This is a genomic window from Pseudodesulfovibrio pelocollis (assembly GCF_030282845.1).
GTDB classification, from domain to species: Bacteria; Desulfobacterota; Desulfovibrionia; order Desulfovibrionales; family Desulfovibrionaceae; genus Pseudodesulfovibrio; species Pseudodesulfovibrio pelocollis.
Genome location: NZ_JASTWE010000013.1, coordinates 1 through 55,549 on the forward strand (window position 1 = coordinate 1; position 55,549 = coordinate 55,549).

Below are 55,549 nucleotides of genomic sequence, written 5' to 3' on the forward strand. Positions count from 1 at the left end.
CGCTTCATGTCCTTGCGCTTGCAGACCACGAACTGCACGGTCACCGGCCCTGCCGAGCCCTCGCCCGCCACGGTGGTGATGCCAAAGCCCGCAGCCCGGATGGCCTGGGCGATCTCCGCACCGCGCCACGCGCTGATGATGCGCACCACCACGTTGCCAAGGGCCAGCTTCTTCTCGGCCCATATGCCCACCACGTTCCCGCAGGCAAAACCAAGGGCGTAGCAGAAGCCGAGGATGGGTTCATCCCCCACCTTGAGCATCACCGCCGAGGTGCCGAAGACCCACAGGGTCATCTCAAGGCAGCCCAGACAAAAGGCGGCCTTGGACTCGCCAAGCACGGTGACCATGGTCCTGACCGTGCCAAGGGTCAAGACAGCCACCTCGGCCAAAAAGACAAGCGCTCCAAGGAGCAGGACATTTTCCATCATTGCTTTTTCCCTCTCGGAAATTGTGAAGAGCGACTACTAAGGCCGCCATATACCCACGTCAAGAGGAATCTTCGGACAAAAAAAGGGCGACCCCATTACGGGGCCGCCCTGTGAAACGACAGCTCTATGGAAGCCGGGAATTTCTTCAGCCAGCCATTGCTTCAACCAGCTGTTTCTTCACCAACTGTTATTTTCAACCAGCTATTTCTTCAACCAGCTCATCATGTCGCGCAGACGGCCGCCCACTTCCTCGATCTGGGACTCGGCACCGATGCGGCGCATGGTCTTGAGCCCCACCTGCCCGGCCTTGTTGTCGAGGATGAAGTCGCGGGCGAACTTACCGGTCTGGATGTCCTTGAGCACGCGGCGCATTTCGGCGCGGGTCTCCTCGGTGATGATACGCGGGCCGGTGACGTAGTCGCCGTACTCGGCGGTGTCGGAGATGGAGTAGCGCATCTTGGCCATGCCGCCCTCGTACATCAGGTCGATGATCAGCTTGAGCTCGTGCAGGCACTCGAAGTAGGCGACCTCGGGCTGGTATCCGGCCTCCACCAGGGTGTCGAACCCGGCCTTGCACAGCTCGGTCAGGCCACCGCAGAGCACGGCCTGCTCGCCGAAGAGGTCGGTCTCGGTCTCTTCCTTGAAGGTGGTCTCGATGACGCCGGAGCGGGTGCCGCCGATGCCCTTGGCATAGGCCAGGGCGATGTCCAGGGCCTTGCCCGAGGCGTCGTTGGCCACGGCCACCAGGCAGGGCACGGCCCCGCCCTCGGTGTAGGTGCGGCGCACGAGGTGGCCCGGGCCCTTGGGGGCGATCATGACGCAGTCCACGCCCTTGGGCGGCACGATCTGCTGGAAATGCACGTTGAAGCCGTGACCAAAGGCGATGACGTTGCCCTCCTTGAGGTGGGGCAGGATGTCGGCGGCAAAGACATCGGCCTGATACTGGTCGGGCAGCAAGATCATGAGCAGGTCTGCCTGCTTGGCAGCGTCGGCCACGGACATGGGCGCAAAGCCGTGCTCCTTGGCCAGATCGTAGTTGGGGCCGCCCGGGCGCTGGGCCACGATGACGTTGATGCCGGAATCGCGCAGGTTCTGGGCGTGGGCATGGCCCTGGCTGCCGTAGCCGATAATGGCCACGGTCTTGTCCTTGAGCAGGCTCAAATCGGCATCTTTCTCGTAATACACTTTCATGGAAATCATCTCCTCATATTTTTCGCCACGACGGGCCGCAATTTCGGTTGATATGTGAACGCGCAAAAACGCCGGGCAGAGAAATCCCCTGCCCGGCAGGCGCATGGACGTGGATTATAGGTCGATCTGCATGGAACGCTGCATGGCAACGTTGCCCGTGCGGGCGATCTCCTTGATGCCGAACCGGCCGAGCAGGCTGACCAGCGCGCCGATCTTGCCCTGGTCGCCCGTGACCTCGATGGTCAACTCGTCGGTGCTGACGTCTACAACCTTGCACCGGAAGATGTCAACAATGCGCAGGATCTCGGCCCGCTTGGAGTCCTCCGCATTGACCTTGATCAGCACCATCTCCCGCTCCACTGACTTCATCTCCGTGAGATCCTTGACCTTGATGGTGGGGACCAGCTTGCGCAACTGCTTGACGATCTGCTCAATGATCTGGTCGTCGCCCTCGGCCACGATGGTCATGAGGGAAACGCCCTTCTCCAGCGTGGGCGCGACATTGAGCGAATAAATGTTGAAGCCCCGGCCGCTGAACAGCCCGGACACGCGCGAGAGGACACCCGGCTCGTTTTCGACCATCACGGAAAGCGTGTGTTTCTTCATCGTCTGTCTCCTAAACGAGCAGCATCTCGGTGAGCGAGGCACCGGCCGGGACCATGGGGTAGACATTCTCCTCCCTGGCCACGCGGATGTCCACGATGACCGGCTTGTCCAGGGCGAACGCCTCGCGCAGCGTCGATTCCACGTCCTTCTTCTCGGTCACGAGGAATCCGGCCGCGCCGTAGGCCTCGGCCAGCTTGACGAAGTCGGGCTGGGCGTCGAGGCAGGTCTCGCAATAGTTCTTCCGGTAAAAAAGCTCCTGCCACTGGCGGACCATGCCCAGATAGCCGTTGTTGAGGATGACGATCTTGACCGGCAGCTTGTTGCAGACCACGGTCATCATCTCCTGGATGCACATCTGGATGGAGCCGTCGCCCGCGATGTCTATGACCAGCTTGTCCGGGAAGGCGCGCTGGGCGCCCATGGCCGCGGGGAAGCCGTAGCCCATGGTGCCGAGCCCGCCCGAGGTGAGCAGCGTGTTGGGCTTGGTGTACTTGTAGAACTGGGCGGCCCACATCTGGTTCTGGCCCACCTCGGTGGCGATGATGGCGTCGCCCTTGGTGATCTCGTAAATCTTTTCCACCACATACTGCGGCTTGATGACCACGTCGTCGTCCTTGTAGGTCAGGGGGTGCTCCGCGCCCCAGGCCTGGACCTGATCGACCCACTCCTTATGGTCCGCCGCCCATTCGGTGTCGTCCAGCGATGCCTCGGACTCAGTTCGGAGTGCGGCCAGGGCCGCCTTGCAGTCTGCCACCAGGGGCACATGGACGGAGACGTTCTTCTGGATCGAGGTGGGGTCCACGTCGATATGAATGATGGTCGCGTTGGGGGCAAAGGTGTCCACCTTGCCGGTGACCCGGTCGTCGAAGCGCGCGCCCACGGCCAGCAGCAGGTCGCAGTTGTTCACAGCCATGTTGGCCGCAAAGGTGCCGTGCATGCCCAACATGCCGAGGAAGAGCGGATCGTCGCCAGGGAAGGCCCCAAGGCCCATGAGGGTCGAGGTGACCGGGATGCGCAGGTTGCGGGCCAGCCAGGTCAGGTCCGCGTGGCTGCCCGAGGTGATCACCCCGCCGCCGGAATAGATGAGGGGCTTGCGAGCTTTCTTGAGTAGTTTCATGACCTTGCGCACCTGCCCCACATGCGGCTTGCTGGTGGGGTTGTAGCTGCGCATCTGCACGGAATCGGGATAATTGAACTCGGCCACCTGCTGCATGACATCCTTGGGCAGGTCCACGAGGACCGGGCCGGGACGGCCGGAACGGGCCAGATAAAAGGCCTGTTTGACCGTCGCGGCCAGATCCTCGATATCCTGGACAAGGTAGTTGTGCTTGGTGCACGGCCTGGTGATGCCGACGATGTCGACCTCCTGGAAGGCGTCGTTGCCGATCAGGGCGCGCGGCACCTGTCCGGTCAAGATGACCACCGGGATGGAATCCATGTAGGCCGTGGCAATGCCAGTGACGGTGTTGGTGGCTCCGGGACCGGAAGTGACCAGACAGACCCCCACCCTGCCGGTTGCCCTGGCATAGCCGTCGGCCGCGTGGATGGCGCCCTGCTCGTGCCGCACCAGGATGTGTTCCACGGAGGAATTGGGGATCTCGTCATAGATGTCGATGACGGCTCCGCCCGGGAAACCGAACATGACCTCAACGCCTTCCTTCTCCAGACACTTGAGCAGCATCTGGGCCCCGGTCAATTTCATGCTACGCCTCCAGATTCCGATATTTGTCGAGAAGCGACTGCATCTTGGTCTTGCCCGCCAGCTTCTTCTTCTTGAGCTCCTTCACTTCCTGGGTCTCGGTGGGCGAGAGGAACGACTTGGTTTCCACCTTGTCGAGCAACTTTTCGTAAACGACATGCTGTTCCCAAAGAGCCCTCAGTTCGGGATCCTCGGCCCCGTACTTCTCGATGAGTTCAAGATCCTTGGCTTCCATGTACCGCTCCTTTATTAACGGGTTAATGCGAGCAACCGGCCGGAGAGAGCCCGGCCCAGTCAGGCACCGCCGCCGCATCGAGAGCCAGGAGCTTCCTGCGGGTCGTCTGGCCCGACTCGATGCTCACCTGGCCCTTCTTCACCTTCAACACATCCGCCACAAAGGCCACGAGCGCCTTGTTGGCCTTGTTGTCCACTGCCGGGGCGCGCAGCCTGATCCTGACGCACTGCTGGTAGACCCCGACGACCTCGCTCCTGCTGGCCCCGGGCTGCACCCAGACGGCGATGCGCCACCCGCCTCCGCATCTGCTGACAAACTCTGGAAGGGAAATATGACTGTCCCGCCTTATTCGACTTTCTTCAGATAGGTGAGCTTGGATTCAAGCTCCTCCACCTTGTCCCTGTCCGGATCGCTCATTTCGAGCATCTCCAGGTGGGACTTGAGCAACCCCTTGAGCTGCACCTCGAACTGGGTACGCCGCCGCTTGAGGTCCTCGATCTCCTCGTGAATCTGGGCCAGCCGGTTGTGCCCGCGCTGAACCGTGGCGTCTGCCTTGGCTCTGGCCTCGTCGAGCACGAGCTGGGCCTCCCTGGTGGCCGCGACTTTGAGATCATCCACCATCTTCTGGGTGCTCATAAGGGTGTCGCGCAGGGTTTCGTCCCGCTGCCGATACTCCTTGAGCGCCTGCTCCATCTGCTTGAGTTTCCTGCGCAGATTCTTGTGCGCCTCGGCAGACTCGCCCAGGACGTCGGCCAGCTCCAGCAGGAACTGGTCCACCTCCATGCGCGAGTACCCGATCAGGCTGCGCGAGAACTGCTTGTTGAGCAAATCGACCTTGGAAATGGTCACGGCAGACCTCCTTGACTCAGGGGATTACATCGTCGGACCGCCGGCCAGGGAAAAGGCGAGGCGCATCAGGTTGCCGACCACGACGATTTCACACGCCTTGATGGCCAGAAGAACGACAATGGGAGACAGGTCGAACCCGCCCACCACGGCAAAGGGTATCCAACTGCGGACCTTGTAAAAGACCGGCTCGGTGACACCGCGCAGGAAACGCACGATGGGGTTGTAGGGATCGGGATTCACCCAGGAAAGCAGGGCGGAAATGATGACGATCCAGAAGTAGGCGTTGAGAACGATGCCGAGGACGGTTGCGATAGCGCGGACAATCAAGTCCATGAAGCCTCCAGAATGACGGGATAATTTTCAGTTTCCGCCAATGATGTCAATGATGATAATTTTGCACACCAGGGTACAAGAATCAAGTCCTAATGCGACAGACCCGGTCCTTTGTAGCAGCGTTGCATGGCGGCCTTGATCTCCCAGAAGCTCTGGATGTGGATCTGGGCGCTCAGGCTGGCGTCGCGGTAGGCCCAAAAACGGACCTCTGCGGCGCGGGCCGTGCGCTCGTCCACCACCGAGTCGCCGATGAAGGCCACCTCGTCCGGCGCGAGCCGATGCGCGGCCATGATCCGGTGCACACCCTCGGGGTGCGGCTTGGGAGTGGCCACCTTGCCCGAGGTGATGACAGGGAAGAAGAACCCCTCAAGGTCCATGTGCTTGAGGATGAAGTCCATGCTGTCTGTACGGCTGGTGTTCACGGCCAGCTTGAAGCCCGCGCCGCGCAGCCACCACAGGAATTCCCGGACCCCCTCGCTACGCCGCAGGTAGGGAAGCAGCGTGGTGGCGTCGAACTCCCGGATGATCTCCCACGCCCTGGAGTTCAACTCGCCCGGGGCGATGAACCGGACGGAATCCTTGTGGGTGCGGGTGTGAACGTAGTGTTTCTCCTCGTCGCTCAGGGGCGGCAGGCCGAGGCGCTCCTTGATCATGCCGTAGTAGCGCATGTTGGCTTCAAAGGAGTCGATGAGTACCCCGTCGCAGTCGAAGACGATGCACTTGAGTCCCTGTAGCAGACGGGGATTCATGAGTTGGTTGGCAAGGGCCATGCGCTCTCCCGTGGCTAGCCGATGATGGCGATGGTCAGTTCCCGCTCCGTGTCCGGCATGGACTTCAGCGGCTTGCGCCGCCCGGCGAAGCGCCAGGCTGGCTGCGTGGCCACCCGCGCCCCCTCGGGCAGCCCGGACTCCGGGTCGGCGGTCTCAAAGACGATATCCGCATCGGCCCAGGCCGCGATGATGGCGGGCTCGGCGCAGACCAGCACGGCGTCCCCGGGCAGCAGCGTCGGCAGGGCCTCGATCATGCGCTGCCAGGGCAGGGGCATGGCTTGGCCGTCGGTCACTCCGCCGGTGTGGCTGTGGGCATTGCCCAGAATGAGCATACGCTCGTCGGCCCGATCCTCGTCGTCGAGCCCCAGAGCCGTGTCCATGGACCGCCACGACGCCTTCACGCCCTGCTCCAGCCCCGCAAGCTCGATGGCCTTCTCCTCGAAGAACCAGGCCAGGAGCATGATGAACTGGGCGCGGGCCATGGCCTCGCCCCGGCCTTGCCCCTCGCCCTGGTCCGGCGTCTCGGCAAACCGGCGCAGGAGCTGGGACTGAATGGAGGCGGCCGATCCCTCATAGAATTCGTCCGGGGTCATGGCCCCGAAATAGGCCATCTCGCCGGGGTCCTTGAACTGCTCGCCAAAACTGACGCAGTCGCGGATCAGGGCGGCGGCGGTCCGGGGGTCCAGGGGCAGCCCCTCGGGCCTGAAGCCGCCTTCCACCGGCGCTTCGGTCATGCCCGGGTCAAAAAAACGCAGTCCCGGCAGATGGCCTGACCGGGACAGGGTCGGATGCATATGAGGAAATGACAGCAGCATGAACGGGCTCCTTGCTTTCATCAATCGGGTCCATCGGATTGCGGGCCGGACTGGACGGGCCGCGGCAGCCGGAAATGGCGGCAGCGTCCCTCGCACGGTGGAAGCGCCAGGCAGCATAGCCCGTCGCGCACATGGGCGCAGGCGGGCAGTTCCGCCCCGCCGCCCGACGCATAATGGTCGCAGTCCAGGGACCGGACCATACGGGTGAACCGGCGCTCCCACAGGATCGCCACCTGCTCCTGGCCGAGTTCGAACCGCTCGGCCCGGACCAGGAAATCGTCAAAGGCCGACTCCCAGCGGGCAATGGCCCGGCATCGCCATGTCGAGCAGTACCCGGGGTTGAGGTGCTCCTCGTAAAGGCAACGGCCACGCGCGTGGTGTCGGCACTCGTCGCCGGGCAAGGGCAGAATGTCGGCCATGGGTCTCCCTGGATGACGGCCCGGACAACGCGCCGGGACGGCCGTCCTCCATCGTCTGGATGATGTAAAGCCCGGAGGCAGGATTGTAAAGGCGCAACAGGGTTTTTCACTCCGTGGCGATGTCATGGGAAAAGTTCCATCTTCTTGACCTGACCCCGGGGCGGGTGTATAGCCTCTGACAATTCACGGTTTGACGCATCAATACCACCTTTGGAGGCTTTCTTATGATCGGCGGATTCGGAGTATGGGAACTGTTGATTATCCTCGTCATCGTGCTGGTCATCTTTGGCGCCAAGAAGCTGCCTGAAATCGGCGGCGGCATCGGCAAGGCCATCAGCAACTTCAAGAAGGCCACCAATGAGCCCGACGAGATCGACGTCACCCCGAAGTCAGAAGAGAAAAAAGAAGAAAAGAAGGACGATTAGCCAGACCCACCACTGGCATCACCAGGGCGCATATTTCGCGTCCGGCCGCTTCGGCGGCCGGACGCTTTCTTGTGCACCGAGCCTGATCGAATCCCCCCGCCGAATCACTCCCCCAAAAGACCCCCCGGAAGCCGCGCAACAGCGACTTCCGGGGGGCCTGTTAAAACCATGCGCGTCAAGGATGCTACTGACCGACCTCGGTCAGCCGGTGCGTCAGGCCGCGCTGCGGAAGATAGCCGCCAAGCAGCATGGCAAAGCGCTCGCCGCTGACCAGACGCAGGTTCCAGCTCGCCCCCACCCCGGAGGGCTGCATGTCCAGCTCCACCAGTTGCACCTCCTGCACGGCCGAGTCCCAGCCGCGCAGCACCCTGTCGAACTCCAGGGCGGCATCGGACGAAAACCAGCCCGCCACAGAGAGTTCGCGCATGTCGGTGCGCAGGGCCGCGGCCTCGGGCCGGGTGAAGAACCGGCCCCACAGGTCGAACCAGACAGTGGTCATGTTCTTGCCCCTGGCGGTCCAGCGGTCGGCGCCGGCGTCGAGATGGGCCAGGAACACGCCCTCGGCCCCCTTCTCCAGGGTGAAGACCGGCGTGCCAGCCGCCTCGCGGCGAAGGCCTGTCAGGGTGACGAGATCCATCAGGGCGCTCCCCTCCTCCCCGGTCAGATTCTGGGGCAGAACCAGATTCAACGGCTGCGGGGCCGACAGGGTGGAATAGAACCCCATCTGCCTGAGGCCTTCCCGCAGGGCTGTCCTGTCGATGATCACGTCGAGGTTAAGTATCAGACCGGCGTCCATGGCCTCGGACGAGACGATATTATAGCCCTGCACATAGGGCTTGGCGTGCTCGACCATGTACAGCCGCAGCAGTTCGGCCCGGACCTCGTCAAGTTCGGCCGGAAGCATGGTGCGCGCCTCGTCCACCACTGCCTGGGCAAAACCCTCGGCCATGGCCCCCTCGCGCAGCTGCATGGGGGAGACTCCGGCCTCGCCCGCCTTGAAAACCCGCACCGAGGCCGCCTGCGCCGTGCTGGCGAGCAGGCACAGCCACAGGCCGGTCAGCAAAATATTCCGAATAATCCGCATGGCTACTCCTCTGTCTGCGGCAAGGTGGTGTCTGGCACCGGGATCGCGCCGTGGCCGCTCGCCAAGGGGTCGATGACGATGACCACCCGGCACTGGTCCACGGCATCGCCCACACGCATCATGGCCTGGATGAGACGGGCCATGGGGGACGAAACCACCAGATCGGTCCGCCACGAGCCAAAGGTGCTCAGGGCCCGGACCACCAGCGGATTGTCGCCCACCCGCTCGCGCAGGGCCGCCCGGTCGTCGGTGGAGGCATACGCGGCCACCCCCCTGGCGATGGCGTTGGCCCGGCTGACCAGGAAGGGTCCATAGGCCGCCACGCCGTCCTGGCCGTAGATGACCGGGGCCATGGCCGGGATCGCCCGCAATCCACGGGCATCCACGATCACCCCGGTATAGCCGCGGGTGCCGATCCCGGCCTCCTCGGGCGGGCCGTCGCCTTCAAAGGCCAAGTTTCCCTCCATGGAGGTGGGCATCCGGGGCGGTATGCCGCTCTGGAACTGGATGCTGGTGGGCAGGACAAGCTCGGCCAACGCGCCGCGAAGCCGCTCTGTCACGCGCACCTCGCCCCCGTTGTCAAACACCGCCGGACGCTTGAGGGGAGAATTCTGGACAAGGCCGCGCACACGGGCTGCCGCGTCCTCGTCCTCGGCCAGATAGGCGCTCACCGTGCCCCTGGCGTCAATGCGCACGGCCAGGATGATGTCGAGGAGCTGTTTTCGCGCCTGACTCACCGCCATGCGGACCGAGAGCGGCGACGGCTCGCCGCCGTCCTCGCCATGCTCCAGCGCACGGACCACCTCGACCTCGCCGCTGCCCCAGGCGATGGTGCCCCCATCGCCCACAGGCTGCACCAAACCCTCAAAGGCGAAGGACCGGACGGAAAACGTCAGGACCATCGCCACCATCAACACCAGTCGCAATGAATACATAGGCTGCAAGCTTCCTTGAATCAGGGTGCGCGAACCGCAACCGGCCCCGCAAACGCAGCCACGCATGTATCGCGCCTGCCGCATTTGCGCAAGCCGCTTGCAGGGCGTTGCGCCGGATGGGCAGGACAGGCGTGTCCGCTGCCGCCCTTACTCCTCTCTGGAAAACCTGATGGACGCGGCCAGGGACACGACAACAATCGCCCCCAGGTTGTGGGTCAGGGCCCCGAGGATGGGTGTGAGCAACCCGGCCGAGCTGGCCATGACCGAAACGATGTTGATGGCGAAGCTGATCAGGATGCCGATCCTGATGATCCGCGCCATCTTGCGGGCAAGGCGAACCAGGAACGGCAGCTGCTCCAGCCTGTCGTTCAGCAGGACTATGTCGGCTGTCTCCAGGGCGACATCCGAACCGCGAAGCCCCATGGCGATGCCGGTGGATGCCGCCTTCAGGGCCGGGGCGTCGTTGATGCCGTCGCCTATGTAGACAGTCTTGCCCCGGTCGTACTCCCTGATTCTGTCCAACTTCTCGTCGGGTTTCTGGGAGGCGTGGTATTGCCCGATGCCGACCCGCTCGGCAATGGTGCGCACCGGCAGGGGCTGATCGCCGGAGATGATCACCAGATCCCTGATCCCTTCGGCGCGAAGCTGGCGCATGGTTTCGGCCGCCGTCTCCCTGGGGTTGTCCAGAAGACTTATGGTTCCGGCCACTTCGCCATCCACCAGCACATCAACCATTGTGTATCCGCTCTCATCCACGGCCTGGCTCCCGGTGACCTCGATCCGCATGCCATTGACATGGCCGCAAACCCCGCTGCCCGCTTCGGTGCAAATCTCCGTGGCGGGATCGAGGCGAGAGCCCATGGCCTTGGCCCGGGCCACGATGGCAAGGCCCAGGGGATGCAGGCTCCCCACTTCGACAGCGGCTGCCAGGCGCAGCACCTCCTCCTCGCTCCGGCCCCGGGCCGGTCTGACGGCGACGACCTCCGGCTCTCCACTGGTGAGGGTCCCGGTCTTGTCGAAGAAGAATCCGGTGGCAGTGGCCAGATTCTCCAGATACCTGCCGCCCTTGACCAGAATGCCCGACTTGGCCGCGCGCCCGATGGCGGCCACGGCGGAGACCGGGCTGGCCAGCAGAAACGAGCAGGGGCAGCCGACAATGAGTACGGTGATGGAGCGGGTGACATCCCTGGTGACCACATAGGTGAGCACGGCGATGGCCAGGATGGCGGGCGTGAACCAGGAGGCGTATCTGTCCACGATCCTGGCGCTCTCGGTCTTTTGACCTTCCGCGGCCTCCACCATCTGGATTATCCGCCCGATGGTGGAATCCTCACCGACCCGGTCGGCCCGGACCCGGATGAAGCCGTCAATGCAGGCGGTTCCCGCAAACACCGCATCGCCGAGCACCTTGGCCACCGGAATGGACTCGCCGGTTATGGACGCCTCGTTGACCGAGGTTTTCCCCTGGATGACGGTCCCGTCAACCGGGATGGTGTCTCCGGCCCTGATGACGAGGACATCGCCCCTCTTCATGTCCCTGACCCTGGTGACCACCTCCCTGCCGTCAACCTCCAGCATGGCGGTTTCGGGCGTGACCTCCATGAGGGCGCGGATGGAGTTGCGCGCGCTGTCGCTGACCGCCTCTTCGATGAGGGTTCCGAAGACCATGATGACGCTGACCACGGCACCCTCAAGATAATTGCCCGTGACCAGACAGGCGATGATGGCCATGCTGACCAGCTCGTCCACGTTGATCTTCCTGGCCAGAATCCCCCTGCCTGCCTCCAGGATGATGGGCAGGCCGTTTATGACGATGGAGACGATCAGCAACGCGCTTCCCCAGGAAAGGGCGGGCAGAAACGGGATCGTCACGTCTTCGAAAACAAAGGCGGTGGGAATGAGCGCCGCCCCGCCAAGCAGCTTCAGAAAATCCCCGGAGCGAAACAGCTCCCTGTAGACCTGGAGACCAGAGTGGCGTCCAATCATCGTCAACTCCATTTTGCTTGATAGTCAAACCAATTTGGCCGACTTAGCACCAGGATAGTTTGATTGTCAAGATTCTTTGACGTCGAAATGGAAATTGACCAGCGCCGGGCCGGATGGCGACCATCAATTGACTGAACAGGGGGATGAAAGGAGTTGAAAAGTGCGGAAAGGTGGGGCTCGGACTGCCCGAAGCCGTGGGGGGACTATTGCTGGCGGGCGGCCAGCCAGTCGGCAACGCAGTCGGCCACGGCCTGGTTCTCGCCCGGGGCGAACCAGCGGATGCCGGGCTCCTTGGCGAACCATGTCATTTGGCGCTTGGCATAGGCCCGGGTGTTCTTGATCCACAGGGCGCGCGCCTGCCCAAGGGTGGTCTGGCCGCGCAGGAAGGCGAGCAATTCGGCGCAGCCGATGCCTGTCCAGCCCGGGGCTTCCGGGTCTGGATGCCTGGCAAAGGCCTGCCTGGCCTCATCCACGGCCCCGGCGGCCAGCATGGCATCGATTCGCCCGGCCAGATGCGGCTCAAGCTCGGCCAGGGGCAGGCGCAGGCCCACCTTGAGGGCGTCAAAGGGCGCGGGCGCGTGATCGCTCCGGGTGTGCCACCAGGTCATGGTCCGGCTCGTGGCCAGCAGCACCTCGGCGGCCCGGGCGTTGCGCTGGGTGTCGTTGGGATGGATTCTGGCAGCGTAATCCGGGTCGGTCTTCGCAAGCTCGGCGTGCAGGCGCTGCGGACCTTGGGCGCGCACCCGTTCCAGCACGGCCCGGCGGATGTCGTCCGGTATCTCCGGGATGGGCGCGATACCCGAGAGCAGCGAGCGCAGATACAGCCCGGTGCCGCCCACCAGGATGGGCAGCCGGCCCTGGGCGTGCACCCCGGCGATGGCCTCCAGGGCCAGTTCCACGAACCGGGCCGCTGTCATCCGCTCATCCGTGGCCAGGAACCCGTAGAGCAAATGCGGACAGGCCGCCCGCTCCACCTCATCGGGCTGGGCCGTGATGATGGGAAAATCCGCGTATACCTGCCGCGAATCGAAATTGATGACGCTGGCCGCCATGCGCCGGGCCACGGCGATGGCCGCCGCAGTCTTGCCCGTGCCGGTAGGGCCGAGCAGGCAGAGTATGGGCGGGACAGAAGACGAGCCAGAGGCCGGGGCAGAGGCCGGAGACGACGCGGTCACGACCGGCTCACGCCCCTTCCCCGCAGCCGTATCCGAGCCCGAGCTTGACATTGAGGGCCTTGACCACCGGGCCGGGCACCAGTCCGCAGACATCGCCGCCATACTGGGCCACTTCCTTGACGATGGTCGAGCTCAGGTACATCCAACGGAAATCGGTCATCATGAACACAGTCTCGATGTCGCGGTTGAGCTTGCGGTTCATCAGCGCCATCTGGAACTCGTATTCGAAGTCGGACACGGCGCGCAGGCCGCGCATGATTACGCCTGCCCGCTTCGCCTCCACGTAGTCGATGAGCAGGGAGTCAAAGGACTCGACAATGATATGAGGATCGTCGCGGAAGACCTCCTTGGCCAGGGCCACCCGCTCGTCGAGGGAAAAGAGTGTCTTCTTGGGCGTGCTCCCGGCAATGGCCAGGATAATGTCCTCGAAGACCTTGCGTCCGCGCCTGATCAGGCTGACGTGGCCCATGGTCAGGGGGTCGAAGGTTCCGGGATAGACAGCCAGCTTGGGGTTCAGTTCCGCCATAGGAGTATCCTGGTCTGACCGTATTCGCGGTCGGTTACGAGTTCCAGCCCGGCCACGGGGGCGGCGGTCGGCGCGGTCACGGACGTTTCCACCTCGGCCAGGACGAACCCGCCCGGGGCGACCCAGCCGGTGGCCAGCGCCTTGTCCAGGGTCGGGATGAGCAGATCCCGGCCGTAGGGCGGGTCGATGAAGACAAGGTCAAAGGGCGCGTCCGGCGGATTGGACAATACCATGAAAATGTCCCTGGACACCACCCTGGCCCGCGATTTTTCCACGCCGAGGTCCGCGAGATTGGCGCGGATGAGGGCGGCGGCCCGGGGGTTCTTCTCGATGAACCAGACCAGGTGCGCGCCCCGGCTCAGGCACTCGATGCCCAGGCTGCCGCTGCCCGCGAACATGTCCGCCGCCCGGACAGCGGAAAAATCCACCCCCCGGGCCGCGAGCATGGAGAAGACCGACTCGCGCACCTTCATGGTGGCGGGCCGGTAGCCCGGCCCCTCGCAGGTCTTGATGGACCGTCCCCTGAAGCGACCGCCGACCACGCGCACCAGCTACATCTCCGAGATGAGTTCCACGAGGTTGCGATTGACGTCGAGCAGCCTGTCGCGCAGATCCACCTGATCCACCCACGGACGGTTCTGTACGTCCTTGGCCCGCTTGCGAAGCTCCTCGTAGAGGTTCTCGGAATCGCGCAGCAGGAACTCCCAGTCCACGCGGGGACGGGCCACGGCCATGTCCACCACGGCCGCCATCTCGTGGCCGGGAACCAGGTCAAGCACTTCCATGTATTCGGGAATGTGGACCTCGAATCCGTAGCGCTGGCCGATGAGGTCGCCGAATTCCTTCTGCACCTCGGCCTCGCCGTGGACGAGGATGACCTGGACGTTTCGGCCCTGCATGGAGCCCAGCCAGTTCATCAGGTCGTCCTGCCCGGCGTGGCCCGAGAAGCTGTTGATGGTGAAGACCTTGGCCGCGACGGCCACCTCCTCGTTGAACAGGCGGATCTTCTTGGCCCCGCCGAGAATCTTGCGGCCGGGAGTGCCCACGCCCTGCCAGCCCACGAAGACGACGCTGGCCCCTGGCCGCCACAGGTTGTGGCGCAGGTGGTGCTTGACCCGGCCCGCGTTGGCCATGCCGCTGGCAGAGATGACCACGGCCGACCCCTTGGACTCGTTGATGGCCTGGGACTGCTCGCGGCTCTCGGTGAAGTGCAGGTTGGGCAGATCCAGGGGATGCTCGCCGTTTTCAATGTATTCCCTGGTGATTTCATCAAAATATTCAGGATGTTTTCTGAATATCTCCGTGGCCCGGATGGCCAGGGGGCTGTCCAGGTAGACAGGCATGTCGTGGGGCAGCCTGCCCTGCTTGCGCAGCAGGAAGAGGCTGTAGATAATCTGCTGAGAGCGCTCCACGGCAAAGGCCGGGATGATCACCTTCTCCTTTTTGGCGTAGCTGTACTCGATGGCCTTGGCCAGTTCGTCGAGGCTGCGTTCCTTGTCCGGGTGGTTGCGGTTGCCGTAGGTGGACTCGAGGAAGATGTAGTCCGCGCCCTCCATGGCGTCCGGGTCCGGCACGATGAGCTGTTCCGGGCGGCCGAGATCGCCGGAAAACACGGCCTTGGTTCGCCTGCCCTCGTGGTCGTATTCGATCTCGATGAAGGCGGAGCCGAGGATGTGCCCCGCGTTCTTGTAGGTCACCCTGATGCCCGGCGCGGGCTCGAAGGTCTTGTCGTAGTCCACCTTGGCCAGCAGGGGGATGGTGTTTTCGGCGTCACCGATGGAATAGAGGGGCTTGTGCGTCTTCGATCCGGTTCGCAGGGATTTCCTGTTGAGCCACTCGGCCTCCATCTCCTGGATATAGGCGCTGTCGAGGAGCATGATCTCCACGAGGTCCCTGGTCGGCCCGGTGCAGTAGACGGGATTCCTGAACCCCTTGGAGACCATGGCGGGCAGCAGCCCGCTGTGGTCGATGTGGGCGTGGGTGAGCAGGATGAAATCGAGCTTCTTGGGCCCGTACTCGTCCAGGTTCCAGTTGCGTTTCTCGATTTCCCTGTTGCCCTGGTGCAGGCCGCAGTCCAGAGCAAACCGCGCGCCCGCGCACTCGATGATGTAGCAGGAGCCGCTCACGGTTCGGGCCGCTCCCATGAATGTGACCTTCATCAAAAATCCTCGCATCCCCCTCCGGGCGGTTCCCGCAGGAATAATCCGCTTCCGAAAGGGAAAAAATCGGTGTAATGAAACGGTTGCAGAGAGCGGGACCCGGTCGCCGCTCCCCGGTCTACATGCCCCATAATGGGCAATGAGGCAACAAATCCCTCAAGGTCCCCAACACCTGACAAGGAGTACGCATGATCCACCGTTCCAAGCAGTACATGATTGATGACCTTTCCATGCAGGAGTCCTGGCGGCTCTTCAAGATAATGGCCGAGATCGTGGACGGGTTCGAGACCCTGTCCGACATCGGCCCGGCCGTCTCCATGTTCGGTTCGGCCCGGGTCAAGCCGGACCACCCGCTCTACAAGCAGACCGAGCAGCTGTCCAAGATGCTTTCCAAGGCCGGGTTCTCGGTCATCACCGGCGGCGGTCCCGGCCTCATGGAGGCGGGCAACAAGGGCGCCTTCGAGAACGGCGGCGAGTCCATCGGCCTGCACATCCACCTGCCCATGGAGCAGCACAACAACCCCTTCATGAATGTCCGCTGCGACTTCCGCTACTTCTTCATCCGCAAGCTCATGTTCATCAAGTACGCCATGGCCTATGTGGCCCTGCCCGGCGGCTACGGCACTCTGGACGAGCTGGCCGAGGCCCTGGTGCTCATCCAGACCCACCGCATCAAGCCCTTCCCCATCGTGCTCATGGGCACCGAGTTCTGGGGCGGCCTCATCGACTGGTTCCGCGACCAACTGGTGGCCAACAAGTTCTGCGAAGAGGAAGACCTGGACCTCTTCAAGGTCACCGACGACCCCAAGGAAGCCGTGGCCTACATCAAGAAGCACGTCGTCCTGTAGCCGGGCCGCGCCCACGCCGTGAACGCCCGGACAAAGGCCCTGCTCTTCGGCCTGGCCACGGTGGCCGTATGGTCCACCGTGGCCTCGGCCTTCAAGCTCACCCTGCGCCACCTCGACCCGTTCCAGCTGCTTTTGTGCGCCTGCGCGGCGTCGCTGCTCGCCCTGGCGGCCATCCTGGCGGCCCGGGGCGGGCTTGGCGCGGCCCTGCGCGTCCCGGCCGGAGACATGGCCCGCTGCGCCCTGCTCGGCGCCCTCAACCCGGCCCTGTACTACATAATCCTGTTCATGGCCTACGATCTGCTCCCGGCCCAGGAGGCACAGCCCCTCAACTACACCTGGGCCATCACCCTGACCCTGCTCTCCGTGCCGCTGCTGGGCCAGCGCCTGCGGCTGGCGGACGCGGCGGCCATCCTGGTCAGCTACGCGGGCGTAGTGGTCATCTCCACCCACGGCGACCCGCTGTCCATGGCCTTCTCCGACTCCCTGGGCGTGGCCCTGGCCCTGGGCTCGACCATCATCTGGGCCCTATACTGGATATACAACACCCGCAGCGCCCTTGATCCGGTCACGGGGCTGTTTCTCAACTTCCTCTTCGGCCTGCCTGTAATCCTCGCGGCCACCCTGATCTTTTCGGAACTGCCGCCCCTGACCCCGGCCGGATTGCTGAGCGCGGCCTACGTGGGCGTCTTCGAGATGGGCGTGACCTTCGCCATGTGGCTGACGGCCATGAAATACGCGGCCATGCCCGACGGCGGCGGCACGGCCCGGGTGGCCAACCTCATCTTTCTCTCGCCCTTTCTCTCCCTAGTCTTCATCCACTTCCTGGTGGGCGAGGATATTCTGCCCTCCACCCTCTTTGGCCTTGGCTTCATCATCGCTGGAAACGTGCTGATGCGGCTTGGCTCAAGGACCAGTTGAAACATTGACGGCAAAACGGGCGGGAAAGGCGCATCGCCCTCCCCGCCCGAAACGATGACTCCGCCCCGATCAACCCACACGCACGTCGGCGGCGATGACGCCGAGAATCCGGCCGTCCCGGTCGAAGAAAGGGCTGGACACGGTGATGCAGCTCTCGCCCGAGGCGGACGACTCATAGACATCCGAGATGAAGAAGGTCCGGTTCTCCATGGCCCCGGTGAACCAGGGCCGCGTGGACCACTGCGAGCCAACGGCACCCGCGTCCTCGCCGTAGCCCGTGACCTTGCCGCCCAGGTTGCTGACCAGCTGGCGCCCCTTTTCGTCCGTGATATAGAGAAGTTCGAGGAAGTCGTTGGCCTTCAGGGCGCGGCGCATGGTGCCTTCCATGCTTGCACGCTCGCGCGACTGGACATCGCGCGATGCGGCCAGTTCGCCGATGACCTCCTGCACCCTGCCCTTGCCCACCAGCCGGAACATGTCGGTCATGGTGGCCAGATCCTCCACCCGCTCTGCCAGCACGGTCACGGCCCGGGCCGCCTCGGCCATGGCCTTGCCCGTGGTGGCGGAGATGGTGTGGACCTCGGTGATGGTCCGGGTCACGTCCTCGCTGGCTATGGACTGCTGGGACGCGGCCGAGGCAATGGCCCGGATGCGGTCGGCACTGGTGCCCGCGTAGGTCACGATCTCGTCCAGGGCCTCGCCCGATTCCTGGGCCAGGGCGGCGGCCGCGTCGGTCAGGCCGCCCATTTCCCTGACACCGACCACGGTCTGGCGCACCTGCTCCTGAATGCCCTCGATGGCCACGCCCACGTCGCGGGTGGCGACCATGGTCTTTTCGGCCAGCTTGCGCACCTCGTCGGCCACCACGGCAAAGCCGCGCCCGGCCTCGCCCGCCCGGGCCGCCTCGATGGCCGCATTGAGCGCAAGCAGATTGGTCTGGTCGGCAATGTCTGAAATGACGCCCATGATCCGGCCCACGCCCTCGGCCTGGCTGCCCAGCCCGGACACGCGCTCGGCCAGGGAGCGGGAGTTGTCGGCCACCGAGCGGATGGAGCCCAGGGTGCGCGAGACCACCTCGGCCCCGCCCCGGGCGTATTCCATGGCCCGCTCGGCATCGGCGGCGGCAGCATCGGCGTTCATGGCCGTCTCGGTCACCGAGGCGTTCATCTCCTCCATGGCCGAGGCCGCCTCGGAGATAAAGCGCTGCTGATCGGCCGCGCCCCGGCTGGCCGTGTCCGCCGCCGTGTCGAGGAGCCCCGACTGGTCGCGGATGGCCCGCACCGACACGTCAAGCGACTCGGCGGCCGAGAGCAGCCCGTGGCAGCGGGCCGCCTCGCCCTGCTCCCGCGCTGCGGCCGCAATGTCCAGGGCGGATTTCGCCTTGGCCGACGCCTCGCGGGCTACATTTTCGCTCCCTGCGGCCTGCCTCTCTAACTCTCTAGTGAAGCTGACAATTTGGTGCATGGCTCCGGCCATCTTCCCAATATTGTCATTGCCCGCCCTGGGCAGGACCACCTGCGATCCGCCTGCCGCGATTTTTTGCAGCGAAATTGCCAACTCATTGTATTTTTTTGATGTCATGCGCGAGGCGACAACAGCGCCGAGCACGGTTCCAAGCACTGCCAGCAACCCGGCACCAACCAGCGCCCAGGTCAGAACGCCCACCCGGGCTGACAGAATTGTCACTTCCCCAGACCCGGCCAGCGCGGGCACCACCCCGGCAACCACCCCGGCGCACACCGCTGCGGCAGGCAGGCATCTCGCCAAAAACACGGACTTTTCCATCATCATTTCTCCACTTCCCCATTTGAATTTCACTGCAAGCGATGCGCAACCAGAGCAAATGCGGGGCCAAAATGAACAGGCCGCCGGAATTTCCGGCGGCCTGGGCTGTCTTGTCGAAATATTGAATTAATTCAATATAAATATTTGACTCTAGAGAAAATCCAGAAAAAAACGCGAAGGATGCCGGGGCGGTTCCGCCTCAGGGCTGGTCCCCATGCTACAGGAAATCGGGATCAATGGAGGCCTTGCCGCCCGCGAGGATGAGCCTGAAATAGCGGATGGTCCTGTCGTCCACGGGCACGATGGGAAAGTTCTCGCGACAGGTGTCGCACTGGGCCATGGCCGGACGCGAGGGGGCGATGAGCGGCACCTCGCGGCTGCAATGGGGGCAGGGATAGAGGAAGATCAGCTCCATGCCTGCGGGTTTCACCGGGGTCAGGGGTTTTTTGGATGCGGACATGGACCTATCCTTTCCTCGCGAGGTTTCTGCCGGTCATGGCGGGCGGCGCGTCGATGCCCCACAGGGCAAGAATGGTGGGGGCGATGTCGCCAAGGATGCCTTCCTCAAGGACGGTCACCCCGCCCCCCTCCTCGATGAGCACCAGCGGCACGGGGTTGGTGGAATGGGCCGTGTGCGGGGTGCCGTCCCCGGCCAGCATCTGCTCCGCGTTGCCATGGTCGGCCGTGAGCAGTACCCGGCCGCCCTGCTCGAGCACGGCCGCGACGATGCGGCCCACGCAGCCGTCCACCACCTCGCAGGCGGTGCGCGCGGCGGCCATGACGCCGGTGTGGCCCACCATGTCGAGATTGGCCAGATTGCATACGCACAGGTCGTAGTCGGGCAGCCGCTCGATGAGGGCTTCGGCCACCTCGGCCGCGCTCATCTGCGGTTTGAGATCATAGGTGGCCACCTCGCGCGGCGAGGGGATCATCACCCTGTCCTCGCCGGAAAACGGCTCCTCGCGCCCACAGTTGAGGAAATAAGTGACGTGTGCGTACTTCTCGGTCTCGGCGATGCGCAATTGGCGCAGGCCCAGCCCGGAGACCACCTCGCCCAGCGTTCCCTCATAGCTTTGGGGCGCAAAGGCGGCGGGCAGGGGCGTGCCCTCCTCGTACCGGGTCATGGAGGCGAACCCGGCCAGCCGTGGCACCACGGGCCTCTCGAACTCCGCAAAGGCGGGGTCGAAGATGGCCCGGCTGATCTGGCGCGCCCTGTCGGCGCGGAAATTGAAAAAGAACAGCCCATCGCCGTCGCCGATGGTCCCGTTCACCCCGGAGATGACGCCCGGCTTGACGAATTCGTCGGTCTCGCCCGCGTCGTAGGCGGCCCGGATGCCGGTCAGAGGATCGGCCATGGCCACGCCCTCGCCGCAGATCAGGGCGCGGTAGGCCACCGCGTTGCGCTCCCAGCGCCTGTCACGGTCCATGGCCCAGAAACGACCGCTGACCGTGGCCACGCGGCCCACGCCCAGGGACTCCATCCGCTCCATCAACTGGCGCGTGTACTCAAGCCCGCTCGAAGGCGGCGTGTCGCGACCGTCGAGAAAGACATGGACAAAGACCTCGGCCACCCCCTCGCGCCGGGCCATTTCGAGCAGGGCGTGGATGTGGTTGTGATGGCTGTGGACCCCGCCGTCCGAGACCAGCCCCATGAGGTGCAGCCGCCCGCTCCCGGCCCTTGTCCGGGCCATGAGCTCCTTGAGCACCGCGTTCTCCATGATGGAGCCGTCCTCGATGGCCATGTCGATGCGGGTCATGTCCTGATAGATGACGCGCCCGCCGCCGATGTTCATGTGCCCCACCTCGGAATTGCCCATGAACCCGTCGGGCAATCCCACGGCGCGGCCCGAGCAGGTCAGCCGGGTGGACGGATGGTCGGCCAGCAGCCGGTCCAGATGGGGGGTGGCTGCGCGGGCGACGCAATTGCCCTCTGCGTCCGGAGCGATGCCCCATCCATCGAGGATAAGCAGCAGGGTCTTCTTGGGCTTGACCATCGTATTCTCCGGTCAGGCGCTGGTGGCGACCCTGGGGGCCTCGGACCACATGCCCTCGATGTTGTAGAACTCGCGCGACTCGCTCTGGAAGATGTGGATGAGCACGTCGTTCAGGTCCATGAGGACCCACTCGCCCGACTGGTAGCCCTCCATGCCCAGGAACTCGATGGCGTTCTCCGAGGCACGGGCCAGCACGGCGTCGGCCAGGGCCTGGGCGTGCTTCATGCCCCGGGCCGACACGACGATGGTCACGTCCGTGACCGAACTGAGCCCGGCCACGTTCATGATGATGATGTCCGCTCCCTGCTTCTCGTCCAGCCATCCGGCCAGGAGCCTGGCTTTGTCGAGACCTTCCATTGAACTGAATTTGTTTTCTTTTTTCATTTATCCAACGTACATGAGGTTATCACGAACCCGACGCGCCGCCGGGATGGCGGCCGACGATCAGTTCGTCAAGACTGCGCTTTGGCACATGGTGTCTACCGTCCGTGCCGCGCCAATACTCGATTTTTCCGTCCGGGGGAAGGGTTTCCACCACCACTTCCTCGGCCGGAACACCCAGGGCCAGGACCAGCAGCACCTCGAAACTGTCGGCAAGGCCGAGGATATCCGCCAGCTTGCCGCGGTTGACAGTGCCGATGATGCAGCCGCCAAGGCCCATGTCGGCCGCGCCGAGCATGATGGTCTGGGCGGCGATGCCGTGGTCGCATCCGGGCGAGTCGGCGATGTCCCGGTCGAGCAGGACCACGATGTAGCCCGTGGGCCGCTGGCCCGGGCCCGGACCGGGCCAGTCCTTGAAATACCCGGCCCAGCCGAGCAGTGGAAATATCCGGGCGCACAGTGCCTCGTCCGCCACCACCACGTATTTCAGCGGTTGCAGGTTCCTGCCCGAGGGTGTCAGCCGGGCCAGATCGACCAACCCGGCCAGGGTCTGCACGCCCACCGGCCTTGACTCATCGAAGACGCGCCGGGTGCGGCTCCCGGCCACCAATTCCTTGAAGTTCATTCCCGCCTCCTCTGCCTCTGACGCGAGGGCTTGACGCCATCCCTGCACACAACCTTGCCCCAAGGCGCACCGCGAGTCCACCCCGCAAACGACCCGGATGCAGGCCGCCGCGAGGCTGACCAACCGCCGCAAACCGCATAACCGCTTGACTCGACACGGCACATGGGGCAGAGTTCCGGCTATGAAATTTCCCCAGCGGCCGCGCCATTTCCCGCCTGTGTTTTCCCGCCACAGGCCAGGGGAGACGAGCGGCGCACCTCGCCGATAGCGACCACGGACTTGAGGGGCCGTGGTTTTCCATTTCGATCATTGCGGCCGATCAGGGCCAAGGAGGACCCAGCATGATTTTCGACGTGAAAAACGAAACCCTGCCCCGAGAGGACATGGAGCGGCTCCAGCTCAGGCGACTTCAGGCGCTGTGCGAGCGCGTCTATGTCAACGTACCGTTCTACAAGAAAAAATTTGACGAAAAGGGACTCAAGCCCACAGACATCCGCACCCTTGAGGATGTCCGCCTGCTGCCCTTCACCGACAAGCAGGACCTGCGCAACCACTATCCCTTTGGCATGTTCGCGGTCAGCCGCGACCAGATCGTGCGCATCCACTCATCCTCCGGCACCACCGGCAAGGCCACCGTGGTGGGCTACACCAAGCGCGACCTCGAAACCTGGGGCCAACTCATGGCCCGCTCCTTCGTGGCCGCCGGAGCCACGCCCAAGGACATGATCCACAACGCCTACGGCTACGGCCTTTTCACCGGCGGCCTGGGCGCGCACTTCGGCGGCGAGACCCTGGGTGCGGCCGTGGTGCCCGTCTCGGGCGGAGCCACCCGCAGGCAGGTCATGCTGCTCAAGGACTTCGAGTCCGACGTCATCTGCTGTACCCCCTCCTACGCCCTGTTCCTGGCCGAAAGCGCCGCTGAGATGGGCATCGACATCCGCAAGCTGCCCCTGCGCATCGGCATCTTCGGGGCCGAGCCCTGGACCGAGGAGATGCGCCGCGACATCGAGGCCAAGCTGGGCATCAAGGCCATCGACATCTACGGCCTGTCCGAGGTCATGGGCCCCGGCGTGGCCATCGAGTGCGAGGACGCCCAGGACGGGCTGCACATCCAGGAGGACCACTTCCTGGCCGAGACCATCGACCCGGACTCGGGCGAGGTGCTCGCCCCGGGCCAGGAGGGCGAGCTGGTCTTCACCACCCTGACCAAGGAGGGCATCCCGCTGCTCCGCTACCGCACCCGCGACCTGACCACCCTGAACACCACCCCCTGCCGGTGTGGCCGGACCACGACCCGCATGCGCCGCGTCACCGGCCGCAGCGACGACATGCTGATCATCCGGGGCGTCAACGTGTTCCCGTCCCAGATCGAGTCCATCCTCATCGAGACCGAGGGGTTGACCCCCCACTACCAGCTCATCATCGAGCGCCATGGCAACATGGACACCCTTGAGGTCCAGGTGGAGGTCAACGAATCCATGTTCTCGGACGAGATTAAGAATTTACAACGGGTGGAATCAAAGGTAACCAAGAACATCAAGGAGTTCCTCGGCGTGACGGCCAAGGTCAAGCTCGTCGAGCCCAAGACCATCGCCCGCTCCGAGGGCAAGGCCAAGCGCATCATCGACAAGAGAAACGAAGGCTAACCTGTGCCAAATAGCGAGGATACCACCATGAAAGTCGATCAACTCTCCATATTTCTCGAAAACCGCGCCGGCCGGCTGGCCGAGGTCACCCGCCTGCTGAGCGAGGCGGGCGTCAACATCCGCGCCCTGTCCCTGGCCGACACCTCGGACTTCGGCATCCTGCGCCTCATCGTCTCGGACTTCGAGACCGCCAAGGCCACGCTCAAGGAAAACGGCTTCACCGTGGGCCGCACCTCGGTGGTGGCCGTGGAGATCACCGACAAGCCGGGCGGACTGCACGCCATCCTGAGCATGCTCCAGGAGGAAGGCATCAACGTGGAATACATGTACGCCTTCGTCACCCAGAGCGGCGACCGGGCCGTGCTCATCTTCCGCTTCGACCGCACGGACCAGGGCATCGAACTGCTGCAAAAGAACGGCATCAACGTCATCAGCGGCGACAAGCTCTACACCCTGTAGACCGCCACACGACACGTCCAGGGGGGAGCCTTCGGGCTCCCCTCTTTTTTGATCGTTCGCCTGGCATCACCCATGGTTTGGTTCGATCTGAAGCCATGACCGTATGTCTGCGCCCTGAGGCTGGGCAGTTGACATGGTTTCGCCGCAGAAGTAGCAACTTCGAACGATACACGTTCAACTTGCCCACTCAGGAGGTTTTTTTACTTCGCTCATTGTTGGATAGTGCGCCAACGGCCTCGGACAAAAAAGCCGACAGCTAGGCGACTGCAACATCATGCCACCATCCGGCCGTGACGATTCGTTTTGGCCGGTCCATTGTCTGCCCGAGCCCCGCGTTTCGGCCCTGGTCTTCTGTTTCGCCCTTTGTCCGGGGCCCCCTCTCATCTCTCAATGCAATTGCCCCTGGAGTGTCATGCTGCGTCAAGCGCATGGCAAACTCTATTCTTGCTAATGCCAATAATGAGATACGAGCTGAAAACTATGAACAAAGCAACAATGCGAGACGATTCTCATCCTCTTACCCGGCTCGGTTGGAGTTCCTTCTTTCATAATCAACTGGAAGCCCTGGGCTACGGCCTTGAGGACATTGCGCGAGTCACCAGCGTCAGGAGGGGAGGCTTTCTTGTCAGCCAAGGCAAGGGAGAGACACTCGTGAATGCGTCGGGCGCACTGGCCCATCGGCAAGGACTGTATCCCGCCGCCGGAGACTGGGTTGTGCTTAACGGTTCGGTCCTGTGCGACGTGTTGCCTCGCAGGAACGCCCTCGCACGCGGTGCGGCAGGGGCTCGCGGCAAAAATGACGGAGCGGCCAGGCGTGAGCAGGTGATGGCTGCCAACCTGGACACGGTGCTGATCGTCTGCGGTCTGGACCAGGATTTCAACCCGGCTCGAATAGAGCGTTATCTGACCCTGATCTACAATTGCGGACTCAGGCCAGCCATCGTTCTGACCAAGGCCGACCTCCACCCAGCGCCCGCCGACTGCGGGGTCGAAATCGAGGCCATGGCCTTCGACGTGCCGATCCACCTAATCTCGGCGGCCGACCAGACCGGGCTGGCAGAGCTGGAGCCCTACATTGCTCCCGGCAACACCATAGCCCTTATTGGCTCCTCAGGCGCGGGCAAATCCACCCTGGTCAACCGGCTCGCAGGCAAAGAGGTGCGGCTGGCCGGAGCAGTGAGCCAAAGCGACGGCAAGGGCATACACACAACAACCTCCAGGGATATGGTCTTCATGCCCCAGGGCGGCATGATTATCGACAACCCCGGCATCCGCGAAGTCGCCTTTCTGGATGATCAGGGCGGCGTGGACGCGGCCTTTCCGGATATAGAGCTATTGGCCAAGGACTGCCGCTTTTCGGACTGCTCCCATGCTCATGAGCCAGGATGCCGGGTCTTGTCCGCAGTGGACTCGGGAGAACTGAAGCCGGAACGGTTCGCCAGTTGGAGAAAAATGAAGCGCGAGCTTGAGTACGCGGCACAGCGCCAGATCAAGAACCCCGAGCGCATAGAAAAAGAGCGCTGGAAGGGAGTTGCGACTCTGGTCAGATCCATCAAGAAAAACAGAAAACTCGGCGGCAAGTAATGCAATGGGCCGACACATTCGTCGGCCCATTTACCAACCAACCCCGATCATGCCGAATCGGCCTGAAATTGCGGAATATCTGGATAAGTCGGCAAGAACGCTTTGTCGAAGCACGGGGAGGTTCGCCCAAACCGGATAAATCTTTTCCGCTCGACGCTTTACCTGGCCTTCCGGCCGGACTATGATCGTTTCTCATCCAAAAAACGAGGACTCCATGCCCCCCCACGGCCTGATCCGGCACGATGAATACCAGTGGCACCTGCCCATGACCGGCGACATGCGCGTCCCGGCCATCGCCTTCGGCAGCCTTGAACTGGTGCAGGCCATGGACGACAAGACCCTGACCCAGCTGCGCAACGTGGCCTGCCTACCGGGCATCGTGCATGCGGCCATGGCCATGCCCGACGCCCATTCGGGCTACGGCTTCCCCATCGGCGGGGTGGCCGCCTTTGATCCGGCCCGGGATGGCGTGGTCTCCATGGGGGGTGTGGGCTTTGACATCGCCTGCGGGGTGCGCACCCTGCTCACCGGGCTGACCCGTGACGACATCCTGGCCCGGCGCGAGGAGCTGGCCGACGCCCTCTTCCACGCCGTGCCCTCCGGGGTGGGCCAAGGCGGCACGATCATCCTCGAAGGCGATGGCCTCGCGGCCATGCTCGAAGGCGGCGCGGCCTGGGCCGTGGGCCAGGGCTACGGCCTGCCTGCGGATCTCGCACGCATCGAGGACACCGGCCGCATGCCCGGGGCCATGCCCGGCCACGTCTCGCCCCACGCCCGCAGGCGCATGCGCGACCAGTTGGGCACGCTGGGCTCCGGCAACCACTATCTTGAAGTGCAATGGGTCGAGAAGGTGCTTGATCCGGCCAGGGGAGCGGCCTTTGGCCTGAAGGAGGGGGACGCCGTGGTCTCCATCCACTGCGGCTCGCGCGGCCTGGGCCACCAGATCGGCCAGGACTTCATCGACGAGCTGGCCCCCTCGGGCAAGATCCGGCGCAAGGGCAAGGGGGCCGGGCCCAATCCGTATCTTCCGGTGGCGGACCGCGAGCTGGTCTGCGCCCCCCTCGACTCGGAGCCGGGCCGCCGCTACCTCGGGGCCATGCGCGCGGGCATCAACTGCGCCCTGGCCAACCGGCAGGTCATCACCCACCTCGTGCGCCAGGTCTTTGCCGATCTCTTCCCCGCCGCGCGCCTCGACCTGCTCTTTGATGTGTCCCACAACACCTGCCGGGCCGAGCGCCACACGGTGGACGGCAGGGACAAGACCCTGTTCGTCCATCGCAAGGGAGCCACCCGGGCTCTCGGCCCCGGCCACCCGGACCTGCCCGCCGCCCTGCGCGAGGCGGGCCAGCCCGTACTGGTGGGCGGGTCCATGGGCACGGCCTCCTATATCCTGGCCGGAACCGCCGAGGGCGAGGCCAAGAGCTTTGCCTCGGCCTGCCACGGCGCAGGCCGGGCCTTGAGCCGCACCGAGGCCCGCCGCCGCTTTGTCGGCCCCGATCTGATGGAGACGCTGCGCCACCAGGGCGTCTTTGTCCGCACAAAGTCGAGCCGGGGTCTTGCCGAAGAGGCACCGGCGGCGTACAAGGATATTGATGCAGTAACATCCAGTGCCGCCGGGGCTGGACTGGCCGCGCCAGTGGCCAGGACACTCCCCCTGGTGTGCGTCAAGGGGTAGTACCAATGAACAAGACCTCGACACAAACCGCCGGACAGGAGCAGGCCGCCGCAATGGGGCACACCGCTCTGGCCACTTCCGCCCTTCCGGGGTCTGTCGAGGTTGTCAGTGCCGGTTTCCTCAAATCCATGTCCGGCAAGACCGGCTTTCTCAAGCGCATGTTCACGGTCTTCATCGCCCAGGAGCCCAAGCGAGTGGCCGAGATCAGGGACGCCATCGAAGCGGGCGACACCGAGCGACTGCGCCATCTGGCCCACGCCCTCAAGGGCGGCGCGGCCACCATGGGCGTGGAGCGTGTGCGAGACTGTTGCCTGATGATAGAAAAAGCCTCGAAAGCCGACGACATGGACAGTGCCAGAGCGCACCTGGACGAGCTTGAGCGGGAGATCCGCAGCGCCTACGCCTTCATGTTCAACTATCTGGCCGAACACTGACCCCGCCTCCCCTGACGAAAAAAGGGTCTGCCGAAAATCATCCGGCAGACCCCGTATCATTCTCGGAGTGACAAATCAGGTCAGAGCATCGAGTTTTTCCTTCAGCCGGGCGCGCTCCATGGTCAGGGCGTCCGCGTCCAGCTTGCCGGGGGTCACGGCATAGGGTTCGCCGACCACCATCCGGCAGCGCGTCAAGGGATACGGCAGCTGAAATCTGTCCCAGGCGTTGGCAAAGACCTTGGACCGGGCCGGGAAGGCGCGGATGGGCACGATCATGGCCCCGGCGTGCCGGGCCAGGAAGACCGCGCCGTCCTTGGGCTCGTGGCGCGGCCCGCAGGGGCCGTCCACGGCAAAGACCGCCTTCAGATTCTCCCTTCGCATGACGTGCTTGGCCTGAAGCAGCGCGCGCATGCCGCCCCTGGAGCTTGAGCCGCGCACCGTGGTCTGACCCAGGCTCTCCATGACCCCGGCCACGAACTGTCCATCCGTGCTTTGGCTGACCACGCCCAACAGCCCGGAGATGTTCACGCAGCCGTACCCGGCGATGGAGAACAGTTCGTCATGCCACAGGGCGATGACCAGCCGCTGGCCCCCCCTGTTCAGGGCGAGTATCTCTTCGAGATTAGGGCTGACCGTGAAGCGCATGGAGCGAATCCACGCCTTGAACAGCAAGGCCGTGAAGGGGGCAAGACGCACCGGATCTATGGGAATTTGCATTGGCGAGTGTATCCTTGCGCCAATGCCTACGTCCGCGATGAAATAATTGCAAGAATTTAAATGTGTTATTTTGACGACAATCCATCAGTGGCGCAGATCCGACCCCGGCACGGCGCGCCCCAGCGGCGCGCGCCCCACGCCGGGCCAGATGCGCACCAGGCCGAACCCGGCGCGCATGACCGTCCACAGCACCGTGATCCACCAGATGACCACCAGCACCTGGGCCGGTTGCACCAGCTCCAGGGCCCAGACCATGCCCCCGCAGACCACCGAGGCCGCCACCATGGCGTTCCTCAGATAGCGGAAATCCCCAGTCCCCCAGTGGATGCCGTCCGTGGCGAAAGAGAGCGCGCCCACGGGCTGCATCAGGGCGACCACCACCCAGGCCGGGCCGAACACGGCCATGGCCGTGGGCGGCACCAGCAGCCAGGCCACGCCCGACGTGCCCGCGAGCATGGCGCAGCCGAGCACCGCCCCGGTGCCCAGGCTCCACAGACAGACCCGCCCGGCCACCCGCCGCGCCTGCCCCATATCGCCCGAGCCGAGAAAGTAGCCCACGAGGCTCTGGCCGGTGATGGCAAAGGCGTCGAGGAACATGGCCGTGAAGATGAAAGTCTGGCGGATGGCCTGATAGGCCGCGCCCTCGTCGGCCCCGGCCTTGTTGGCCACCCGGGTGCACAGGGCCAGGAAGACCAGCAGCACCCCGGTGCGCACGAAGAGGTCGCCGCCGATGCGCACCAGCTTGGCCGCCCCGGCACCGCGCACCCGGCGCGTCAGGCCCAGCCGGGTCGAAACGGCGGCCAACACCCAGAAGGCTCCGACATACTGGCTGATGGTGCTGGCAATGGCCGCCCCGGCCACGCCCATGGACGGCACCGGACCCGCGCCAAAGACCAGCAGCCAGTCGAGCAGCACATTGAGCACGTTGATGCCCACGGCCACCAGCAGCGGCGTGCGCATGTCCTGCACCCCGCGCAGCGCCCCGAAACAGGTCAGGCAGACCAGCACGGCGGGCGCGCCCAGCAGGCGGTGGAACATGTACTCGTGCGAATATCCCACCACGTCGCCCGTGGCTCCGAGCAGCCCGGCAAAGACATCGAGAAACGGCATGGAGCACAGCGCCAGAACGATGCCGATGGCCGCGGCCATGAAGGCAGCCAGTGAGGCCACCTTGACCGCGTGACCGCGATCACCGCGCCCGAGGGCCTGGGCCACCTCGGTCTGGGTGCCGATGCCGAGGAAGGCGAAGGCCCAGAATATGGACGAGAAGGCCACGGTGCCGATGCCCAGGGCGGCCACCGGCTCGGAGCCGGGCAGCCGGGCCACGAAGGCCGTATCGGCCAGCCCTGTCAGCGGCTCGGCCACCAGGGAAAAGAGCACGGGCACGGCCAGCCGCATGAGCGTCCTGTCCGGGGCCGTGACAAAGGGATGCTCGTCAGGAGCCAACTCGCGCATCGTGTGCCCTCCTCGCAAGGCACACGCTGATCATAAATCCATGCCCGAAGCAAGCATGGAGATTCCACTTCATGGAAAAACCTGATACCGCAAGCTCATGGAGTCCACAGACATTCATTTCATGGTCGGCCTGATCAGCATTGTCTACACCTGCGTCCAGATCGTGGCCATCTACACGGCCGTGATGGCCGTGCGCGACACGCGCACCCCGCAGGGGTCTGTCGCCTGGGCCATCTCCCTGGTCACCTTCCCGCTGATCTCGCTGCCGTTGTACTGGGTTTTCGGCCGCAGAAAATTCAACGGCTATGTGGAGGCCATGCGCACGGGAGAGAAGCAGTTCCGGGAAATGGTCAGGAACCGGCATGACCTGCCCCGGGTCCGGGCGCTCTCTGCCCGGCACAGGCCAGACGCGCCGCGCTGCTCCTTCGAGACCATGGCGGGCATCCCCTTTATGGCCGGCAATGAACTGGAGCTGCTGGTGGACGGCGAGGCTACCTTCGAGTCCATATTCCGCTCCATCGAGGCAGCCGAGCGATACATCCTCATCCAGTTCTTCATCGTCCGTGCCGATGGCCTGGGGGCCAGACTGCGCGATCTGCTGCTCAGGAAGGCAGCTCAGGGCGTGCAGATCAAATTCCTCTACGACGAAATCGGCTGCAACGACACGCCCGCCCTGTTCTGGCGCTCCATGATCGAGGCGGGCATCGAGGTCCAGCCCTTCAACACCACCAAGGGGCGCGGCAACCGCTTCCAGCTCAACTTCCGCAACCATCGCAAGATTGTCATCGTGGACGGCCACACCGCCTTCGTGGGCGGCCTCAACGTCGGCGACGAATACCTCGGCCTGTCAAAAAAAACTGGCCCCTGGCGCGACACCCACCTGCGCATCACCGGCCCGGCCGTGCTCGGGGTGCGCTTAAGCTTCACCAAGGATTGGTACTGGGCCACGCGCGAACTCTACGACCTGGACCTGTCCATGCCAAAGACCAAGGGCAAGGCCGAGGTGCTGACCCTGGCCACCGGCCCGGCCGATGACCTGGAATCCTGCTCCCTCATGTTCATCCGGGCCATCAACGCCTCCAAGAAACGCTTCTGGATCGCCAGCCCCTACTACGTGCCGGACAGCGCAGTGACCAAGGCCCTGCAACTGGCCGCCATGCGCGGGGTGGACGTGCGCATCATGCTGCCCAGAAAGGCGGACCACCTGCTGGTCTACCTGGCCGGATACTCCAGCCTGCACGACTTAAGCAGCGTGCCCGGCATCCGCGTCTACCGCTACACCAAGGGTTTTCTGCACGAAAAGGTCTTTCTGGTGGACGACGAGCTTGCCGCCGTGGGCACGGCCAACCTCGACAACCGCTCGTTCCGCCTCAACTTCGAGATGACCATAATGGTGGAAGACCGCGCCTTCTGCGCCCAGGTGGAGCAGATGTTCCTCACCGACTTCAAGGGCTGCGTGGAAACAGGCACCGACGAATACGCCCGCAAGAGCGTACCCTACCAGACCGCCGTCAAGTTCGCCCGGTTGTTATCGCCGATATTGTGAGGGGTCGGTTGGTTGGCTCCTGATTTCGCCCTGACCAGCGGCTTGATCAGAATTACCGTCTGAAGCGGTTCCGCAGCGCAAAGGCAAACAAGGCCGCCTGGACGGTGATGAAAATCTGCCAAAGGACCATCAAGAGGCGGGTGACCACCCAGACATCGCTGCCGGGATGCTCCCGCATGAGCGGCAGATAATACAGCATGCTGCCAGGGAAGAGGACTGGCAGCGCGGGCAACAATACCAGAACGGCAAGCCAGAAAAGCGCATGAAATGGTTTCTCGCCATACCCACTAGAATACTTGTAGAGCCACAGAGCCCGAAAAGTCAGCCTCTCGGCAGCAGCGTTGAAAAATGGCGACAACCACATAACAAGCGCCGCAAAGAACGTCTTCACCGAAAGGCAATTTCGCTCCAACCGGCAAGCCTTCCAGGCGTCTTTTACCGCAGCCCCCTGCCCGACCTCCATCAATGTCTGCCGTATAGGCTTTGTCGCCTCGCCTAGAAGCTTCAACTGCGCCTCTTTCTCCGCAACATGCCACTTGGAGGCCTCGTACTCGTTGTTCTCGGCCTTGTACTTGGCCTTCATCCGCTGGTAAAAATCGCGGGTTGATTGCAGCCTTCCGGGATCAGCTTCAGTACGCGCCTTGATGCGCCCGTTCTTCTCCCACGAAGAGTTGATGAAATGGATGTGCGTGAGATCGCGCTGATCAACAAGATCAAGGCAGGTGGGATCGCAGTTTTCGAAGATAATGGCTGAAGGGGGTACAGTGCTATAGGCGAATTTGAGAATGGCATCATTTGTTTTGATTGAGTCAAAACGGATCGGACCATTGAATTGTGCTGATGAAAAATCTGCATTCCCACCGAATCTAGCTTCGATGAAAGATACAGCCCTCCCGAAACGAGCTTCGCGGAAAAATGCGCCCCCCCCAAAGCGGGCTTTGCCGAAATATGCGTCCCCCCTGAAGCTGGTTTCGATGAAAACTGCTTCCCCCTCGAATCTAGCTTCGTTCAAAAATGCGAACTCCCCAAAGCTGGCTTTGTGGAAAACAGCTCCCCCTCCAAATCTGGCTTCGATGAAAAATGCGAACCGCCCGAAGCAGGCTTTGTCAAAAACTGCGCCCCTCTTGAAGCGGGCTTTCTCGAAGGAAATATTAGGTAATGCACTACCTGATTCAAAACAAATATCTCCAGGGAAAATGGTTCCGCTCAGGTCGCACGAAGCCTTTTCGTTTTCTAGATCAATGACGGCCTGAATTCGTTCCGACACATGTCCGTTGAATGCATCAACGGACATGCCCTTGTGCTCTGCCGGGGCATGGAACAGGCAATATACGTTGCCATCCTCCGGGTCAGTATAGACAACCGGTTGCGGGTCATTCCATCCGTGCTCTTCACATTTGCAGCAGGCCATCAGCTTCTCCGGATTATCCGATTTGCAAAAAAGCATATAGAATCAGCCACAGCCGCACAAGCCCTTCGACCTCTCCCGCTCCTGCGCTCCCGCCTGTTGGCGGTTCACCATCTCCATATCGGCCTGAAACTGCAAAAGAAAAAAGGAGCCTCCTTCCGAAGACTCCCATTCAATTCCCAAAAATCCCGACCGGCTACAAGATGTCGGCCATGGTGTAGAGTCTGCCGGGCTTTTGCCCGGCCAGCCATTTGGCGGCTCGCAGGGCGCCGGTGGCAAAGGTGTCGCGGGAGTGGGCGCGGTGGGTGATCTCGATGCGCTCGCCGGGGCCGAAGAAATACATGGTGTGGTCGCCGAACACGTCGCCGCCGCGCAGGGTCTGCACGCCGATCTCATTGTGGGGCCGCTCGCCGATGATGCCGTCGCGGCAGTGGCGCTTGACCTCGTCGTAGTCCCAGCCGCGCGCCTCGGCCAAGCACTGGGCCAGCTTGAGGGCCGTGCCGCTTGGCGAATCCTTCTTCATCTTGTGATGGGTCTCCACCATCTCCATGTCGTAGTCCGGGCCGAGCAGCCGGACCAGGGCGGGCAGCACCTTGAGCAGGACATTGACGCCAACAGACATGTTGGGCGCCCAGAACAGGGGCACGTCCCTGGCGATGGTCGCCAGCTCGGCCTGCTGGGCCTTGTCCAGGCCAGTGGTGCCTATGACCACCGGGTTGCCGAACCGGGCCGCTATCCCGGCCATGGCCACGGACGAGGCCGGGGTCGTGAAATCCACCACCACCGCGCCCGGCACCTGGGGCAGCAGCTCTTCGAGACAATCCGAGGCGATGCACCCGACATGGTCGATGCCGCCCGCATTGCCCTCGCGCTCGCACGCGCCCACGAGGTTGAGTTCCTCATCCGCCAGGGCCATATTGACCAGGGTGTCGCCCATGCGACCCTTTGCGCCCAAAATGACGACATTGGTAGCCATTGCGCCTCTCCTTGCTTGTATCATGTTGAAAAATCAGTCGCGTTCCCCGAGTAATGCCATGAACCCGTCAAAGTCAATGACCGTGAGCCCCAGTTTTTCGGCCTTGGCGATCTTGGAGCCCGCGTTGTCGCCCGCCACCACATAGTCCACCTTCTTCGAGATGGCGTTGACCGTGATGCCGCCCTGCTCCTCGGCCAGCCGCCGGGCCTCGTCGCGGGTCATTGAGGACAACACACCAGTAAAACAGAACACTTTGCCCGCCAGCGGTGCGTTTTCCGCTGCACCGGTCTCGCCAGCCACTGTCTCCGCCCTCTGGGGCCAGAATCCGGCCTCGCGGAAGCGACGCAGCAACTCGACTCCCTCTGGGCTGTGAAAGAAGCGATGTATGCTCTCAGCAATCACCGGACCAACAGCGTCAAGGGATTGGAGTTCCTCGCGATCGGCCAGGGCCAGGGCGGCGAGATCGCGGTATCTGGCGGCCAGGGTCCGGGCCGTCTGCTCGCCCACATTGTGGATACCCAGGCCCGCGATGAGCCGCCACAGCGGGGCCGAGGTCCGCGCCCGCTCCACGGCCTCGATAAACTTGGCTGCCAAGCGATCACCCATACGTTTGTACCGGAGCAGCACGGTCTTATCGAGGGTAAAAAGATCGGCCGGACTTTGCAGCACGCCATCCTCGGCCAGCCGCCGCACCCAGGTACGGCCCACGCCCTCCATGTCGAGCCCGGCCTTGGACACGAAATGGATGATGCGCTGCACGGTCTTGGCCGGACAGGTGGGGTTGGTGCAGCGCACGGCCTCGCCATCCTCCCTGGCCTCGCCCCCGCAGACCGGACATTCGTCGGGAAAGGCATACGGATCGGCCCCCTCGGGCCGCTGATCAAGATCCACGGAAAGCACCTGGGGGATGACATCGCCCGCCCGCTGGATGAGCACCGTATCCCCGATGCGGAAATCGCGCTCGGCGATGTATCCCTTGTTGTGCAGGGTGGCGTTGGCCACCACAACACCCGCCAGGGGCACCGGCTCAAGCTCGGCCACCGGGGTGAGCACGCCGGTACGGCCCACCTGGATGCGGATGTCGCGCAGCACGGTGCGGGCCTGAAGGGCCGGAAACTTGAGGGCCAGGGCCCAGCGCGGCGCGCGCGAGGTGAAGCCCAGGGCGCGCTGCATCTCCAAGCTGTCCACCTTGGCCACCACCCCGTCGATCTCGAAGGGCATCCCGGCCCGGCGCTCCATGAGGCTCGTGAAATACGCGGCCACCTCGTCTGCCGAGGCGCACAGCCGGGCCTCGGGCGGGATGGCGAACCCGAGCCGGGCCAGCCCGGCCATGATCTCGTGCTGGCTGGTCCAGGCAAAGAGCGGCGACCCCCACTGCACGCGCCCCACGCCATAGGCCAGGAAACGCAGCGGGCGGGAAGCGGCCACCTTGGGATCGAGCTGGCGCACGGCCCCGGCCGCGCCGTTTCTGGGATTGGCAAAGGGCGGCTCCCCGGCCTCGCGGCGGCGCTCGTTCAGGGCCGCGAAATCCGCGTTGGACATGACCACCTCGCCGCGCACGTCGAGCAGGTCGGGCACGTCCGACCCGAGCAGGGTCAGCGGCAGGTTCATGACCGTGCGCACCGAGTGGGTCACGTCCTCGCCGATGTGGCCGTCGCCGCGCGTGGCCGCGCGCACGAACCGCCCTGCCTCGTAGATGACCTCCACGGCCAGACCGTCCATCTTGGGATCAGCCCAGTAGGCCACCCCGGCACGCCCGAGCCCCTTGGACACCCGCTCGGCAAAGGCGAACCAGTCGTCAAGGACCATGGCATTGTCCAGGCTGTACATGCGCATGGCATGCTCATAGGGCGCGAACCCGGCCGCAGGCGCGCCGCCCACCCGCCGGGTGGGCGAATTGGGGTCGTCCAGTTCGGGATGCGCGGCTTCAAGGGCTGTCAGCTCCCGGAACAACTCGTCGTACTCGGCGTCGGAGATTTCCGGGTCGTCGAGGACATAGTAACGGTGATTGTGGTGCTCGATACGCTCGCGCAGCCAGGCAGCGCGCTGGATGATTTCGGAAGAAGCCATGATTCTCTTTGCCTTAAAAAATTAAACAATCAAACACAATGCATCCCCTACCCCAGTTCAAGAATGCGTTCGCGCAGCACGGCCACCCGGTCGCGCAGCTCGGCCGCCCGCTCGAACTCAAGCTCTCTGGCCGCCTCGCGCATCTGCCGCTCCAGTTGCTTGACCAGGGTGTTCAGTTCCTTGATCGAGGCTCCGGGCGGCACGCCCTCGATGGCCGGGAGCTTGTGGTCACGCGCCCTGGCCTCGCCCGCGTCGGCAAAGAGGTTGCCCAGGTTCTTGCGGATGGTGGTCGGCGTGATCCCGTGGGCCTCGTTGTGCGCCTGCTGCCGCTCGCGCCGCCGGGCTGTCTCGTCCATGGCCGAGGCCATGGAGCCGGTAACCGCATCGGCATACAGGACAACCCGGCCGTCCACATTGCGCGCGGCCCGGCCAAAGGTCTGGATGAGGGAGCGGGCCGAGCGCAGGAACCCCTCCTTGTCCGCGTCCAGAATGGCCACCAGGGAAACCTCGGGGATGTCCAGCCCCTCGCGCAGCAGGTTGATGCCCACCAGCACGAAGAACTCGCCCGCGCGCAGGGCCTGGATGATGGCCATGCGCTCCAGGGTGTCGATGTCCGAGTGCAGGTAGCGCGAGGCCACGCCCATGGAATTGAGGTATTCGTTGAGGTCCTCGGCCATGCGCTTGGTCAGGGTGGTGACCAGCACGCGCTCGTCGCGCGCCTGCCGCTTCCTGCACTCGCCCAGCAGATCGTCGATCTGTCCCGGCACGGGCCGGACCTCCACCAGCGGGTCGAGCAGGCCGGTGGGCCGGATGATCTGCTCCACCACCACGCCCTGGGCGAGATCGAGTTCCAGGTGGCCGGGCGTGGCCGAAACATAGACCGCCTGCCGGATGCGCGACTGGAACTCGTCGTAGTCAAGGGGCCGGTTGTCCAGGGCCGAGGGCAGGCGGAAGCCGAAATCCACCAGCGTGGTCTTGCGCGAGCGGTCGCCCTTGAACATGCCGCCCACCTGGGGCAGGGCGATGTGCGATTCGTCCACGAAGAGGATGAAATCCTCGGGAAAATAGTCGAGCAGTGTGGCGGGTGGCTGGTCCTTGCTGCGCCCGTCCAGATGGCGCGAGTAGTTTTCGATGCCGTTGCAGTAGCCAAGCTCCTCGATGATTTCGAGGTCGTACATGGTCCGCTGCTCCAGGCGCTGGGCCTCCACCAGCCGGTTGGCGCTCTTGAACTCGGCCAGCCGCTGTTGCAGCTCGTCGCGGATGTCGCCCACGGCCCGGTCCAGGTTGTCGCGGTCCGAGACAAAGTGGCTGCCCGGATAGATGACCGTCTTGCGCAGCCTGTCGCGCACCTCGCCGGTGAGGGGATCGGTCTCGGACAGGGAGTCGATCTCGTCGCCGAAGAACTCGATGCGCAGGGCCTTCTCGCGGCTGTAGGCCGGGATGATCTCCACCACGTCGCCGCGCACCCGGAAGGTGCCGCGATGAAAGTCGTAGTCGTTGCGCTCGTAGTGGATCTCCACCAGCCGCGAAAGGAGCGATTCCATGGTCATGGCCTGCCCCTCCTCCACCGGGATGACCATCTTGGCGTAGAAATCCGGCGAGCCCAGGCCGTAGATGCAGGAGACCGAGGCCACGATGAGCACGTCGCGCCGGGTCAGCAGGGCATGGGTGGCGGCGTGGCGCAGCTTGTCGATGTCGTCGTTGATGGACGAATCCTTCTCGATGTAGACATCCGAGTGCGGCAGGTAGGCTTCCGGCTGGTAGTAATCGTAATAGCTGACGAAATACTCCACTGCGTTTTCCGGGAACAGCCCCCGGAACTCGGTGTAGAGCTGGGCGGCCAGGGTCTTGTTGGGGGCCAGGACCAGGGCGGGCCGGTCAAGGGTGGCCACCACGTTGGCCATGGTGAAGGTCTTGCCCGTGCCCGTGGCCCCGAGCAGCACCTGATCGCGCACCCCTGCCCGAAGGCCCGCCACGAGCTGGTCGATGGCCCCGGGCTGGTCCCCCTTGGGAGTGAATTCGCTGACGAGCCTGAATGATGGCATTCGCTTCCCGCACCCTGTGCTTGAGAAAAACCGTCAAAAGACGTAGTGCTGGAACATACCCCGTAATCACACGACCGGAGCAGTTCCATGGATATCGACATCATTCCCCCGCAATCGCCGCCGCCCGTGGCCCATGCCCATACCCTGTCCATGGTGGTCAAGAGCTTCAAGGGACGCCGGAACGTGGAGGTGCATCTCTTCCGGGGCCGCTGGAGCGAGGCGGACGAGGCGTCGCTGCCCTGGAGCGATCTGATCGACGGCCCGGTTCCCGGACATGGCGAGGCGGCCAGACGGCTGGTCATGGAGGCGTTTACCGACGCCGAGCGCGACCGCGTCGTAGACTATCTGAAGGCGCAGTATTCCACAAGACTCACGGCCATCCGGTCCATGCCGCTGTGCTTCCCCGTCCCGGCCGGGCTGTGCGGCCTGTCCGAGGCCCAGCCGGGCAAGAGCGTGGGATTCATTGATTTTGAAAAAATTCCGAGCTACCGGCTCGATCTCCCGCTTCGGGGGTACTTCGACCTGAGCCTGCACCCGCCCATCGTGGGAGAATAGACAGGACGCGCGGCAGCATCACCTGTCGTCGTCCAGCACCCAGTGGCCAAAGCGCGTGGGGTGCGACATGGCCTCGCGCAGCAGGACCAGGAAGCGGAAGCGCAACATCTCCTCGGCCCCGAAGCGGAGCATGTGCGCCGTGGTCTGCTGGCAGTCGATGAGGCTGAAATCCCATCGGGCCAGTTGGCGCGCGAGCACGGCAAAGGCCGCCTTGGAGGCATCTGGCACCGCATGGAACATGGACTCGCCGAAGAACGCCGAACCAAGAGATACCCCGTACAACCCGCCGACCAGCTTGCCATCGCGCCACGCCTCAACGCTGTGGGCGTAGCCGAGATCGTGCAGCGCCATGTAGGCATCCACCATTTCGGGCACGAGCCAGGTGCCCTGCTGCCCGGGCCTGGGCACCTGGCCGCAGGCGCGGATGACCGCCCCGAAGGCGGTGTCCATGGTAAAGGTGAAGGTGCCGCGATCAAGCACCCGACGCAGACTGCGCGAGAGATGCAGCCCCTTTGGCCGCAGCACCAGCCGGGGATCGGTGGACCACCAGAGGATGGGCGAATCCTCGCCGTACCAGGGGAATATGCCGGCCGCATAGGCGGCCAGCAGCCGTTGGGGGCTGAGGTCGCCGCCCACGGCCAGCAGGCCGTCGGGCTCGGCCTCCTCCGGGTTGGGAAAGATGGGTTCCTCGAAAAGCCTGTAAATGGTCATGGCGCCTCAAACACAGGGGGCGGCTCGCGCCGCCCCGCAGTGGTGATTTCGTGTCGCCGCGCTACTGCCTGCCCCCGACGGGCTCGTAGGTGAAGACAAACTCGCCCGAGCTATCGCGGCCTGCGCCGGAAACGGGCTTGCCGCCCTTCCCCGCCTTGCCCCCCTTGCCAGCCTTACCGACCAGGGACACGGTGACAACCCCGCCCTTGGACAATTCGCCAAAGAGCAGTTCGTCGGCAATGACGTCCTTGATCTCGGTCTGGATGACGCGGCCCATGGGCCGTGCGCCCATGTCCGGGTCGTGGCCCATCTCGGCCAGCCGGGCGCGGACCTCGGGAGTCAGGGTGACCACTACCCGCCTGTCCTGCAACTGGTCGTTGAGTTCCTTGAGGAACTTGTCCACGATCATCTCCATGACCGGCTGCTCCAGGGACTTGAAGGCCACGATGGAATCGAGCCGGTTGCGGAACTCTGGACTGAAAAGCTTTTCAAGGGCCTTCAGGGCCCCGCCCTTGCGGTCGGAATCCTTGTCGCGCTGGAAGCCGATGGCCCCCTTGGAGAGTTCGCGCGCCCCCGCGTTGGAGGTCATGAGCAGGATGACGTGGCGAAAATCCGCCTTGCGCCCGTTGTTGTCGGTCAGGGTGGCGTAGTCCATGACCTGGAGCAGGATGTTGAAGACATCCGGGTGCGCCTTCTCGATCTCGTCGAAAAGCACCACGCAGTGCGGCTTCTTGCGCACGCCCTCGGTGAGCAGGCCGCCCTGGTCGAAACCGACATAGCCCGGAGGCGCGCCGATGAGCCGGGCCACGGCGTGCTTTTCCATGTATTCGCTCATGTCGAAGCGCAGGAAGCTGATGCCGAGCACCTTGGCCAGTTGGCGGGCCAGCTCGGTCTTGCCCACGCCTGTGGGACCGGTGAGCAGGAAGCTGCCCACCGGGCGGCCCACCTGACGCATGCCCGCCCGGGAGCGCTTGATGGACTTGGCCAGCGCCCGCACCGCCTCGTCCTGGCCGAAGACCACGGACTTGAGATCATCCTCCAGGTGCTGGAGCCGAGAGCGGTCGGAAACGGTCAGCCTGCGGGCCGGGATGCGGGCCATGCGGGCCACGACCTTTTCGATGTCCGCCACCTTGATCCGGTCGCCCTTGCGCGAGCGCACCGAGAGCTTGTAGAGCGCGCCCACCTCGTCCATGACGTCGATGGCCTTGTCCGGCAGGTGCCTGTCGGTGATGTAGCGGTCCGACAGTTCGGCTGCGGCCTTGAGGGAGAAGTGAGTGTAGTTGACGCCGTGGAACTTCTCGTAATGGGGCTTGAGGCCCTTAAGGATGGCCACGGTCTCGTCCACGCTCGGCTCGGCGATCTCGATCTTCTGGAACCGGCGCGACAGGGCGCGGTCCTTCTCGAAATGGTTCTTGTACTCCTCGAAGGTGGTGGAGCCGATGCAGCGGATCTCGCCCGACTGGAGCAGGGGCTTGAGGATGTTGGATGCGTCCATGCTGCCGCCGCTGACCGAGCCTGCTCCGACGATGGTGTGGATCTCGTCCACGAAGAGGATGGCCCCCTTGGTGGCCTTGAGCTGGGCCAGGACACTCTTGAGCCGGGCCTCGAAATCGCCGCGATACTTGGTGCCCGCCAGGAGCGAGCCCATGTCCAGGGCGTAGACCTCGGATTCGAGGAAATCCCCCGGAACCTGGCCCTCGACGATCATCAGGGCCAGGCCCTCGGCCATGGCCGTCTTGCCCACGCCCGGATCGCCCACGAAAATGGGGTTGTTCTTGCGGCGGCGCGAGAGCACCTGCACCGTGCGCTCAAGCTCTGCGGCCCGGCCGATGAGGGGGTCGATGAGCCCCTGGGCGGCCCGCTCGGTGAGGTTGACCGTGTATTCCTCAAGGGGGCTCTTCTTGTCGGCGCGCTTGCCGTCAGCAGGCTCGGGCCTCGGCTGGCGCCGGTCGCCGCCCAGGTCGCTCCACTCCTCGCCCGTGGACATGCCGTGGGAGATGAACTCCAGAATGTCCAGGCGGGACACGTCGTGGGTGCGCAGGAAATAGACGGCGTAGGAGTCCTCCTCGTCGAACATGGCGGCCAGCACGTCGCCCACCTCGACCACGCTCTTGCCCGAAGCCTTCTTCTGCCACACGGCGCGTTGCAGCACGCGGCGCACGCCCAGGGTCTGGATGACCTCGGTCTCGGTGTTCTCGGGCAGGGCCTCCATGTTTTCCACGAAGAACCGGCCCAGCTGATCGCGCAGCCTGTCCATCTCCGCGCCGCAGGCTTCGAGGATTTCCTCTCCCTGCTCGCCGGTGGCAATGGCAAAGAGCAGGTGCTCCAGCGTCAGGAATTCATGGTTGCGCCGCCTGACTTCGTTGACCGCAGCCGTCAATGCGCTTTCGAGTTCCTTGCTCAGCATCGTCATCGCTATTCACCTTCCATGCTGCACTTGAGGGGAAAACCCGCACTCCTCGCCAGCCTGTGGACCATGTCCACCTTGGTTTCGGCCACCTCGGCGGTGTATGTGCCGCAAACGCCATAGCCCTGGTTGTGCACGGCCAGCATGATGGCCGTGGCCTGGGCCTCGTTCTTGCGAAACACGCGCACCAGGACCTCCACCACGAAATCCATGGTCGTATAGTCGTCGTTATGCAAAAGAACCTTGTACTTCCGGGGCTCCCTGACCTCCCGCTCGTCACGAAGTCCGGGGGTGGCCTGATCGCCTGTCAAGGGTTCACTCATCGGTCGCTCTCCGCCATTCCTCGGTTTTCTTCAAGGTCCAATATAAATTCCTTTGCCCCGCCTGTCGAGGGACGAATGTCATTCTCTGCCGATTTCCGCCAGCAGCGCGGCCTTTTCGGCCGGGGGGAAGACGAAATTCTCGTCGGGCTCAAGCCCCATGGCCGCGCACCGCTCAAGATTCAGGGCATGATAGGTGGCCCTGGTGGATGTCTCGGGATCGAGGCCCAGGGCAGCGGCGCACCGGGGCACCGTGGTTTCATCGCCCTCGATCTCGACGAAATCGCCGTAAGGCAGATGGTCCAGACACACGGTGCAGCCGTCGAAGCGCCACTTCTCCCGCACCTTCTCGTAGGCAAAGGCCACGTCAAACCCCACGGCCTCAAGGGCCGCGCGCATGGTGGCGAAATCGCCCACCGTGGTCTCAAGCTCCTCGAAGACCTTGAGGACGGAGTCAACGGCCTCGCCGGGCGGACGCTTGACCGTGAGCACGGCCTGTCCCTGCCGCAGCCGCAGCCGCAGCAGCACACCGGCCGCCCGAAGTTGCCGCCCCGGCCCGTCGAAGACCAGGTTGGACTCGAAGTAGCGTCCGCCGCAGGGGGCACCGCCGTCGGCAGCCAGCCTCCGGCGTAGCGCATCCAGGTCCGCATCGGCGTATTTCAATTCGCATTCAAGGGCCATTGGCTTTCCCCTCCTGTCTTGCTATGGTCCGGCCACGGTACCGACATGATGATGAAACTCCTCTATCTCTCCCTGGGCGGCGCGGCCGGAACAGTGTCGCGCTACTGGCTCTCCGGCGTGGCCCAGCGGCTGGTCGGCACGGGCTTTCCGCTGGGAACCTTCGCGGTCAACATGGTCGGCTGCCTGTTCTTCGGGGCCATCTGGGGCTATCTTGAAAACCGGCTGCTCCCCGGAAGCCATGTGCGCATCCTGGCCCTGACGGGCTTCATGGGCGCGTTCACCACCTTTTCCACATACATGTTCGAGACGGCCGAACTGGTCAAGATCGGCCAGTACGCCATGGCCCTGCTCAACGTGGTCGGCCAAAGCGTGGCCGGGCTGGCCCTGGTCCTGGCTGGCATCGCGCTGGGGCGGCTGATCTAGCGCCACCGGAGGAAACCATGAAGCTTCTGGAACAAGCCGAACGCATCCGCATCTACATCGGCGAGGACGACACGCACGAGGGGCGCCCCCTGGCCGAAGTCATCGTGGAACGCGCCAGGGCCATGGGGCTGGCCGGGGCCACGGTCTTTCGGGGCCTGAGCGGCTTCGGGGCCAACAGCCGCATCCACACGGCCAGGATTCTGCGCCTGTCCGAGGACCTGCCGGTGGTGGTTGAGATCGTGGATCACCCGGAGCGGCTGGCCCCGCTGATGGAGGCCCTGGACACCATGATGACCGAGGGCATGATCACCACGGAGCCGGTGCGGGTGATAGCCTATCGCCACAGCGCCAAGGTGGCCGGATAAGTCTAGCCGCAGGCGCGCACGATTTCGGCGGCAATGCCCTGCAGGGGCAGGACCTTGTGGACGCCGCCGAGCTTGATGGCCTCCTGGGGCATGCCGAAGACCACGCAGGTGGCCTCGTTCTGGGCGATGGTGAATGCTCCGGCGTCGTAGAGTTCCTTCATGCCCTTGGCCCCGTCGTCGCCCATGCCGGTCATGATGGCGGCCACCACATTGGCCCCGCCGTACTGCGCGCCAGAGCGGAACAGCACATCCACCGAAGGCCGGTGGCGCGAGACGAGCGGCCCGGCCTTGACTTCCACATAATATCTGGCCCCGCTGCGCTTGAGCAGCATGTGCATGTTGCCCGGGGCGATGAGTGCCTGCCCGCGCAGCATGGAGTCGCCGTCCGCGGCCTCCTTGACCGTGATGGCACAGATGGCGTTGAGCCGCTTGGCAAAGGCGGCCGTGAAATGCTCGGGCATGTGCTGGACGATGGCGATGGGCGGACAGCCCGGAGGCTGCGCCTCTAGGAAGACACGAAGCGCCTCGGTGCCGCCGGTGGACGCGCCCACCAGGCATATCTTCTCGGTGGTGGTCAGGGCGTGTGGTCGGGTCATGGGCAATACGGCATCCGCGTTGAGTTTGGGGCTGATCTTGATGGGCTGGGCCGCTGCGGTGAACTTCCTGGGGCGGGCGATGGCAGCGGCCTTGACCTTGTCGATGAGCAGGATGCTCGATTCTTCCAGAAATTTCTTGGTGCCCACCCGTGGCTTGGTGATGATCTCCACCGCGCCGTATTCCAGTGCCTTGAGGGCGTTGCTCGTCCCGTGCTCGGCCACTGATGAACAGATGACCACCGGGATGGGATGCTGCTTCATGAGCTTTTGCAGGAAGGTCAGCCCGTCCATGCGCGGCATCTCGATATCCAGGGTGATGACGTCCGGCACCTCGCTCTTGAGGCGCTGGGCCGCGACATAGGGATCGACGGCCGTCCCGATGACCTCGATCCCCGGGTCCGAGGAGAGGATTTCCTCCAGGGTCTTGCGGACCACGGCGGAGTCATCGACTATGAGTACGCGAATCTTCTTTGCCATGCGCACCCCCCTTGAAGTACTCGTTCAATCCTCAGCTGGTTTCGGCGATGACCCGCCGGACCAGACTCGGAATGTCCAGGATGAGCGCGATGGAGCCATCGCCCTTGATGGTGGCCCCGGAAATGCCCTCAACGTCCTTGTAGACGCGGCTCAAGCTCTTGATGACGGTCTGGTGCTCGCCGATGACCGTGTCCACCACGATGCCCACGCGGCTTCCCTCCACGCCGGTGATGACGATCTGCTCGATGGGCGGGTTCTCCCCGTCCACGGCGAACCATTCGCGCAGATGGATGTAGGGGACGATTTCGCCGCGCAGGTGCAGGATGCGCTGCCTCGAACTTTCGTCCATGTCGCTGGCGGACAGTTCCACGCACTCCTCCACCAGGGAGAGCGGAATGACGTAGTACTCGTCGCTCACCCGCACCTGTAGGCCGTCGATGATGGCCAGGGTCAGCGGCAGGCGGATGGTGATGGACGTGCCCTTGCCCAGGGTGGAGTCGATGTCGATGACGCCGCGCAAGGAGTCGATGGCCCGCTTGACCACGTCCATGCCCACGCCCCGGCCCGAGACATTGGTGACCGTCTTGGCCGTGGAAAATCCGGGCTCGAAGATGAGCTTGAGCAGATCCTTTTTGGACAACTCGGCGTCGGCCGATATGAGCCCCCGCTCGATGCCCTTTTCCCTGATGATGGAAGGGTCCATGCCCCGGCCATCGTCATTGATGCGGATGAGCACCTCGCCGCCGGAGTGCTCGGCCGAGAGATAGATGGTCCCGTGGGCGGGCTTGCCATGCCTCCGCCGCTCCTCGGGCGGCTCGAGGCCATGGTCGATGCTGTTACGCAGCAGATGGACCAGGGGATCGGCCAGCCGCTCGATGACGGTCTTGTCCAGCTCGGTGTCCGCGCCCACGGTGGTCAGGACGATCTCCTTGCCGAGGTTGGCCGAAAGATCGCGCACCAGTCGGCGGAACTTGCTGAAGGAGGTGCCGATGGGCAGCATGCGAATGCCCAGGGTGGAGTCGCGCAGCTCGTCGCTCAGGCGCTCCAGTTCCTCGGCCAGGGCGGTCATGACCGGATCGCTGCGCTCGCTGACCACCTGGGTGATCTGCGCCTGGACGATGACCAGCTCGCCCACGAGGTCCACGAGATAGTCGAGCTTGTCCGCCGCCACCCGGATGCTGGAGAGGGCCTCCTGCTGCTTGCGGCTGGCGTCGGCCTCCTTGGCCTCGGCCTGCCGCCGCACGGCCAGCTCCACCTTCTCGGGCGGCACTTTGCCCTCTTCAGCCAGAATCTGACCCAGGGGTTTTTGCTTCTTGAGGGCTTCCTGAATGTCCGCCTCGGTCACGTCGCCGCACTTGACGAGTATCTCTCCGAGCCTGGGCGGTCCCGCGTCCTCGTCCTCGCACAAGCCGTCGTCGTCCGCGACTTGCTGCGACGCGACGGGCTGCGGCCCGGTCGGCTGCGAAACAACGGGCTCGGCCGGGGGAGCGCCCGTGACCGGCACCGGATCACCCACCTCGTCCAGTATCTCCACGTCGAGGTCGGCATCGGCGAAAAAGAAGATGTCGCGCACGCTGTCCGCGTCGATGTCAGTGGTCAGCCCCAGCTCCCAGCCGCCGAACACGGTTTCCACGGGACGGCCGATGATGTGAAACTCTCCGACCCCGGCCAGCTCCAGAAAGAGCGACTCCAGCCGGGCCTCGTCCGGTTCCTCGCCCGAGCGGGGTGTCAGGCCGATGCGATACAGGCGGCGGCCCGGTGAGGATGCTGGCGGGGCGGCCGTCTCCCCGGCATCTCCGTCATCTGCGGCATCTCTGGCCGCGACCGATTCGTCGTCCCCGGCATCCTCATTCACTGCTGTGGCGGGAGCGGACGGCGACCCGCCCGAGGCCAGGGTCTGGAGGCCGTCGAGGATGGCCCGGCGCTCGACCGGGTCCACGTCATCTCCCTCGGCCGCGCCGAGCATGAGTTTGATGTGGTCGCGCGAGCGCAGGGCCAGACCGCACAGTTCGGGCGTCACCTCAAGCAGGTTGTTGCGGACCATGTCAAAGGTGGACTCCACCTCGTGGGTGAAGGCCGCGATGTCCTCGAACCCGAACATGGACCCCGAACCCTTGATGGTGTGCAGGGCGCGGAAAATCTGGTTGACCATGTCCATGTCGTCCGGGGATTCCTCAAGCTCGAGCAGCGCCCCCTCCAGTTCGCCCAGGAGGTCGTAGGCCTCTTCCTTGAATATCTGTCTGTTGAGATCGTCGGACATTCGTCTCGCTCCTCAATGTTCATCGCAATACGCGCACGACAAAATCATCTCGTCCGTCCCTGTGCCACTATCACAGGAAGCGTTGGTCAAAGCCCATTATAAAGTGCGTTCGCGCGTGAAAAAAATGGAGTCTTACGCCTTGCCGTGAAAAACGATTTCCGCCCTGGCCGTGGTCTCGTCAAAGGGCTTCACCTTGATGGAAACCTTCTCTCCCTTGAACTCGGCCGCGCCCAGCAGGATGCCCTCGAAATAGTCGAACAGCCCTCGGCTCGACTTGTAGTTCATGAACAGCTCGCCCCCTTTGTCCTCATAGGTGAAGACCGGCGGCTTGATGCCCGGCTGGTCCTTGGTCAGTTGGGCGTGGACATCGTTCATGCGCAGATAGAATTCCTTGAGGGATTCCTTCTTGAAATGACGCGGGTACATCTCGTGGAACCGCTTGATGGAGAACTTGCCGAACTCGATGAAGAATGCGCGCACAGTGATTGAGGCCCTGGCGGCCGCGATCTCGGCCATCTGGAGCATCGCCTGATCCGGATAGCTCTCGGTGGGCAGGAACACGGGGCTGCCCATCTCCTTTTGCACGGCCTCATAAACCTTGTCCCCGTAAGTCTTGCGGACAAACGCCTGGGCGAGCTTGGGCAGCACGCCCTTCATCCGCCCCTCGGACTCGCGCAGCCGGGTGCCGCTGCCACCGTCGCGGAATTCGTTGGACACGTCGAGCAGTTCCTGGGCCAGCCCGGCCAGTTCGCGGGTGGCACTGGCCGCCTGCCCGGCGGCCTCGTCCGCCTCGCCCGCGATCTCGGCGATCTCCTCGATGCTGCGGCCAATGTCCTCGGACGCGGACGACTGCTGCTCTGCAGCCGTGGCGATCTGGGCCACCCGGCCGACCATGTCGCCGATGCTTCCCATGATGTGCTGCAGGGCCTCGCCCGCCTGATTGGACAGGCCGGTGCTCTCCCCCACCCGTTTCTCTGTCCGGCGCATGGCCTCGGTGGCGTGGCGGGAGCGGGACTGAATGGTGCCGATGGCCTCCTCCACCTCCTTGGTGGCGGCCATGGTCTTCTCGGCCAGCTTGCGCACCTCGTCGGCCACCACGGCGAAACCGCGACCGGCCTCGCCCGCGCGCGCCGCCTCGATGGCCGCGTTGAGGGCCAAAAGATTGGTCTGGTCCGCGATGTCGTTGATCACGCCGATGATCCGGCCGATCTCCCCGGCCTGGGCGTCGAGTTCGCCGATCTCGTGGCCGAGCTGCTTGGCGGCCTCGGCCACCTCGTTGATCGCCTCCACGGCGCGTGAAACCATGGACGCGCCCTCGGTGGCCGATTCCTGGGCCTTGGCCGCCGCGTCGCTGGTGGCGCTGGCGTTTCTGGCCACCTCGATGACCGTGGCCGTCATCTCCTCCATGGCCGTGGCTACAGACGAGGTCTGGCTGCGCTGTTTCTGCGCGCCCTGGGCCTGCTCGTCGGCAGCGGCCGAAAGCAATTCCGTGGCCGAGGCCACATGCTCGGCCAGGGTGCTGATCTGCTGCCCGGCCTGGGCCATGCGTTCGCGCTGGCGCTCCACCTCGCGCCGCTGCTCCACGGCCTCGGCCAGATCCACGAAGGAAGTGACCGCGCCAACCATCTCCCCGGCCGCGTCATGCACCGGCGAGACAAAGCATTTCAGGCTGGCCTGCCGACCATCCCACAGCGTGACCTCGGCGTCCTGGGCCACGGGCTTGCCGGAGCGCAGCGCCTTTTCGGTCAGGGAGTCGCCCTTGCCGTACATGGCCTTCCCCACCGCAAACCCGACCACCTGGGTGGACGGCTTGCCGAGCATGTCGAGCAGGGCCTTGTTGGCCAGCAGGATGCGCCCCTCGCGATTGCACAGAAGGGCGGGATTGCCCAGGGCCTTGAGGGCGGTCTCAAGCAGGGCCTTTTCGCCCCGTAGCGTGTCCACGGCCTGATCCAGTCCGGCGAGGGCAGGCGGCAGGGGATCGCTCTGGCCGCCTTCGGCCAGGGACCGGGCCAGGGACCCGGCCGCCTCGCTCAGGCGGGCCTCGCTTCGGGCCACGAGCCACGCCGCTGCGGCCACGAGCAGCGCGATCAGCGCCGCGCCGAAACCGAAGGCGGCCCAGCCGCCGACAAGGGTGGCCCCGGCGAATACCGCGATGGCCGTACATCCCAAAATCACAATAAAGCCGCGAGGACCGATGAGCATGGGTGTCACTCCGTTTGCCAAACGCCGTCATGGCGCGGGATCGGGTTCACAAATATCATGGATTACCGCGCAATTAGTACGCGCTATCCAGGGAAAAGGCAATTGCAGGGAGGAAAAAACGGCAAAAAGACGCAAACGGCTCTGGGCATCAGCCCAGGGTCTTCTTGCGCAACAGCCGGATGGCCCGGCGCTGGCGATAGCGCCTGATGATGAAAAGCGACAGGAAATAGGTGGCCACGGTGGCTGGAATGCCCACGGCCAACCCCCCGGCGAACATGACCAGGAACAGGTCCCAGCCCGCGTTGATGAGCTGCTCCATCTCCAGCCTGGAGGCATCAAAGGTCACACCCTCCACGCCGGTGACGGCCCGGCCCACCTTGAAGAGAAAGAAGTAGAACGGGACCATGGTGGCCGCGTTGGAATAGCAGGTGGCCAGCCACGCGGCCAGTTTGTTGACCCGGAAGGCGAAGGCCAGGGCCACCACCACCACGGACTGGAAGGGCATGATGGGCATGGCCCCGATGAACATGCCAAGGGCCATGGCCGCGGCCAGATTGCGGGGCGATGAATTCTGCCGCATCAGGCGCAGATACCACAGACGGCTCCAGCGCTTGGCCCCGGTCCACCAGTCGGCCTTGCGCTGCCGAAGCGGTATCCTGTCTCGACGCGGTGCGTTCAAGGGCTACTCCAGCACGTCGAAGCGGGAGAAGGTCATGACGAATCCGGCCCGGCCCTGGGTGGCGGAGCGCAGGTCGGTGGAAAAGCCGAAGAGTCGACCCAGCGGAGCCAGCCCCTGGACGACCTTTTGCCCGGCCCGGTCAAGCATGTTTTCGATCTTGGCTCCCTTGGAGCCGAGCAGACCGACCACATCGCCAACGAACTCCTCGGGCACGGAAATCTCAAGCCACATGATGGGTTCGAGCAGCCGGGGCGTGGCGGCGGCCAGCGCGTCCTTGAGGGCCATCATGGCGGCCATGCGGTAGCCCACCGGACCGGACTCGCCATCTCTGCGCCCGAGGGCAAGCACCCGCACGCGGACATCCTGGACCGGGTATCCCCGGACCACGCCGCTTTGCAGACAGTCTGTCACGCCCTCTTCCACGGCCGTCAGCCAGGGGGCGGGCCACTGGTCGGGATCGACCTCGAAGACGATGTCGCGGCCCTCGCCGCGGGCCAGGGGCTCCACGGACAGGGCCACCTCGCCAAAATGCGTCTCCTCGCCCAGTTCGCGCCGGAACTGCGCCTCGGCCCGCGCCCGGGCGGCCACGGTCTCGTGATAGACCACCTGGGGCTTGCCCGCGCGGGGGTCAAGCCTGTACTCGCGCCGCAGCCGCTCCAGGACCACCTCCAGGTGCAGTTCGCCCATGCCGGAGAGGATGATCTGCCCGGTCTCCTCGTCGTGCTTGAGGTCCAGGGTGGGGTCTTCGAGCAGGTATTTCTCCAGCACCTCGTCGAGCTTGTCGCCCTCCTCTGTGTTGCGCGGCTCGATGGCCAGGGAGATGACCGGCTTGTAGTCGCCGATCTGCTCAAGCAGGATCGGAGCCTCGCGCAGACACAGGGTGTCGCCGGTGCGGGCGTACTTCATGCCCGCCGCGCCCACCATGTCGCCCGCATAGGCGGTGTCGATCTTTTCCCTGCGGCCCGCGTGCAGGCGGAAGAGGCGGGCCACCCGCTCGTCCTGGTCCTGGGTGATGTTCCAGACCGTGTCGCCCGCATTCAGCTGGCCCGAATACAGGCGCATCATGGCCAGCTTGCGGCCGGAATCCATGGTCACCTTGAAGACCAGGGCTGAAAGGGGTTCCTTGGCCGAGACGGGAAACGACTTCCGGTTGCCGGTTTCGGGGTCCACGCCCGTGGCCGGGGGCACGTCCAGGGGGCTTGGCAGATAGTCGCGGATGGCGTCCATCACCGGCTGCACGCCGATGTTGCGCAGGGCCGAGCCGACCAGCACGGGCACGATGGCCCGGGCCAGGGTGGCCTTGCGCAGGGCTGCGCGGACGCGCGCCGGATCCAGCGGCTCGCCCGAAAGGTAGATGTCGAAAATCTCCTCGTCCTGCTCGGCAGCGGCTTCGATGAGCCTGTCGCGCCAGGGAGCGACACGGTCACGCTCCTCTTCGGTGAGATCGGTGCGGGTGAACTCCAGGCCGCTCGTGGTCTGATCAAAGCGGTACTTTCGCATCTCCACCAGGTCGAAGACCCCCGCGAACTCGGTGCCCTCGCCCTCGGGAAACTGCACGGGCAGCGGATTGGCGCGCAGCTTGGTCCGGATGGACTCCACCACGGCCTCGAAATCGGCCCCGGGCCGGTCCATCTTGTTGACAAAGGCGAGCTTGGGCACATGGTAGGACTCGCTCTGCCGCCACACGGTCTCGGACTGGGGCTGGACGCCGCTGACCCCGCAGAACACGCCCACCGCGCCGTCGAGCACGCGCAGCGAGCGCTCCACCTCGATGGTGAAATCCACATGGCCGGGGGTGTCGATGATGTTGATCATGCACGGCCCCCACTGACAGGAGGTCACGGCCGAGGTGATGGTGATGCCGCGCTCCTGTTCCTCGGGCATGTAGTCCATGGTGGCGGTGCCCTCATGGACCTCGCCGAGCCGGTGGATCTTGCCGGAATAATACAGGATGCGCTCAGTCAGCGTGGTCTTGCCCGCGTCAATGTGGGCGATGATGCCGATATTGCGCAGTGCGGCGAGGGTTTTGGCCGAGGGGGCGTTGCTCTTGCTCACGTCACTCTCCGGTGGTCCAGGCGACGGACTGGTACTGGAAATGCTCCGGGTGCAGGTCGGGCCAGATCCAGCACCCCTCCTGCCCGGGACCGAAGACGACCCTGGCCCTGCCCAGCGTCTGTTCCGCCCGGGCCGCCGGGACGTAGGCCACCTCCATGATGGCGTCCAGGAAGTTGTCGAACCCGTCGCCTTCGTAGGAAAAATTCTCGGCGGGCAGCTCCGGTTCGACCCCGAAGACGCTGAATACGATGTCAGGATGGATGAAGGCCAGGGCCTCCAGGTCAAAGGTGTCCGGCCCCTCCATCCAGACAGCGGCGGCCCGGGTGTAGCGCGGCCGCCAAAAGGAGATGCGCGAAGCAGCCTGCAACTCGTTGGTCTTGATGACCGCGGCCCTGGGGCCGAGCACGGCCACCGCGCCGGGGCGATTGGTCTCCCGCAGTTCGCCGAACAGCCGCCGGGCCTGTAGCTCGGACATGTCCACCACCTGTTCCTGCCCGGCCAGTTCGAGCCCGGTCAGGATGGCCTTGCGCCAGGGGGTGCCGTTGCTCACCCGCACGGCCAGGACGTTGCCGACCCCGACCGCGATGGGCGGTATCAACGCGGCCAGAAGCCGGGAGGGGGAGAACAGGCTGCCGTCAAAGAGAATCACGGCGAAATCCACGGCCTCGGCCACCTGGCGGGAATCAAAGCCCGAGCGCCAGCGCAGGGCCAGCTCGCCGCGCGTGGCCTTGCGCGGGCCGTACCAGTCGTGCAGCCGGGCGATGCCGGTCTTCATCCACGCCCTGTTGCGGTTCGAGATGTCGGCATAGGCACGCGCGAACAGCTCGTCGTCGGGGACAAGCTCGCCAACCCAGTCGGGAAAGGAAAAGGATGGATTTCGCATACGCCGGATGCGGCATGGAGCCGCGCGGTTAACCGGTTACAGCCACTTCTTGAGCCAGAGCAGCCAACTGCCCTGGATACGCTGTCGCTCCTCCTCGGAGAGGGTCTTCTGGTACTCGAAATAGGAGTATTCCGCCCTGCCCCTGGCATAATCGCGCAGGTCCGGCACGTCCGGGAAGTTTTCCACCACGTACTGATAGCGATGCCAGGCCGGGCCGTACTGGCCGGTTCGCCAGAAGAAATCGGCCACATAGACCTCGTGCTCGGACAGGATGCGGCGGCCCCTGACGATCATGTCCGCCGAGGCTTGGGCATACTCCGAATCCGGGTAGGTCTCCTGGAGCCGGTAGAAATACTCAAGCCCTTCCTTGATGTTCTCCTGCCTGCGGTCGATGGAGGTGAAGAGATTGAAGTCGGCATTGCCTATCTGGAAGAGGACATAGGGAATGGACTCGTGGCTCGGGTGCAGGGCCTCGAACTCCTTGTAGGCGTCCAGGGCCAGCAGGTATTCCTCGTCAAGGTAGTAGGCATCGCCAAGGCCAAGCTCCGCCCTCAGGGCATAGGGGCTGAAGGGGAACCGGTCCTTGAGCAGGGAGAAGTATTTCTGCGCGTCGTTGTATTCCTTGGCAGCCATGGCGTCCACGCCCGCCTCGTACAATTCCTGGGCGGTGTCCGTGGGCGGCGGCAGGAAATACATGTCGATCAGGGCGCAGCCCGACGCCAGCCAAAGAAAAAGAATGGACGCAATGAGACGGGACGACCGCATGATGGCTCCTACTGGCCGAGCTGTTCGAGATAGGAGAAGGCGGCGGTGGCGGCGGTGGCGCCGTCGCCCACTGCCGAGGCCACCTGGCGGCACATCTTCGAGCGGATGTCGCCCGCCGCGAAGACGCCGGGGATGTTGGTGCGCATCTCCACATCGGTAATGACGCCGTTGCGGTCCTTTTCCACCGCCTCGGGCACGAAATCCATGATCGGCTCGAATCCGACAAAGATGAAGGCACCGTCCACGACCAACTGCCTGCGCTCGCCGCTTTTCAGGTCGTGCAGGGCCAGGGATTCGAGGTTGCTGTGGCCCACGATCTCCTCGACCACCGTGCTGCGCATCACCTCGATCTTCTCGTGGGTGAAGCACTTCTCTTGATAGCAGAGCAGGCCCCGGAAGTCGTCACGCCGGTGAATGAGGTAGATCTTGTTCACCAGCCGGGCCAGATACAGGGCCTCCTCCAGGGCGGAGTTGCCGCCGCCGATGACGGCCACGTCTTGGTCGCGGAAGAAGTTGCCATCGCACAGGGCGCAATAGGACACGCCCCGGCCCACCAGCCGGTCCTCGCCGGGCACGCCGAGTTTGCGGTAGCGCGAACCGGTGGCGAGGATGATGGCCCGGGCCTGGATGACCTCCTCGCCCACCTTGATGGTGTGGATGGGCTGGCCCAACTCGATGCTCCTGACCTCGTCGTTGACGCGCTCAAGGGGATAGCTCTCCAGATGGGCGGCGAACTTGTCGGCCAGCTCCCACCCCTGAAGGCCCGAGGGAAACCCCGGGTAATTCTCTATCTCCGAGGTCATAAGCACCTGCCCGCCCGGGGAGAGCTTCTCCACCATGGCGGTCTTCACGCCCGCGCGCAAAAGATAAAGGGCAGCCGTCATCCCTGCCGGGCCGCCCCCTATGACAACGGCGTCATACAACTTCATCGACTATAGCGCCTTCTTCGCGATCATTTCCTTGATGCTGCTCTTGGACACGGCTCCGGTGCTCTGGTCCACCACCTCGCCATCCTTGAAGAGAATCAGGGTGGGGATGGCGCGGATGCCGTACTTGCCGGGGGTGGCGGAGTTCTCGTCCACGTTCATCTTGACGATCTTGACCTGACCCGAATACTCCTCGGCCAGTTCGTCGATGACAGGCCCCATGGCCCGGCAGGGGCCGCACCAAGGGGCCCAGAAATCGATGAGAACAGGGACATCGCTCTGCAGAACTTCCTGCTCAAAATTACCGTCGGTGATCTGATTGGCCATGGAATTCTCCTTTTGCGCCGTCTCCCGCCATCGTGTCGCGGCCGTGTCGAGGACTCGACCCGGAAACTGTCCCGAAACCGGGACCGAACGTGATAGCCGGAGGCGGCTCGGGTTCAAGATATTTTTCTAAAATATGTTTCGGAGCGCCCTGCTGTCAAGGCGCAGCCGATAATTAACACTCCCCGGCCCGTTTGTCACCGCAAACGGACCAGTCCTCGGGGATCGCCCTGCCGCGCGGCACCGCCTCCAGACCGAGATCGTGACCATACCCGGCCCGTGCAAGAAGCCACCCGGCGTAGGCGATCATGGCCGCGTTATCCGTACACAGCGAAAGACCGGGCAGGGTCAGTTCCACCCCGGCCGCCCCGGCCACCTCGGCCATGGTCCGGCGCACGGCCGAGTTTGCGGCCACGCCCCCGGCCACGATCAGGCTGCGCACTCCATCCGTGCGCTTAAGGGCGCGCTCCACCTTGATCTTCAGCGTCTGGGCCACGCTCCAGTTGAAGGAGGCGCAAACGCGGGCCAGCTCTTGCCTGCGCGCGCCGCTGACTCCGGCCAGCCCCTGGCCCCCGGCCATTTCGTCGAGGACCAGCCCGGGATGGGCGGCCACATGATTGGCCACCGCGGTCTTCAGGCCGCTGAAGCTGAAGTCCAGGTTGTCATTGTCCACGTAGGGACGCGGGAAGAGCGCAGTGTCCGGCTCTCCCTCGCTGGCG

Annotated in this window: 56 protein-coding genes (1 of these 56 cut by a window edge); 13 read left to right on the forward strand and 43 right to left on the reverse strand. The window is 64.3% G+C overall.

The genetic code is table 11. The features are described 5' to 3' along the window. The 11 genes from QQS14_RS06385 to QQS14_RS06435 form a co-directional block, all read right to left on the reverse strand. Nucleotides 1-428, reverse strand: a 428-nt coding sequence (locus QQS14_RS06385) for a DUF2179 domain-containing protein (RefSeq protein WP_285906135.1), incomplete at its 3' end; no start/stop codon positions are given. A gap of 201 nt (nt 429-629) precedes the next feature. Next, nucleotides 630-1,724, reverse strand: a complete 1,095-nt coding sequence (ilvC, locus tag QQS14_RS06390) for a ketol-acid reductoisomerase (RefSeq protein WP_285906136.1) — start codon at nt 1,722-1,724, stop codon at nt 630-632. A 9-nt stretch (nt 1,725-1,733) separates the two neighbouring features. Continuing rightward, nucleotides 1,734-2,225, reverse strand: coding sequence for an acetolactate synthase small subunit (gene ilvN, locus QQS14_RS06395; RefSeq protein ID WP_285906137.1), 492 nt, complete (start codon nt 2,223-2,225; stop codon nt 1,734-1,736). A 10-nt stretch (nt 2,226-2,235) separates the two neighbouring features. Further along, entirely contained in the window at nt 2,236-3,927 is a 1,692-nt protein-coding gene (ilvB, locus tag QQS14_RS06400; RefSeq protein WP_285906138.1) for a biosynthetic-type acetolactate synthase large subunit, read from the reverse strand. Nucleotide 3,928: 1 nt separating this feature from the next. Continuing rightward, nucleotides 3,929-4,159 (reverse strand): DUF465 domain-containing protein, encoded by a 231-nt coding sequence (locus tag QQS14_RS06405; protein WP_285906139.1) that lies wholly within the window; start codon nt 4,157-4,159, stop codon nt 3,929-3,931. Nucleotides 4,160-4,181: 22 nt separating this feature from the next. Next, nucleotides 4,182-4,538, reverse strand: a complete 357-nt coding sequence (locus QQS14_RS06410) for a DUF167 domain-containing protein (protein WP_345782788.1) — start codon at nt 4,536-4,538, stop codon at nt 4,182-4,184. Next, entirely contained in the window at nt 4,505-5,008 is a 504-nt protein-coding gene (locus QQS14_RS06415; protein WP_285906140.1) for a DivIVA domain-containing protein, read from the reverse strand. Before QQS14_RS06415 ends, QQS14_RS06410 begins: the two co-directional genes overlap by 34 nt. Nucleotides 5,009-5,032: 24 nt before the next feature. Beyond that, nucleotides 5,033-5,341: a YggT family protein gene (locus QQS14_RS06420; RefSeq protein WP_285906141.1), complete on the reverse strand. Its 309-nt coding sequence runs from the start codon at nt 5,339-5,341 to the stop codon at nt 5,033-5,035. Nucleotides 5,342-5,430: 89 nt separating this feature from the next. Continuing rightward, nucleotides 5,431-6,111: an HAD family hydrolase gene (locus tag QQS14_RS06425; protein ID WP_285906142.1), complete on the reverse strand. Its 681-nt coding sequence runs from the start codon at nt 6,109-6,111 to the stop codon at nt 5,431-5,433. 14 nt (nt 6,112-6,125) lie between these two features. Further along, a complete protein-coding gene (locus QQS14_RS06430) occupies nt 6,126-6,926 on the reverse strand; it encodes a hypothetical protein (RefSeq protein ID WP_285906143.1) in 801 nt (266 codons plus the stop codon). Nucleotides 6,927-6,946: 20 nt separating this feature from the next. Then, complete coding sequence (locus QQS14_RS06435; protein ID WP_285906144.1) at nt 6,947-7,345, reverse strand: hypothetical protein; 399 nt, start codon at nt 7,343-7,345, stop codon at nt 6,947-6,949. A 224-nt stretch (nt 7,346-7,569) separates the two neighbouring features. Here QQS14_RS06435 and tatA point away from each other — a divergent pair, with 224 nt between their 5' ends. Beyond that, entirely contained in the window at nt 7,570-7,770 is a 201-nt protein-coding gene (tatA, locus tag QQS14_RS06440; RefSeq protein WP_155934999.1) for a twin-arginine translocase TatA/TatE family subunit, read from the forward strand. 184 nt (nt 7,771-7,954) lie between these two features. Here the strand turns inward: tatA and QQS14_RS06445 are convergent, their stop codons facing one another. The 7 genes from QQS14_RS06445 to QQS14_RS06475 form a co-directional block, all read right to left on the reverse strand. Continuing rightward, nucleotides 7,955-8,854, reverse strand: coding sequence for a hypothetical protein (locus tag QQS14_RS06445; protein ID WP_285906145.1), 900 nt, complete (start codon nt 8,852-8,854; stop codon nt 7,955-7,957). A 2-nt stretch (nt 8,855-8,856) separates the two neighbouring features. Continuing rightward, nucleotides 8,857-9,789, reverse strand: a complete 933-nt coding sequence (locus QQS14_RS06450) for a hypothetical protein (protein WP_285906146.1) — start codon at nt 9,787-9,789, stop codon at nt 8,857-8,859. A 147-nt stretch (nt 9,790-9,936) separates the two neighbouring features. Continuing rightward, nucleotides 9,937-11,775, reverse strand: coding sequence for a heavy metal translocating P-type ATPase (locus QQS14_RS06455; RefSeq protein WP_285906147.1), 1,839 nt, complete (start codon nt 11,773-11,775; stop codon nt 9,937-9,939). A gap of 203 nt (nt 11,776-11,978) precedes the next feature. Continuing rightward, nucleotides 11,979-12,950 (reverse strand): tRNA (adenosine(37)-N6)-dimethylallyltransferase MiaA, encoded by a 972-nt coding sequence (gene miaA / locus QQS14_RS06460; protein ID WP_285906148.1) that lies wholly within the window; start codon nt 12,948-12,950, stop codon nt 11,979-11,981. Nucleotides 12,951-12,957: 7 nt separating this feature from the next. After that, complete coding sequence (gene coaD, locus QQS14_RS06465) at nt 12,958-13,476, reverse strand: pantetheine-phosphate adenylyltransferase (protein ID WP_285906149.1); 519 nt, start codon at nt 13,474-13,476, stop codon at nt 12,958-12,960. Further along, nucleotides 13,464-14,024: a 16S rRNA (guanine(966)-N(2))-methyltransferase RsmD gene (gene rsmD / locus QQS14_RS06470; RefSeq protein WP_285906150.1), complete on the reverse strand. Its 561-nt coding sequence runs from the start codon at nt 14,022-14,024 to the stop codon at nt 13,464-13,466. Before rsmD ends, coaD begins: the two co-directional genes overlap by 13 nt. A 3-nt stretch (nt 14,025-14,027) precedes the next feature. Beyond that, nucleotides 14,028-15,635, reverse strand: a complete 1,608-nt coding sequence (locus QQS14_RS06475; protein WP_285906151.1) for an MBL fold metallo-hydrolase RNA specificity domain-containing protein — start codon at nt 15,633-15,635, stop codon at nt 14,028-14,030. A gap of 188 nt (nt 15,636-15,823) precedes the next feature. On the opposite strand from QQS14_RS06475, the gene QQS14_RS06480 reads away from it, so the two are divergent. Both QQS14_RS06480 and QQS14_RS06485 read left to right on the forward strand, forming a co-directional pair. Next, nucleotides 15,824-16,483: an LOG family protein gene (locus tag QQS14_RS06480; protein WP_285906152.1), complete on the forward strand. Its 660-nt coding sequence runs from the start codon at nt 15,824-15,826 to the stop codon at nt 16,481-16,483. An 18-nt stretch (nt 16,484-16,501) separates the two neighbouring features. Further along, nucleotides 16,502-17,401: a DMT family transporter gene (locus QQS14_RS06485; RefSeq protein WP_285906153.1), complete on the forward strand. Its 900-nt coding sequence runs from the start codon at nt 16,502-16,504 to the stop codon at nt 17,399-17,401. 69 nt (nt 17,402-17,470) lie between these two features. Here the strand turns inward: QQS14_RS06485 and QQS14_RS06490 are convergent, their stop codons facing one another. After that, on the reverse strand, nt 17,471-18,865 hold the full coding sequence (locus tag QQS14_RS06490; RefSeq protein WP_285906154.1) for a methyl-accepting chemotaxis protein: 1,395 nt from the start codon (nt 18,863-18,865) through the stop codon (nt 17,471-17,473). On the opposite strand from QQS14_RS06490, the gene QQS14_RS06495 reads away from it, so the two are divergent. Then, a complete protein-coding gene (locus QQS14_RS06495) occupies nt 18,864-19,316 on the forward strand; it encodes a hypothetical protein (RefSeq protein ID WP_285906155.1) in 453 nt (150 codons plus the stop codon). The two genes, QQS14_RS06490 and QQS14_RS06495, sit on opposite strands and share 2 nt — an antisense overlap. A gap of 87 nt (nt 19,317-19,403) precedes the next feature. On the opposite strand, the gene QQS14_RS06500 is transcribed toward QQS14_RS06495, so the two are convergent. From QQS14_RS06500 to QQS14_RS06515, 4 genes are read right to left on the reverse strand one after another with little or no spacing between them, the layout of a single operon-like run. Then, on the reverse strand, nt 19,404-19,646 hold the full coding sequence (locus tag QQS14_RS06500) for a hypothetical protein (RefSeq protein WP_285906156.1): 243 nt from the start codon (nt 19,644-19,646) through the stop codon (nt 19,404-19,406). 4 nt (nt 19,647-19,650) lie between these two features. After that, nucleotides 19,651-21,180 carry a 2,3-bisphosphoglycerate-independent phosphoglycerate mutase gene (gpmI, locus tag QQS14_RS06505; RefSeq protein ID WP_285906157.1) on the reverse strand — a complete coding sequence of 510 codons (1,530 nt, stop codon included), beginning with the start codon at nt 21,178-21,180 and terminating at the stop codon, nt 19,651-19,653. A gap of 12 nt (nt 21,181-21,192) precedes the next feature. Beyond that, nucleotides 21,193-21,537, reverse strand: a complete 345-nt coding sequence (gene rsfS, locus QQS14_RS06510; RefSeq protein WP_285906158.1) for a ribosome silencing factor — start codon at nt 21,535-21,537, stop codon at nt 21,193-21,195. Between the two features lie 49 nt (nt 21,538-21,586). Continuing rightward, complete coding sequence (locus QQS14_RS06515) at nt 21,587-22,186, reverse strand: nitroreductase family protein (RefSeq protein WP_285906159.1); 600 nt, start codon at nt 22,184-22,186, stop codon at nt 21,587-21,589. 341 nt (nt 22,187-22,527) lie between these two features. Between QQS14_RS06515 and QQS14_RS06520 the strand changes: the two genes are divergently transcribed. The 5 genes from QQS14_RS06520 to QQS14_RS06540 all read left to right on the forward strand — a co-directional run bounded on the left by QQS14_RS06520 (nt 22,528) and on the right by QQS14_RS06540 (nt 27,984). Beyond that, nucleotides 22,528-23,832 (forward strand): phenylacetate--CoA ligase family protein, encoded by a 1,305-nt coding sequence (locus QQS14_RS06520; protein WP_285906160.1) that lies wholly within the window; start codon nt 22,528-22,530, stop codon nt 23,830-23,832. Nucleotides 23,833-23,859: 27 nt separating this feature from the next. After that, nucleotides 23,860-24,291, forward strand: coding sequence for an ACT domain-containing protein (locus QQS14_RS06525; RefSeq protein WP_285906161.1), 432 nt, complete (start codon nt 23,860-23,862; stop codon nt 24,289-24,291). 495 nt (nt 24,292-24,786) lie between these two features. Then, nucleotides 24,787-25,875: a ribosome small subunit-dependent GTPase A gene (rsgA, locus tag QQS14_RS06530; RefSeq protein WP_285906207.1), complete on the forward strand. Its 1,089-nt coding sequence runs from the start codon at nt 24,787-24,789 to the stop codon at nt 25,873-25,875. Nucleotides 25,876-26,089: 214 nt separating this feature from the next. Then, entirely contained in the window at nt 26,090-27,550 is a 1,461-nt protein-coding gene (locus QQS14_RS06535; RefSeq protein ID WP_285906162.1) for an RtcB family protein, read from the forward strand. Between the two features lie 5 nt (nt 27,551-27,555). After that, nucleotides 27,556-27,984 (forward strand): Hpt domain-containing protein, encoded by a 429-nt coding sequence (locus QQS14_RS06540; RefSeq protein ID WP_285906163.1) that lies wholly within the window; start codon nt 27,556-27,558, stop codon nt 27,982-27,984. Nucleotides 27,985-28,059: 75 nt separating this feature from the next. Here the strand turns inward: QQS14_RS06540 and QQS14_RS06545 are convergent, their stop codons facing one another. Together QQS14_RS06545 and QQS14_RS06550 are read right to left on the reverse strand one after the other, a co-directional pair. Beyond that, nucleotides 28,060-28,701, reverse strand: coding sequence for a lysophospholipid acyltransferase family protein (locus tag QQS14_RS06545; RefSeq protein ID WP_285906164.1), 642 nt, complete (start codon nt 28,699-28,701; stop codon nt 28,060-28,062). An 84-nt stretch (nt 28,702-28,785) separates the two neighbouring features. Then, nucleotides 28,786-30,156: an MATE family efflux transporter gene (locus QQS14_RS06550; RefSeq protein WP_285906165.1), complete on the reverse strand. Its 1,371-nt coding sequence runs from the start codon at nt 30,154-30,156 to the stop codon at nt 28,786-28,788. Nucleotides 30,157-30,253: 97 nt separating this feature from the next. Here QQS14_RS06550 and cls point away from each other — a divergent pair, with 97 nt between their 5' ends. Further along, nucleotides 30,254-31,702, forward strand: coding sequence for a cardiolipin synthase (gene cls / locus QQS14_RS06555; RefSeq protein ID WP_285906166.1), 1,449 nt, complete (start codon nt 30,254-30,256; stop codon nt 31,700-31,702). Nucleotides 31,703-31,754: 52 nt separating this feature from the next. Here the strand turns inward: cls and QQS14_RS06560 are convergent, their stop codons facing one another. From QQS14_RS06560 to uvrB, 4 genes are all read right to left on the reverse strand, one after another. Further along, the gene (locus tag QQS14_RS06560; protein WP_285906167.1) at nt 31,755-33,113 is read right to left on the reverse strand and encodes a pentapeptide repeat-containing protein; all 1,359 of its coding nucleotides are present in this window, start codon (nt 33,111-33,113) and stop codon (nt 31,755-31,757) included. 193 nt (nt 33,114-33,306) lie between these two features. Then, nucleotides 33,307-34,086: a 4-hydroxy-tetrahydrodipicolinate reductase gene (gene dapB / locus QQS14_RS06565; protein ID WP_285906168.1), complete on the reverse strand. Its 780-nt coding sequence runs from the start codon at nt 34,084-34,086 to the stop codon at nt 33,307-33,309. Between the two features lie 33 nt (nt 34,087-34,119). Continuing rightward, nucleotides 34,120-36,156, reverse strand: coding sequence for an NAD-dependent DNA ligase LigA (ligA, locus tag QQS14_RS06570; RefSeq protein ID WP_285906169.1), 2,037 nt, complete (start codon nt 36,154-36,156; stop codon nt 34,120-34,122). 47 nt (nt 36,157-36,203) lie between these two features. Next, nucleotides 36,204-38,201 (reverse strand): excinuclease ABC subunit UvrB, encoded by a 1,998-nt coding sequence (uvrB, locus tag QQS14_RS06575; protein ID WP_285906170.1) that lies wholly within the window; start codon nt 38,199-38,201, stop codon nt 36,204-36,206. 87 nt (nt 38,202-38,288) lie between these two features. Here uvrB and QQS14_RS06580 point away from each other — a divergent pair, with 87 nt between their 5' ends. Further along, nucleotides 38,289-38,756 (forward strand): hypothetical protein, encoded by a 468-nt coding sequence (locus tag QQS14_RS06580; protein WP_285906171.1) that lies wholly within the window; start codon nt 38,289-38,291, stop codon nt 38,754-38,756. An 18-nt stretch (nt 38,757-38,774) separates the two neighbouring features. On the opposite strand, the gene aat is transcribed toward QQS14_RS06580, so the two are convergent. From aat to QQS14_RS06600, 4 genes are all read right to left on the reverse strand, one after another. Further along, nucleotides 38,775-39,467: a leucyl/phenylalanyl-tRNA--protein transferase gene (aat, locus tag QQS14_RS06585; RefSeq protein ID WP_285906172.1), complete on the reverse strand. Its 693-nt coding sequence runs from the start codon at nt 39,465-39,467 to the stop codon at nt 38,775-38,777. A gap of 61 nt (nt 39,468-39,528) precedes the next feature. Next, nucleotides 39,529-41,874, reverse strand: a complete 2,346-nt coding sequence (gene clpA / locus QQS14_RS06590; protein ID WP_285906208.1) for an ATP-dependent Clp protease ATP-binding subunit ClpA — start codon at nt 41,872-41,874, stop codon at nt 39,529-39,531. Nucleotides 41,875-41,882: 8 nt separating this feature from the next. After that, entirely contained in the window at nt 41,883-42,197 is a 315-nt protein-coding gene (gene clpS, locus QQS14_RS06595; protein ID WP_285906173.1) for an ATP-dependent Clp protease adapter ClpS, read from the reverse strand. Between the two features lie 78 nt (nt 42,198-42,275). Continuing rightward, the gene (locus QQS14_RS06600) at nt 42,276-42,875 is read right to left on the reverse strand and encodes a class IV adenylate cyclase (protein WP_285906174.1); all 600 of its coding nucleotides are present in this window, start codon (nt 42,873-42,875) and stop codon (nt 42,276-42,278) included. Nucleotides 42,876-42,920: 45 nt separating this feature from the next. Between QQS14_RS06600 and crcB the strand changes: the two genes are divergently transcribed. Beyond that, on the forward strand, nt 42,921-43,298 hold the full coding sequence (crcB, locus tag QQS14_RS06605) for a fluoride efflux transporter CrcB (RefSeq protein ID WP_285906175.1): 378 nt from the start codon (nt 42,921-42,923) through the stop codon (nt 43,296-43,298). Between the two features lie 17 nt (nt 43,299-43,315). Then, the gene (locus QQS14_RS06610; protein WP_285906176.1) at nt 43,316-43,663 is read left to right on the forward strand and encodes a DUF190 domain-containing protein; all 348 of its coding nucleotides are present in this window, start codon (nt 43,316-43,318) and stop codon (nt 43,661-43,663) included. 2 nt (nt 43,664-43,665) lie between these two features. On the opposite strand, the gene QQS14_RS06615 is transcribed toward QQS14_RS06610, so the two are convergent. From QQS14_RS06615 to tsaD, 10 genes are all read right to left on the reverse strand, one after another. Next, entirely contained in the window at nt 43,666-44,736 is a 1,071-nt protein-coding gene (locus QQS14_RS06615; RefSeq protein ID WP_285906177.1) for a protein-glutamate methylesterase/protein-glutamine glutaminase, read from the reverse strand. A gap of 31 nt (nt 44,737-44,767) precedes the next feature. Continuing rightward, complete coding sequence (locus QQS14_RS06620; protein WP_285906178.1) at nt 44,768-46,996, reverse strand: chemotaxis protein CheA; 2,229 nt, start codon at nt 46,994-46,996, stop codon at nt 44,768-44,770. Nucleotides 46,997-47,128: 132 nt separating this feature from the next. Next, nucleotides 47,129-49,198, reverse strand: a complete 2,070-nt coding sequence (locus tag QQS14_RS06625; protein ID WP_285906179.1) for a methyl-accepting chemotaxis protein — start codon at nt 49,196-49,198, stop codon at nt 47,129-47,131. A 148-nt stretch (nt 49,199-49,346) separates the two neighbouring features. Further along, nucleotides 49,347-49,877: a DUF2062 domain-containing protein gene (locus QQS14_RS06630; protein ID WP_285906180.1), complete on the reverse strand. Its 531-nt coding sequence runs from the start codon at nt 49,875-49,877 to the stop codon at nt 49,347-49,349. Between the two features lie 3 nt (nt 49,878-49,880). Further along, nucleotides 49,881-51,932 carry an elongation factor G gene (fusA, locus tag QQS14_RS06635; protein WP_285906181.1) on the reverse strand — a complete coding sequence of 684 codons (2,052 nt, stop codon included), beginning with the start codon at nt 51,930-51,932 and terminating at the stop codon, nt 49,881-49,883. Nucleotide 51,933: 1 nt separating this feature from the next. Further along, a complete protein-coding gene (locus QQS14_RS06640) occupies nt 51,934-52,815 on the reverse strand; it encodes a hypothetical protein (RefSeq protein ID WP_285906182.1) in 882 nt (293 codons plus the stop codon). Between the two features lie 36 nt (nt 52,816-52,851). Then, on the reverse strand, nt 52,852-53,580 hold the full coding sequence (locus tag QQS14_RS06645) for an outer membrane protein assembly factor BamD (RefSeq protein WP_285906183.1): 729 nt from the start codon (nt 53,578-53,580) through the stop codon (nt 52,852-52,854). Nucleotides 53,581-53,588: 8 nt separating this feature from the next. After that, nucleotides 53,589-54,509 carry a thioredoxin-disulfide reductase gene (trxB, locus tag QQS14_RS06650; RefSeq protein WP_285906184.1) on the reverse strand — a complete coding sequence of 307 codons (921 nt, stop codon included), beginning with the start codon at nt 54,507-54,509 and terminating at the stop codon, nt 53,589-53,591. A gap of 3 nt (nt 54,510-54,512) precedes the next feature. Beyond that, the gene (gene trxA / locus QQS14_RS06655) at nt 54,513-54,833 is read right to left on the reverse strand and encodes a thioredoxin (RefSeq protein ID WP_285906185.1); all 321 of its coding nucleotides are present in this window, start codon (nt 54,831-54,833) and stop codon (nt 54,513-54,515) included. Nucleotides 54,834-55,005: 172 nt separating this feature from the next. Then, a protein-coding gene (gene tsaD, locus QQS14_RS06660) for a tRNA (adenosine(37)-N6)-threonylcarbamoyltransferase complex transferase subunit TsaD (RefSeq protein ID WP_285906186.1) crosses the window boundary here: on the reverse strand, nt 55,006-55,549 show its final stretch. Its footprint extends 551 nt past the window's final position; 544 of the gene's 1,095 nt are visible here — the last part of the coding sequence; its start codon lies beyond the right edge, outside the window; it ends in the stop codon at nt 55,006-55,008.

Coding starts and splice junctions, on each gene's coding strand:
- ilvC (WP_285906136.1), bottom strand. CDS start 1,724: ATGCGCCTGCCGGGCAGGGGATTTCTCTGCCCGGCGTTTTTGCGCGTT.
- ilvN (WP_285906137.1), bottom strand. CDS start 2,225: ATGAAGAAACACACGCTTTCCGTGATGGTCGAAAACGAGCCGGGTGTC.
- ilvB (WP_285906138.1), bottom strand. CDS start 3,927: ATGAAATTGACCGGGGCCCAGATGCTGCTCAAGTGTCTGGAGAAGGAA.
- QQS14_RS06405 (WP_285906139.1), bottom strand. CDS start 4,159: ATGGAAGCCAAGGATCTTGAACTCATCGAGAAGTACGGGGCCGAGGAT.
- QQS14_RS06420 (WP_285906141.1), bottom strand. CDS start 5,341: ATGGACTTGATTGTCCGCGCTATCGCAACCGTCCTCGGCATCGTTCTC.
- QQS14_RS06425 (WP_285906142.1), bottom strand. CDS start 6,111: ATGGCCCTTGCCAACCAACTCATGAATCCCCGTCTGCTACAGGGACTC.
- QQS14_RS06430 (WP_285906143.1), bottom strand. CDS start 6,926: ATGCTGCTGTCATTTCCTCATATGCATCCGACCCTGTCCCGGTCAGGC.
- QQS14_RS06435 (WP_285906144.1), bottom strand. CDS start 7,345: ATGGCCGACATTCTGCCCTTGCCCGGCGACGAGTGCCGACACCACGCG.
- tatA (WP_155934999.1), top strand. CDS start 7,570: ATGATCGGCGGATTCGGAGTATGGGAACTGTTGATTATCCTCGTCATC.
- QQS14_RS06445 (WP_285906145.1), bottom strand. CDS start 8,854: ATGCGGATTATTCGGAATATTTTGCTGACCGGCCTGTGGCTGTGCCTG.
- QQS14_RS06450 (WP_285906146.1), bottom strand. CDS start 9,789: ATGTATTCATTGCGACTGGTGTTGATGGTGGCGATGGTCCTGACGTTT.
- QQS14_RS06455 (WP_285906147.1), bottom strand. CDS start 11,775: ATGATTGGACGCCACTCTGGTCTCCAGGTCTACAGGGAGCTGTTTCGC.
- coaD (WP_285906149.1), bottom strand. CDS start 13,476: ATGGCGGAACTGAACCCCAAGCTGGCTGTCTATCCCGGAACCTTCGAC.
- QQS14_RS06475 (WP_285906151.1), bottom strand. CDS start 15,635: ATGAAGGTCACATTCATGGGAGCGGCCCGAACCGTGAGCGGCTCCTGC.
- QQS14_RS06480 (WP_285906152.1), top strand. CDS start 15,824: ATGATCCACCGTTCCAAGCAGTACATGATTGATGACCTTTCCATGCAG.
- QQS14_RS06495 (WP_285906155.1), top strand. CDS start 18,864: ATGGCTCCGGCCATCTTCCCAATATTGTCATTGCCCGCCCTGGGCAGG.
- QQS14_RS06490 (WP_285906154.1), bottom strand. CDS start 18,865: ATGCACCAAATTGTCAGCTTCACTAGAGAGTTAGAGAGGCAGGCCGCA.
- QQS14_RS06500 (WP_285906156.1), bottom strand. CDS start 19,646: ATGTCCGCATCCAAAAAACCCCTGACCCCGGTGAAACCCGCAGGCATG.
- gpmI (WP_285906157.1), bottom strand. CDS start 21,180: ATGGTCAAGCCCAAGAAGACCCTGCTGCTTATCCTCGATGGATGGGGC.
- rsfS (WP_285906158.1), bottom strand. CDS start 21,537: ATGGAAGGTCTCGACAAAGCCAGGCTCCTGGCCGGATGGCTGGACGAG.
- QQS14_RS06515 (WP_285906159.1), bottom strand. CDS start 22,186: ATGAACTTCAAGGAATTGGTGGCCGGGAGCCGCACCCGGCGCGTCTTC.
- QQS14_RS06520 (WP_285906160.1), top strand. CDS start 22,528: ATGATTTTCGACGTGAAAAACGAAACCCTGCCCCGAGAGGACATGGAG.
- QQS14_RS06525 (WP_285906161.1), top strand. CDS start 23,860: ATGAAAGTCGATCAACTCTCCATATTTCTCGAAAACCGCGCCGGCCGG.
- rsgA (WP_285906207.1), top strand. CDS start 24,787: ATGCGAGACGATTCTCATCCTCTTACCCGGCTCGGTTGGAGTTCCTTC.
- QQS14_RS06535 (WP_285906162.1), top strand. CDS start 26,090: ATGCCCCCCCACGGCCTGATCCGGCACGATGAATACCAGTGGCACCTG.
- QQS14_RS06540 (WP_285906163.1), top strand. CDS start 27,556: ATGAACAAGACCTCGACACAAACCGCCGGACAGGAGCAGGCCGCCGCA.
- QQS14_RS06545 (WP_285906164.1), bottom strand. CDS start 28,701: ATGCAAATTCCCATAGATCCGGTGCGTCTTGCCCCCTTCACGGCCTTG.
- QQS14_RS06550 (WP_285906165.1), bottom strand. CDS start 30,156: ATGCGCGAGTTGGCTCCTGACGAGCATCCCTTTGTCACGGCCCCGGAC.
- cls (WP_285906166.1), top strand. CDS start 30,254: ATGGAGTCCACAGACATTCATTTCATGGTCGGCCTGATCAGCATTGTC.
- QQS14_RS06560 (WP_285906167.1), bottom strand. CDS start 33,113: ATGGCCTGCTGCAAATGTGAAGAGCACGGATGGAATGACCCGCAACCG.
- dapB (WP_285906168.1), bottom strand. CDS start 34,086: ATGGCTACCAATGTCGTCATTTTGGGCGCAAAGGGTCGCATGGGCGAC.
- ligA (WP_285906169.1), bottom strand. CDS start 36,156: ATGGCTTCTTCCGAAATCATCCAGCGCGCTGCCTGGCTGCGCGAGCGT.
- uvrB (WP_285906170.1), bottom strand. CDS start 38,201: ATGCCATCATTCAGGCTCGTCAGCGAATTCACTCCCAAGGGGGACCAG.
- QQS14_RS06580 (WP_285906171.1), top strand. CDS start 38,289: ATGGATATCGACATCATTCCCCCGCAATCGCCGCCGCCCGTGGCCCAT.
- aat (WP_285906172.1), bottom strand. CDS start 39,467: ATGACCATTTACAGGCTTTTCGAGGAACCCATCTTTCCCAACCCGGAG.
- clpA (WP_285906208.1), bottom strand. CDS start 41,874: ATGCTGAGCAAGGAACTCGAAAGCGCATTGACGGCTGCGGTCAACGAA.
- clpS (WP_285906173.1), bottom strand. CDS start 42,197: ATGAGTGAACCCTTGACAGGCGATCAGGCCACCCCCGGACTTCGTGAC.
- QQS14_RS06600 (WP_285906174.1), bottom strand. CDS start 42,875: ATGGCCCTTGAATGCGAATTGAAATACGCCGATGCGGACCTGGATGCG.
- crcB (WP_285906175.1), top strand. CDS start 42,921: ATGATGATGAAACTCCTCTATCTCTCCCTGGGCGGCGCGGCCGGAACA.
- QQS14_RS06610 (WP_285906176.1), top strand. CDS start 43,316: ATGAAGCTTCTGGAACAAGCCGAACGCATCCGCATCTACATCGGCGAG.
- QQS14_RS06615 (WP_285906177.1), bottom strand. CDS start 44,736: ATGGCAAAGAAGATTCGCGTACTCATAGTCGATGACTCCGCCGTGGTC.
- QQS14_RS06620 (WP_285906178.1), bottom strand. CDS start 46,996: ATGTCCGACGATCTCAACAGACAGATATTCAAGGAAGAGGCCTACGAC.
- QQS14_RS06625 (WP_285906179.1), bottom strand. CDS start 49,198: ATGCTCATCGGTCCTCGCGGCTTTATTGTGATTTTGGGATGTACGGCC.
- QQS14_RS06640 (WP_285906182.1), bottom strand. CDS start 52,815: ATGCGAAATCCATCCTTTTCCTTTCCCGACTGGGTTGGCGAGCTTGTC.
- QQS14_RS06645 (WP_285906183.1), bottom strand. CDS start 53,580: ATGCGGTCGTCCCGTCTCATTGCGTCCATTCTTTTTCTTTGGCTGGCG.
- trxB (WP_285906184.1), bottom strand. CDS start 54,509: ATGAAGTTGTATGACGCCGTTGTCATAGGGGGCGGCCCGGCAGGGATG.
- trxA (WP_285906185.1), bottom strand. CDS start 54,833: ATGGCCAATCAGATCACCGACGGTAATTTTGAGCAGGAAGTTCTGCAG.